The sequence below is a fragment of the Anaerolineales bacterium genome (assembly GCA_019637755.1).
Classification (GTDB): Bacteria; Chloroflexota; Anaerolineae; order Anaerolineales; family UBA11579; genus JAMCZK01.
This window is the reverse complement of record JAHBVC010000001.1, coordinates 1,483,676-1,539,337: the sequence shown is the minus strand read 5'-3', so window position 1 is coordinate 1,539,337 and position 55,662 is coordinate 1,483,676. Positions and strand designations below refer to the sequence as shown.

Below are 55,662 nucleotides of genomic sequence, written 5' to 3'. Positions count from 1 at the left end.
CCCCGTATTGATCAGTTCATCAATAAAGCTGGTGTGGTGCACCACCTCATAGTGGCCGCCAAATTGCGGGTACTCATTCTTGAGCGTGTGCATGCAGTGCGGGCAAGTGGTGAGGATGCGTTTGGGCGCCACCTCATTGAGAACTTCCACGTTGGCCGTAGCCAACTCATTGAACAGGAACTCGTTGCCCGCCCGCCGCGCCGAATCGCCGGTGCACTGCTCGTTCTGGCCCAGCACGGCAAAATTGACGCCGGCCGCCTGCAGCACCTGCGCCAGGGCTTGGGCAGTCTTCTGAGCGCGCGGGTCGGTCGCCGGGGCACAGCCCACCCACCACAGCACTTCGGGCTCAGGGTTCTGCTCGATGGTCTGCACGTTCAACCCCTCAGCCCACTTCATGCGCTCAGTGGGCGGCACGTTCCAGGGGTTCATGCTGCGTTCCATGCCGCGGAAGGCGGTTTGCCATTGGGCCGGGGCTTTGTCTTCCATCAGCACCATCGAACGGCGGATGTCCATGATGTCGCGCATCGGGTCATTGCCCACCGGGCAGATCTCCGTGCAGGCGCCACAGGCGGTGCAAGCCAGCACGGCTTCTTCGCTGATGGCAAATTCCAGCAGCGTTTGGCTACTGGCTTCGCCGGCCGCCAGGCGCGCGCCCTCTTGGTTGAAGAAGTAGCGTTTGTTGATCTCCAGCGCGGCGGGCGAGAGCACCTTGCCGGTGTTGTAGGCCGGGCAGGCATCCTGGCAGCGGTTACACATAATGCAGGCATAGCCATCCAGAATCTGGTGCCAGGCAAAATCTTCTACACGCGTGGCGCCAAACTGCTCGATGGAGTTATCGTCAAAATTCAGCTTATCCAGCGCACCAGGGGCAGTGCGTTCGGGGCGCAGCAGGAAATTGAGCGGCGCCATGAAGATGTGGATGTGCTTGGAATACAAGAAATACGGGAAGAAGGCCATGATCAGGCCGATGGCCAGCCAAAAACCCACATGCTCGCCGACCGTCAGCGCTTGGGGCGAGAGCCCGGCCCACAACTGTGCCGCGGCGGAAGACAGCGGCTGCCACGCGTCGGCCCCGTGCAGGGCGAGCTTAAAGCTGTTACCCAGGAAGCGTCCGCCCAGGTGGAAGACGATGAACAAGCCCACGATCAACGAATCGCGGCGGATGCCGGCACGCGCCTTGGGATGCAGCAGCGTACTCTCACGCGTGGTGAGCTCTTTGGCGCGCAGCACAAAGCGGCGCAGCAGCAAGGCCAGCATGCCGCTGATGCCCGCCACGGTGAGCAGATCCGCCACCAGGCGGTACAGGTTGCCCAAAGTGCCCTGGCCCAGGAAGATGAAGCCAGCAAACAGCGCTTCGAGCACATCGCCAATGTTGACCAGCAGATAGAACATGAAGGCCCACACCACCATGGCGTGCAGCACGCTGACCAGCAGGCGCTTGCGCCAGGTGGGCGTGAGCGCCACCGCCTTGACGCCCGTAGGCAGCAGGCGTTTAGGGATCAGCGACCAATCCGGCCGGCCGTGGCCGCGGCCAATGATGCGGATGACGCGCAAGGCCACCTGCAAAGCCGCATACCCGCTGGCGGCCGCGGCGAGGACAAAGACGATCTTCTCTGGAAGTGTGAGCATGACAAAAATTCTAGCATAGGCAAGGAAAGCCGTATGCTCTAAGCCAATAGCTGTAAGCTATCAGCTTCGAACACGCGGGACAGGTCCACCTCCGCTAGAAGGCAGCGCATTACTAGAATTAAGAACACAGCCGGATATTTGCTTAAAACTGAAAGCTGACAGCTTCTTTACGCTGACAGCTGCCTTTACGCCCCACCCTCGCCGTACTGGAACTCCGCATCGGTCGGGGTGCGCCCCGAGGGGTCATGCACATAGACCCAGTCGCCTAGCGTAGCCCAGTCGTAGACCCAGCGGGCATCGCCGATCGCCAGGTTCACGCAACCATGCGAGCCCTGGAAGCCGAAGAATTGCTTCTGGCGCCAGTAGGCACCGTGGATCGCCCGCGCCTGGTCGTAGTACATCGTCCAGGGCACATTGGCCAGATAGTAGTAGCCACCAATGCCGGCGGAGAAGTCTCCGCTCATCGGGGTTTCTTCGTGCTTCTCATAGATCTGGAATAAGCCTGGCCGCGTCCAGAGATTGTCGAGGCCAGTAGCCACCAAGGTGGCAAAGATCATCTGGTTGTTCTCGTAGACCGCCAGCGATTGCTGCTCCAGGTTGATCTCGATCCAGCGGCCGTTCTCTACGCCTTCGGGCGGTGCGCTCATCGGCACCACCAGGCGCATCTGCAACGAGTTCAGCCATTCATCCGGCCCCACCAAGTACCAGCTCAAATCGCCCACCTGCTGCGTATCAAATACCTCCAGCACCGTGTAGGCAGCCTGGCCCGTGCTGCCGCGCGGCGCGCTCAGGCTCGGGGCGGCATAGGGGGCGAAGGGCGCCGCCTCGCCAGCGGCGTGCTCCAACACCCAGCCAAAGGTACGCGTCGGCGCGGTGTCGAAGAGCTGGCCCATGCTAAAGCGGCGCACCTCGGCTGGCGAAAGGTCGCTACGCCGCATCCAGCCCAGGTTGGTGTAGTAGTAGCTCTTGCCATCCAGTTCCTGCACCGCGCTGTAAGTGACATAATGCGGGCTCTCGCCAGCCTTGATGTAAAAACTGGGATTGGTGCCCGCGGCGGCATCCGCCAGGGAGGGATACACCGGGCGCTCGATCACCGCACCGCCCGACATAGTGTTGACCATGGCATAGCTCACCGGCAAATCGCTCAGCGCCGGGTCTACCGTCTGCGCCACCAACGGGCGCACGGGCAAGCTCATGCCCAACTGGCTCAGGCGCTGAAAGTAGCCATACGAGCCGAGCGGAGTGCAATCGGCGCTGCTGCTGCCGGCGAAGGTGGGCGGCAGGCACAAGGGGTCGGCCTGCAGCGGCTGCGCCGCAGGCGCAGCCAGGGCCGTGCTGGGCCACAGCGCCAGGCCGAAGGCCAGCAAGAGTGCAAGGTGCAGGGTACGCATCATGCCGAAATTATAGCGGCCTGCTTGCGCGGGGAGGTTAACGAAGCGTGGGTATTTAGCGATCGTGCTCACTCAAGACCAGGCGGCCCAGGCAGGCCAGCGCCACCAGATTGAAAAGGATCGCCACGCCAGCATTGAAACCAAACCCCTGGGCATACAGAGCTGGCGTCACCAGGCTGGCAGTAGCACGCCCGATCGAAGCCAGGATGAAGAAGCTGGCCATCACGGTGGCACGCGCATGCGGCAGCACCTCGGTCATCAGCGGGATCGAGCTGACGATGGTGAATTCAAAGCTGATATAGAAGAGGATCAGGGCCAGCAACGCCCCGAGGTAACTGTGGCCCATCAGCGGCAGCAGCAGGCAGGCCAGGCAATTCAGCACCACTCCCAAAAAGATGGCGCGGCGTTTACCCAGCCGGTCAGTGAACAAGGCCACCAGTCCCTCGCCGCTCAGCTCGGCGATGCCCAGGGCGGCCGCGGCCCAGCCTAAGGCCTGCAGTTGCAAACTGAAGCGATCCTCAAGCCAGACGCCAAACGAGAGCCCCACCAATTCGTTAGCGATGCAGGTAAACAGCGTAAACAGCAGTGCGGCGCGCGCCGCGGGGGATTGCAGCACCAGGCGGAACTTGGAAAAGGTGCTGCTGGCCGCCTGCGGATGCGGCTGATCCTTGGGCAGTAGAAACAACAGAAACACCAGGCAGGCCAACACCAGCAGCCCCACCAACTGGAAGGGAGCCAGCCAACCCGCCCGGCCGATCACCCAACCCATCGCCGGCACGCCGATGATAAATGCGGTGGACCAACTGAATTCGGTGACGGTAATGGCAGCACTGCGGCGCGCATACGGCACCCGATCGCCAATGTAGGCCTGCACGGACGGGTCGTAGGTCACCTTGCCCAGCAACATCAACACCATCGCCGCCACAAAGCCCGCGAAGCTTGGCAGCAGGCTGACCACAACCGCGCCCCCTACAAAGATGCCCATACCCACCAACATGCCCGTGCGGCGGCCGCGGCTGTCGCCCAGGGTGCCGAAGAACGGCGCCAGGAGGGCGGCGGCCAGCGAGCGCAAGCCCACCGCACGCGTCAAGGTATCCAGGGGCACGTTAAGCGCGTCACGGAATACTGGCAAGAAGGGATACACCATACGGAAGATGGTGCTGATCAGCATGCGTACCAGTGTGAAAAACACCAGTTGCAGGCGCAGCGAGTCTTTGCGCGCGGCCATCGCAGGTACGCAGGCTAGCGCTTGAGCATCGGCATATGGATGCCGTGGCGCTGCGCCGCGGCAATCGCCTCAGGGTAGCCGGCATCGGCGTGGCGCACCACGCCCATGCCGGGATCGCTGGTGAGCACGCGGGCAATGCGCGCCGTCGCCTCCGGCGTACCGTCGGCCACGATCACTTGGCCAGCATGCTGGCTGTAGCCAATGCCCACGCCACCGCCATGATGGAACGACACCCATGTGGCGCCGTTGACGGCGTTGATCAGCGCGTTGAGGATCGGCCAGTCACTGACTGCGTCGGTGCCATCTTTCATCGCTTCGGTCTCACGATTGGGCGAGGCCACCGAGCCAGAGTCAAGATGGTCACGCCCGATGGCGATCGGCGCGCTCAATTCACCGCTGGCCACCATCTCATTGAAACGCAGGCCCGCCTTGGCGCGCTCGCCATAGCCCAGCCAGCAAATCCGCGCCGGCAGCCCCTGAAAAGGGATGCGCTCACGCGCCATATCCAGCCAGCGATGCAGGTGGGCATCCTCAGGGAAGAGGGCCTTGATGGCGGCATCGGTCTTGTAGATATCTTCAGGGTCACCGCTCAGTGCCACCCAGCGGAACGGGCCTTTGCCTTCGCTGAACAGCGGGCGAATGTAGGCGGGTACAAACCCGGGGAAGTCGAACGCATTCGTGACGCCATACTCCAAGGCGCGTTGGCGTAAGTTGTTACCGTAATCGAAGACTTCGCTGCCCTTCCGCTGGAAGCCCAGCATCGCCTCCACATGGGCAGCCATGCTGGCCTGGGCGCGGCGCTCAAACTCGGCCGGGTCACTACTGCGCAGCGCCTGTGCCGCGGCGAGGCTCATGCGGGCGGGCACATAGGCCAGCAGGTCGTGCGCCGGGGTTTGATCGGTCACTACATCGGGCACCACACCGCGCTGCAACAGCTCCGGGAAAAGCTCGGCGGCGTTGCCGATCAAACCGATCGAGCGCGGCTGGCCCTTGGCAACATAGTCTTCCACCAGGGTCATCGCTTCTTCAAGGGTATCGACGACATCATCTACGTAGCCGATCTCCTGGCGGCGCTTGGCGCGCGCCGGATCGATCTCCACCACCAGGCCCACGCCCTCGTTCATGGTGATCGCCAGTGGCTGGGCGCCGCCCATACCGCCCAAGCCGGCGGTGAGCACAAACTTGCCGCGCAGGGAGGCCCAGCCGCGTTGGCGCGCCAGGGCGCCCAGCGTCTCATAGGTGCCTTGCAAAATGCCTTGCGTGCCGATGTAGATCCACGAGCCAGCGGTCATCTGCCCGTACATGATTAAGCCCTTGGCCGCCAGCTCATCAAAGTGCTGTTGTGTGGCCCAATACGGCACCAGGTTGGAATTGGCAATCAGCACCCGCGGCGCATCGCTGTGCGAGCGAAACACCACCACCGGCTTGCCCGATTGCACCAACAGGGTTTCATCCGGCTCCAGGTTGCGCAGCGTCTCAAGGATGGCGTCCAGCGCCTCCCAACTACGCGCCGCCTGGCCGCGGCCACCGTACACCACCAGATCCTCAGGGCGCTCGGCCACCTCCGGATCCAAGTTATTTTGCAGCATGCGATAGACGGCTTCGATCTGCCAGTTTTTGCAAGTCAGGGCTTGGCCGCGCGGGGCGCGCAGCGTTCGGGGTTGAGTCATGGCATCCTATGGGGTCTCGGCGGCGTAGGTGAGCAACCACAGCGGATCGCTCAATATAAATGTATCACTGGTGCGCCAAAGCAGATAGTTTTGCTGCTCCGCTTCGCTGGCGCTGGTGCTGTAATACGACATCGCGCCGATCTGCAGGCCCGCCGGGCCGTGGCGCGTCTCCAGGTGCAGGTGCGGATCGCTGACGAAGAAGCGGTCGCCCGAATCGCCCACATGGCCGAGCACCTCGGCACAGCTCAGCTCCGCGCCAAGCGCAAAGGGCGCCGGTTGCTGCAGATGGGCATACAGTAGATACAGCGCATCATCCGTGCCCAGTGCATAAAGTTGTGCCACGGCGGCGGGCAGCCACGCAGCCGGCGTTTCTAGGATCACATAATTGCCATAGACCGGGTTGTAGCCCAGGCCAGCCACCCAGCCATCCAGCATCGCTTGCACCGGGGTGCCATTGATGTGGCCGCCAGTTGGCCCGCCGCGGTAGTAAGCAAAATCTACGCCGTGATGGCCGGTTTCTTTGTTCTCACCCTGGGGTGGGATGAAGGGCTGGGTCAGGTAAAGCGTGATCAGGCTGTGGATGTCGTGCTCGGCCAGCGGGCTGCACACTGCGCTGAGCGGCCGCACGGTGGCACTAGGCGTGAAGGTGGCACTGGGTTGCGGCGTATGGCTGGGTGCGGCCGTGGCGCTGGGAGTTAGCGTGGGCTGCGGCACCGCAGCCGGCTGGCAAGCGGCCAGCTGGCAAGCGGCCAGGCCCAGCCCAAACAACCGCAGCGCACGGTAGTATTGCAGCTTCACCCTGTGATTGTAACCTTTTGGTTTTTTGCGCCTGGCGGGGGGCCGGTGTTATGATTCGATTTCGTTTTAGGCTGTGGAGGCATTTGAATGCGGAAGATTAGCGTAATCGGGGTGGGCTATGTGGGCCTGGTCACGGCCGCCTGCTTTAGCGACCTGGGCAATCAGGTCATCGCCCTGGATGTGAACGAAGAGCGCGTCGCTGGGCTCAAACGCGGCGAAATGCCGATCTACGAACCGGGGCTGGAAGAGCTGGTGAAGCGCAATGTCGCTGCCGGCCGGCTGCACTTCACCACTTCGTACAAGGACGCGCTCAAAGACAGCGAATTCGTGTTCATCTGCGTGGGCACCCCCTCGGGCGAAGATGGCGAAGCCGATCTGAAGTATGTGGAGGCGGCGGCGCGCAGCATTGCTCAGAACATGGTGGCGCCGCTGATCGTGATCAATAAATCCACCGTGCCAGTTGGCACGGGTGACTGGGTAGCCGAGATCGTACACGAAGCCCAGCCCCAGCCCATCGATTTCTGGGTAGTCTCCTGCCCTGAGTTCCTGCGCGAGGGCGTGGCGATTGCCGATTTTATGAACCCGCATCGCACGGTGTTAGGCTCCACCAATCGTGAAGCCGCGGACAAGGTAGCGCAACTGCACCTCACCCTGCGCGCCCCGATCGTGATCACCGATCTGCGCACCGCCGAGATGATCAAGTACGCCTCCAATGCCTTCCTGGCGACTAAGATCTCCTTCATCAACGAGATTGCCGATATCTGCGAGCGCCTGGGTGCGGATGTAAAAGAGGTCGCCGCCGGCATGGGCTTTGATAGCCGCATCGGCAAGCAATTCCTTGAGGCCGGCTTAGGCTACGGTGGCTCGTGCTTCCCCAAAGACGTCAAAGCGCTGGCCTTCATGGGCGATGAGATGGGCGTGGATACGCGCATTCTCAATTCAGTGATGCAGGTCAACAGCGCTCGCCGCCAAGCCATCGTAGACAAGCTGGATGAAATGCTGGGCGGCCTGCAAGGCAAGACCGTGGGCCTGCTGGGCCTGGCCTTCAAAGCCAATACCGACGATATGCGCGATGCACCTTCGATCGACATCGCGCAAGCCCTGCAAGCCGCTGGTGCCAGCGTGCGCGGCTATGACCCGGTGGCGATGGACGTGGCCCGCGGCCTATTGCCCGGGGTAGAACTGTTCAACGATGCCTACTCGCTAGCCGAAGGCGTGGACGCACTGCTGGTGGCTACCGAATGGAACGAATTCAAGAATTTGGATCTCGCCCGCGTGCATGCCAGTATGAAGCAACCGGTGTTGCTGGATGGCCGCAACATTTACACGCCCGAAGTGATGCGCAATTTGGGCTTCACCTACTACGGCGTAGGCCGCGGCAATGCCGCCGGCGCCAAGACCAAGATCAAAGCACACGTCAATGGCAACTGACCCTCAGCACCCGCCCATCTGCGATTATGAGGGGTCGGACTATCAAACCCGCTTCTGGGAGCAGGGCGGCCGCGCCTACGAAGACGGCGCCGAAGCGGTGGCGTTGCGCCGCCTGCTGCCGGCGCACGGCCAACTGATGCTGGAAGTCGGCGCCGGCGCTGGGCGCAACACGCCACGCTACGCGGGCTACGAGCGCATCGTGGTGATGGATTACTCCACCACCCAGCTTGAGCAAGCCCAGCAATACCTGGGCAGCAGTGAACGCTATATTTACGTAGCCGCCGATGTGTACAAGCTGCCCTTTGTAGATGGCTTGTTTGATGGCGCTACCATCATCCGCGTCTTGCACCACATGGCCGATGCACCTGCCGCCTTGCAGCAGGTGCGCAACACCTTGCAACCGCAGGCGACGCTGATCCTGGAATATGCCAACAAGCGCAACCTAAAATCGATCCTCCGTTGGCTGCTGGACCGCCAGAAGTGGAGCCCGTTCAGCCTGGAGCCGGTGGAGTACATCCCGCTCAATTTTGATTTCCACCCCAAGGCGATCAATGGCTGGCTGCGCCAGCTGGGTTTTGCGATCGAGCGCCAACTGGCCGTTTCGCACTTCCGCGTGGGCTGGCTCAAGCGCCATGTGCCCACCCGCCTGCTGGTGGCGCTGGATGCGCTGTTCCAGCCGCTGGGTGCGCTGTGGAAGTACACCCCCAGCATTTTCGTGCGCGCCCGCGCCGCGGCCAGCAGTAGCGTAGCGGCCCCGGGGGCCTTTTTCAAATGCCCAGAATGTGGTGCGCCCCTGGGTGCGCCGCAAGGCAAGGGGCTGCAGTGTGCCTGTGGACGTCACTGGGGCATCCACAACGGTATTTACAACTTCAAACAAGCCAGCCCCACAAGATAAAAAAAGCCGCTCGTTGAGCGGCTTTTTTGTTGCGGTTAGCGGTTGGCTAATTCGTAATCGATGATCGAAGCAAAGGTATCAAAGGGGTAAGCGCCCACCAGGGCGATCCCGTTGATGAAAAAGGTAGGCGTAGAGCTCACCCCGTACTGCTGCCCCAGCGCCAAATCCTGCTTGACGGCATCGGCATAGCGCCCCTCCGCCAGGCAGGTGCTCAGTGCGGCTACATCCAGGCCCAGTTGCTCAGCATAGCTAGTATAGGCGCTCGGGCCCAAGCCCAGCGTGCCGCCAAACAGCAGGTCGTGATACTCCCAGAACATGCCTTGTTCATTGGCACATTCGGCCGCCTGGGCGGCTGCATCGGCATCCGGATGAATGCTGTTGAGCGGGTAATTCTTAAACACAAAGCGCACCTGGTCACCATATCGTTCCATCAGTTGCGGCATGGTCTGCTCAAAGTGGCGCACACAATACGGGCACTGAAAATCCGCAAACTCCACGATCGTCACCGGTGCATCCGCCGGCCCCAGCACGGGGTCGCCCTCCAGGTTGATGTCATAGCGCTGCAGGCCTTCGATCTGCGTGCCCACATCGGCACTGTCGGCGGCGCTGGGCGCCGCGGCGGCCGGGGCGCGCCCCCACAGCAAGTAGCCGGCCCATAAGCCCAAAAGGAAGGCCAGCGGTGCAATCAGCGCCCACAGGTGGCGGCGTTTGATCTGGATGTGCAAAATTTCATCGCCTGTAGCTGGCTGGCGCTTTTGCGTGCGCGCGGTCCTTTTTGCGGTTGCCATGCGGGCGATTATATAATGCCGCCATGCAAAACGATGTGCCGCGCCTGGAACTGGCCGGGCCGTACATGAATGCGGCGGGCAGCCTGGGCTTCGCGCCAAAGGCCGCCCAGCCTGCCTGGCCGCCGCTGGCCGCCTTCGTCACCAACCCGATCAGCCTGCAGCCACGCCGCGCCAGCCAGGGGCCGCGCCTGCTCACGTTTCCGGGCGGTGCGTTACTGCACACCGGCTGGCCCAACCCGGGGCTGCGCCGCGCCGTGCAGCAGCACGCCGCGGCCTGGGCGCGTGCCAGCCAGCCCATCATTCTCAATCTATTGATTGACGAGCCGGCCAGCCTGGCACAGGTGATGCCGCCCCTCGAAGCATTGGATAACCTGGCCGGCCTGGAACTCAGCATTGCGGCGGATGCCAGCGCACAACTGGCGGGCGAGCTGGTGCGCGCGGCACAGAGCAAGTGGCCACTGATCGCCCAGCTTAGCCTGGCGCGGGCCGAAGAATTGGCCACGGCCTGCCTGGCCGCCGGGGCCAGCGCCATCAGCCTGGGGCCGCCGCGCGGCAGCCTGCCGGATGGGGCGGGTAGGCTGGTCAGCGGGCGCCTCTATGGGCCGGCACTCTACCCACAAGCACTGGCGGTCACCCAGGCGCTGCAGCGCGCCGGCGCGCCCGTGATCGCCGCCGGCGGCGTGGAGACAGCGCAGCAGGCCGAGGCGTTTTTGGCAGCGGGGGCGCTGGCCGTTCAGGTGGAGGCGGCGCTGTGGAAGTAGTTTGTAACTAACAAGTACTCAGAAATTCAGGATTTATTTTTCCAGCCACAAGGTGACCGGCCCATCATTGTGGATCTCTACCAGCATCTCGGCCCCAAAGCGCCCGGTTTGTACCGCCACGCCCTGCTCGGCTACTAACTCGGCAAAACGCGCCACTAGGGGCTCGGCATGCTGCGGTGCGGCGGCACGGACAAAGGAGGGCCGCCGGCCGCGTTCGCTATCGGCGTACAGCGTGAACTGCGAAACCACAATCGCCGCCCCGCCCACCTCCAGCAGCGAGCGATTCATTTTGCCCGCGGCATCTTCGAAGATGCGTAAGTTGGCGATCTTCTCGGCCAGATAGCGCGCCTGGCTTTCATCATCCTGCGGGCCTACGCCCAGCAGCACCACCACGCCCTGCGCGATGCGGGCGATCTCCTGCCCTTCCACACGCACCGCAGCGGCGCGCACGCGTTGCACCAAAGCTCGCATAGGGGCAGTATAACCACAGCACGCCTCGGCCTGCGTATAATCCCCGTGTGTCTGCTACTACCCCCTTCCTCTCGCTGATCATCCCTGCCTATAACGAAGAGCAACGCCTACCGGAGAGCCTGGCGCGCGTGCATGCCTTCGTCAGCCAGCAAAGCTACCCCTACGAAGTTCTCGTCGTCGAGAACGGCAGCCAGGATCGCACCCTGGCGATCGCCGAGGCCTTCGCCGCCGAGCATGCTGGCTTCCGGGTACTCACCTCGCCAGGGCGCGGCAAGGGCCTGGCGGTACGCCTGGGCATGCTGGCGGCGCGTGGCGAATGGCGCATGATGCTCGACGCGGATCTTTCGATGCCAGTCAGCGAGATCCCGCGCTTCCTGCCCCCGCAGCAAAATGGCGCAGAAGTGATCATTGCCTCGCGCGAAGCCCCCGGCGCGGTGCGTTACAACGAGCCCGATGTGCGCCATGTGGGTGGGCGCGTGATCAACGCCCTGATCCGCGCGTTGGCGCTGCCCGGCCTGCAGGATACCCAATGCGGCTTCAAATGCTTCAGCGCCCGCGCCGCGCAGGCGTTGTTCCCCCTGCAAACCATGGACGGTTGGTCATTTGACGTAGAAGTCCTGTACCTGGCGCGCAAGCAAGGCCTGGCAATCATGGAACTGCCGATCCCCTGGTACTACAGTGACCACAGCCATGTGCGCCCGCTGACCGATACGCTGCATATGCTGCGCGATATTTTGCGCATTCGCCTCAACGATTGGCAAGGACGCTATGGCTAGCCGGCCGGCTGTGCCACGCCCGCGGAAAAAAGTGCCCAAATGGCCCAGCCTGCGCTACGAGCGCAAGTTATGGGCGCAAGGAATTGTGTATGTGGCCGGCGCCGATGAAGCCGGGCGCGGCGCCCTGGCCGGCCCGGTCTACGCCGCCGCGGTGATCCTGCCCAGCGATCTGCACCGCCAGTTGCGCGGCGTACGCGATTCCAAGCAGCTCACTGCCCGCGAACGCCAGCAGTTGGCCCCACGCATTCGCCAGTATGCGTTGGCTTGGGCAGTCGCCAGCGCCAGCGTAGACGAAATCGATACGATCAATATCCTGCAGGCCAGCTACCTCGCCACCCGCCGGGCGCTGGCCGCCTTGACGCTGGCCCCGCAGCACTTGCTGCTGGATGCAATTCGCCTGGCGGAGAACCCCTTGCCGCAAACCGCCTTGATCGGCGGCGATGCACGCAGCCTGAGCATTGCCGCAGCCTCAGTGCTGGCCAAAACCGCACGCGATGCCGAATTAAGCCGCCTGGACGCCGAGTTTCCCCACTATGGCTTCGCCCAGCACAAGGGCTACGCCACCGCCGCCCACCGCGCCGCCATCGCCACGTACGGGCCGTGTGCCCACCACCGGCGCAGCTTCGCACCAATGAAGGCGCCCGCATGAAACGCCCCGTGCGGATGTGGCTGGCGCTGCTGCTGCTAGCGGCCTGCCGCGGCCCAGCCGCGACGCCTGGCCCCCTCGCAGCCACACCCGCGGCGCCAACGCCCCAGGCCAGCGCAACAGCCAGCCCCAGCGCGGCGCCCAGCCCCACGTACCGCGCCCCCGTGCCTGCGGTGCGCCCACAGTATCGCCTGATCGCCACGCTGGATTTTGCCGCGCACTATTTGGCGGTGAGTCAAGAGATCCGCTATACGAACAACCAAGCCCTCCCGCTGGATATGATCCCGCTGGTAGTGCCCGTGGCCGACGAGCTGATCACAATCACCTCGATCGAGTATGACCGCGGCACAGACTGGAGTTACCACGGCCGCGCCCAGGGCGGTTCCGCGGAGTTGTTGCTCGCACGCCCGCTGCTGCCAGGCGAGGTGCTGCACATCGAGATTGACTATGCCATTGCGGTGCCCGAACGGCCAACCCTACTGGGCTGGACCGCGCGCCAGATGACCTTTATCGATTGGTATCCCTTCATCCCACCCTATCTGGCCGAGCGCGGCTGGGTGATCAACGAGCCCACGCCGCAAGGCGAATACCTGGTGTACGAAAGCGCCGATTTTGACGTTTCGCTATACACCGTGCACCCGCCGGCCCTGTTGCAAATCGCTGCGCCCGCGCCCGAGACGCGGCGTGAGGGCGGCTGGCACTACCAATTGGCACACGCACGCCGCTTTGTCTGGGCTGCCAGCGGCCACTACCAGGCCGAGACGCTCCGCGCCGGGGAAGGCAACATTCCGGTGACGGTGTATTACTTTGAAGAGGAGCGCGCCGCGGCGCAGGCGGCCGTGCGCACCGCCGCCAAAGCACTGGAAATCTACGAGCGCTTGTTCGGCACCTATCCCTACGAGCACTTGGTGCTGGTGGAGTGCATCTTTCCAGACGGCATGGAATCGGACGGCATGTTCTTCTTGGATATGGGTTACTTCAAGAGCTATGACGGCACGCCGCGCAACCTGCTCACCACGCTCAGCGCGCATGAAACCGCGCACAACTGGTGGTTCGGTGCAGTAGGCAACGATGCAGCCCATGAAGCCTGGCTGGATGAGGCGCTGGCCACCTATGCTGAATTGCTGTATTACCAGGAGGCGCATCCCAACGCGCAGGACTGGTGGTGGCAGTTCCGCGTCGAGCAGTGGGAACCGCAAGGCCGCGTGGGGCGCAGCGCCTACGAGCTGGAGGGCTTCCGCCCCTATGTGAATGCCAATTATTTACGCGGCGCCCAGTTCCTGCATGCGGTGCGCCAGCGCATCGGCGACGAAGCCTTCTTAGACTTCTTGCAGGCCTATGCCACGCGCTACCGCGGCCAATTGGCCGATGGCGCCAGCTTCCTGGCCTTACTACAAGCCAGCAGTGGCCAGGCGTTGGATGAGATCATCAACGAGTATTTTGGCGAATAGCCGCGCGCTCAGTCTTTCCATTCCAGTTCATACTCACCGATAAACACGGTATCACCATCCACCACGCCCTTTTCTCGCAGGGCAACATCGATCTTGAGCTGGCGCAGAATACGCTGGAAGCGGCTGACCGATTGGTCATGCTCCCAATAGGTCATCGCCGCGGCGCGTTCAATGGCGGCGCCGTGCAGGCGCCAACCGTCGGGCTCGCGGGTGATCTCGAACTCCGTTGGGTCCGTTTCGGGCCGGTAGACCGGCAACTCATCGGCCACCGGTTCGGGCAGGGCGCGCAAAGCCTCGGCGGCGCGCCCCAGCAGGCGGCGCACATCCTGGCCGCTGACGGCGGAGATGGCCAGCGGCGAAGCTACGCCGAGCTTCTTCAGGCCGGCTTGCAATTCCGGCCAACGTGCTTGCACATCGGGCAGATCGATCTTATTGACCGCCACCACCTGGGGCTTGCTACCCAACTGCGGGTCAAACAAAGCCAGCTCGCTATTGATCTGGGTGTAATCCGCTAGCGGCGCCTCGGCCATGCCGTCCAATAGATGGATCAATACACGCGTGCGCTGGATATGGCGCAAAAAGTCATGCCCCAACCCTTTGCCGGTATGGGCGCCCTCGATAAGGCCAGGGATATCCGCCAATACCAGATCAGTCTCTTCATCCAGCACGGCTACGCCGAGGTTGGGCGCCAGGGTGGTGAAGGGATAGTTGGCGATGCGCGGGCGCGCATTGGTGAGCGCCGCGAGCAGGGTGGATTTGCCGGCATTGGGCACGCCGACGATGCCAATATCTGCCAGCAGCTTGAGCTCCAGGCGTAGGGTCTTTTCTTCGCCGGGGGCACCTTTTTCGCCAATGCGCGGTGCCTGGTTGCGCGAGTTGGCGAAATGCTGGTTGCCACGCCCGCCACGGCCGCCGCGGGCGGCCTCGTAACGCTCCCCGGCATGCACCAGATCGGCCAATAGGTCACCGCGGCTGGCGTCATACACCAGCGTGCCCACGGGCACTTTTAGCACCAGATCGGGGGCGCCGCGCCCGCTGCGATTGCTGGGGCCACCGGGACGGCCTTCCTCAGCCGCGAATTTCTTCTGGCGGCGGAAGTTGTACAGGGTGCGCATGGAATCTTCCACTTCCAGGATCACTGAACCGCCGCGGCCCCCGTCGCCGCCATCCGGCCCGCCGCGCGGCACAAAGCGCTCCCGGCGGAAGTGCACCATGCCGTCGCCGCCCTTGCCGGAGCTGACGGTAATTTCTACTTCATCGATGAAATGGCTATCCATAGATAGGGAATGATACTCGCTCGAGGGACGCCTGGCTGGGCGAGCGCCGCGCCAAATGTTGTGTGTGCGGAATGAAAAGCCCCACACTCGCGATCTGAATTCGCACGCTAACGGCAACTTTTCTCCAAACGCGTATGGTTCAATTTGCACCCTGCTTGTACTCTCATTGTGGGTAATTGCACAAGATGGATTTTAATGTTAGAGTTTTTGGCGGGAGACAAACGAAGATGGCAAAACAAATCCCCGATATCGTGATCGGCCGCCTGCCGGTGTACCTGCGGGCGCTGCAACACATGCTGGCCGAGGGGCGCCAGGTAACCAGCTCACAAGAACTGGGTGAGCGCTTGGGCATCTCGGCGGCACAGATCCGCAAGGATCTCTCGCAGTTTGGCGAATTCGGCAAACAGGGCACCGGCTACAACATCGAATACCTGGCCAATCAGGTGCGCGAGATCTTGCGCGTCAACAAAAATTGGGAAGTGATCATTGTGGGCGCCGGTGATATTGGCCGCGCCTTGGCCGGCTACAGCGGCTTTAGCGAACGCGGCTTCAAGATCCGCGATATTTTCGATAATTCGCCGGCGCGTATTGGCGAAAAACACGGCGATTTCGTGATCAAAGATTCAGCCACCTTGAAGGATGAGGTGCAGGCGGCCGGGGTCAAAATGGCCATGATCGCCGTGCCGGCCCAAGCGGCCCAAACCGTGGCCGACCAATTGGTGGCGGCCGGCATCCAGGCGATCCTTAGCTACGCGCCGGTGAACCTCACCGTGCCGCCCGGCATCCGCGTGCAGAACATCGATCCCTCGATCCACTTGCAGCGCATGACCTATTATCTGGACTGAACTAAGCCAAGTTTCAGCATCTACATCTGCTGGCCGGTTAGTCAACTAACCGGCCAGCAGACTCTTTTTTAATAGAAACTATAATTCTCTGGTTATGCCAAGGCTGAAATACTTTGTCCTTGCGGGGCTCTTTTTCCTGCTCGTAGCCCTCATTTTTACCTATCCACTGGTACTGAACTTTACTGAAGCCATACGCGGGGGCACCCAGGGGGATGGGATCTATTTTGTGTGGCTGGTGCGCTGGTATCAGGGCTTCTTTACTGGCGAGAACCCACACATCTTCTTCAACCCGCTGATGAATTACCCGCAGGGCTGGAACCTTTCCACGACGGATACCAGCCTGGCGGCCTTGCTGCCCAGCCTGCCGTTTAGCCTGCTGTGGGGGCCGGTGGCGGGCTACAACATCGGGATGTGGTTGAGCTTTGTATTCTCCGGCCTGGCGATGTATGTCTGGGTCTACCGCTATACGCGTTCCGCCGCCGCCAGCCTGCTGGCGGGCACGCTATATGCCTTTTTCCCCAATCGCATCGCCCATTATCAAGCCGGCCATCTGAATCTCTCGGCCACCGCCTGGTTTCCGCTGTATTTTCTGGGCCTGTACGAAGTGCTGCGCGCCGGAAAGAAGTTCCATTGGGGTTGGGCGCTGCTCTGCGCAGGCGCGCTAGGCCTGATCGCCTTCACTTCGATGTATTACCTGCTGTTCACCTTGCTGATCAGCGTGGTATTCGTGGGCAGTTTTTTCCTGCTCACGCGCCCGGCGTACCGCCAGCTCGCCACCTGGCTGCGGCTGGGCGCCACCGCATTGCTCAGCGCCCCCGTCCTTTACCTCGCCTTACGCCCCTTCCTGGCGTTGGCGGGCCAGGGCGGCCTGGCGGATCGTAGTGTGGACTATATGGACGCGTATGCTGCCAGCCTGACCGATTTTCTGGCGCCGGCGTCCAGTCATTTTCTGTGGGGTGGCTGGATTAGCCAGGTTCTCGATCGTTCGCAATGGATCGAAGGCTCACTGTATATTGGCGTTATCACGCTTGCCCTGCTGGCCGTAGCCTTTGTGCGCCGCAAAGAGCTTGCGGAGCGCAGCCTACTCACCCTCGCCGCCATCAGCATGCTGGCCGCGGTGCTGATCGCCATGGGCCCGCACCTACACTGGAATGGCGAGCTGGTGCTCGTGGCAGGCCAGCGCGTGCCTTTGCCCAGCCTATGGCTATATGAATATGTGCCCTTCTTTGCAAAAATGCGCGCGATCATGCGCATGGGCGTCTTTGCGCTGCTGTTTGCGGCGCTGATCGCCGGCCTGGGGGCCGATCTACTACTGCGCCGGCTGCCGCAGCGTTGGCAGCGCTGGGCTACCGTGGCCCTGCTGGCGCTGGTGCTGCTCGATTTTTACCCCGGTCCGGATCGGCATATCCTGCCCGTCGAAGCGCGGCCAGTGGATGCTTGGTTGGCACAGCAGCCGGGCAATGGCGCAGTGGTGCAATTGCCGTTTAGCCGCTCGGTAGACCAGGAGCAAGTGTATTACGCCCTGACTCACCAGAAGCCCTTCACCGGGGGCTTCTTCAATGCCAACCAGCCAGCGCAGTATCAGTACCTGGCACCGATCCTCGAGCACTTTCCGGATGCGCACAGCATTGCCACCTTGCGCGAATACCGCGTGGAGTATGTACTGATCGACCCGCACGATTACAGCGACTTCGCCGCCACTGAACAGACGATGCTGTCCCTCGGCCTACGCCTGCTGAGCGAACAAGGGGGCGTGCGCGTCTACACGTTTGCTGAGTGAGCATGGCCATCATCAAGGATCGTTTCTACTGGCTGCTGGCGGCGCTGGGTCTGCTGGCCGCCTGGGCGGTGTGGTGGCAAATGCACTGGGGGCCTTGGGCCTTCAGTGATTCGGCGGCCTACATTGCCGCGGCGCGCAACCTGGCCGCTGGCCACGGGCTGAGCCTGCTCTCCCCCGCGGGGGTTTACCGCCCGCTCACGCTGCACCAGCCGCTATACCCGTGGCTGTTGGCGGGCGGCCTGCAGGCCGGGCTGCACCCTTTCACCAGCACTACGCTACTCAACATAGCCAGCGCCTTCGGGTGTGTATTCGTGCTCAGTGCGGCAGTCTACGCGCGCACGGGCCACAAAGCAGCCGCGCTGGCCCTGGCGCTGGCCGCGGCCAGCTTCCCCACCCTGATCGATAACCTGGGCGGCGCGATGAGCGAGCCGCTGTACCTGAGCCTGATGTTGTTGGGCCTGGCCAGTTTGTTGGCCTATCTGGCCGGGGGCTCGCGTGCCAGCCTATATGTTTCCGCTGCCTGCGCGGCGCTGACCATGCTAGCGCGCCTGGTAGGCGCGGCTAACGTCGCTGCCGGCGCACTGGCGCTAGTGGCACTGGCGCCTGGCTCGCGCCGCGCCCGGCTAAACGATGCGCTGATCTTCGCCGTGCTGGGCGCGTTACCTGCGCTGCTCTGGCAGTTCAGCCTGCCCGCGCTGGCCGGGCGTAGTTTTAGTGCGCCCGCCGAGCTGGGCGTGCAATCGGCCAGCTTTTGGAGCCAGTTGGTTAGCAGCCTAGCCAATAGTTGGGTGCCGCAGGGCAGCGCATGGGCCGGGCCAGTGGCTGCACTCCTGGGAGCAGGCCTGTTGGCCAGCCTGATTGCGGTGGCTTGGCAGCTATGGCGCGGGCGTAGCCAAACCGCTTGGGTACATCTAGGCTTCGTAGCTGGTACACACGCCGTGGCCTACATTATGGTTTGCCTGGCCGCCTTTTTGTTTTCCAACGTCCAGCCGGATATAAATCCGCGCACCCTCTTGCCTCTATTCCCCTTACTCTTATGGCTGGGTATCAGTGGGTTGCTGGCACTTTCCCCACGCCGCCCGGGCGTGGTGAACGCCGCCCTGCTGGGCATGGCGGCGCTGGCCGTGCTGGCTTGGGCGCCGCAAACCCAGCGCCTGGTGAATGAACGTTACGCCGAGGGCCACGGCTATACCGCGGTGTACTATCGCGATTCGGAGCTGCTGCGCACGGCGCGCCAACTGCCACAAGAGGCGGCCTGGATCTCCAACCTGCCGGCGCTGTTTTTGCTCTATCTGGATAAGCCTACCTACGATCTGGCCGAGATCTATCCCAATGTGCGCGCCACAAACAACCCAGCCCTCGGCGAGGGAGACACCGCGCTCGATCCGCTGATGCGCAACGGGGGCATTCTGCTGCTGTACACGCCGCAACTGCGCACCAGCTTGGGCGCGGATGCGAGCACACACATCGAAAACCTAACGCGTGGTTTACAGCGCCTCTATGATGGGCCCGAAGGCCAGATCCTGATAGGCCAGCAATAAAAAAGGCAGCCGCTGGCTGCCTTTGTAGTGACCTGCATACCGCCTGAGGATTACCCCAGGTAGCGGGCCAGCGCCTTGTATTCATCCAAGGCGCGTTGTGCGCCCATGGCTACACAATTCACCGGGTCATCCACCAGATAGGCCGGCACGCCGAGCTTTTGGGTCATCAAGCGATCCATACCACGCAGCAGTGCCCCGCCGCCGCACAGCGCGACGCCACGATCGATGATGTCTGAGGCCAGTTCGGGTGGCGTGCGTTCGAGCACACGGCGAATCATCTCGAAGACTTCATCCAGCGCGGGTTGCACAGCTTCCACAACTTCGGAGGTGGTCAGGGTCAGCGGGCGCGGCAGGCCGGTCACCTGATCCTGGCCCTGCAATTCCACGCTGTGCTCTTCATCCTGCGGCACAGCCGCGCCAACGCGCAGCTTCACCATCTCAGCGGTGCGTTGGCCAATGTGCAGGCCGTACTTGCGGCGCACATAGCTGGCAATCGCATCATCCAGATCCAGCCCGCCCTGACGCAGATTCTCGCCCGAGACAACATCGTTCATCGCCAGCACCGCGGCTTGCGTGCAGCCGCCGCCCAGGCACACCACCATGTTGCCGGTGGGCGTACCCACGGGCAGATCGATCCCCAGGGCGGCCGCCAACGGCTGCGAGATCAAGGCGGCATCGCCGCTGGCCAGGGCGGCTTCGTGCACGGCGCGGCGCTCCACACTGGTGATGCCGTAGGGGTGGGTGATCATGATGCGCGGCTTAAACAAGCGCACCGAGCCCCCCACGCGGCGCACCAGATAATCCAACAGCAGTTCAGTAAGCTCGTAGTAAGCCACCACACCCTTTTGCAAGGGGCGCACGACTTCAATGGTCTCTTCGGACACGCGGCCGATCATGCCCTGGGCTTCTTCGCCCACGGCCACGATCTTCTGCTCTTGCATATCAACCGCGGCCACGGTGGGCTCTTGCAGAATGATCTCGCCGCCCTGAACGATGCGAATATACATCGTACCCAGGTCAATGCCGAGTTCACGCGCCAGGACTGCCATTAAGCGACACCTGAGGGAATAGGACGCAAGGCCCCAGAAGGATACGTATGCAGAATAGCCATCAGGCGGCTATTCTACTCGCCGGCGCTTTGAGTTGGGAAACGCGTGTGGCGGTTGGCGCGGCCAAAACGGCGGGCCACATCCAGGCGCAGTGAGGAACGCGCCAGGGCGGCCTCAGCGGCCAGGTAGGCCTCGGTGCCACGCGGCAGGCCTTCGGCCAGGCGCTGCTCGGCCTCACGCTTGGCACGCTCGGCGCGCACGACGTCAATTTCTTCGACGTTTTCGGCGGCATCGGCCAGGATGGTGATGATCTCGGGTTGAATTTCGGCCAAACCGCCAGTGACGGTGAAGAGTTGTTCCTCAGAGCCCTGCTTGACCTTGATCACGCCAGGGCGGATGGTGGAGAGCAACGGGGCGTGATTAGGCAGCACACCCATCTCGCCATCATGGCCGGGAATGGTGACAATGTCGGCATCGCCTTCGAAGACGCTGCGGTCCTGAGAAACAATTTCACAACGGATGGTCATGTACTCTCTCAATCTCTAATCTCTAGCTCTCCAGCCTCGTGTTGGCGAGACTGGAGAGCAGAGATTGTGATTTCTTACTCGGCCAGTTTCTTGGCCTTCTCCACAGCTTGTTCAATGCTGCCGACCATCATAAAGGCCTGCTCGGGCAGGTCATCGTGCTTGCCGTCAAGGATCTCGCGGAAGCCGCGCACCGTGTCGGCCAGGGAGACGTACTGGCCCGGGGTGCCGGTGAACTGCTCGGCCACGAAGAAGGGCTGGCTGAAGAAGCGCTCCACCTTGCGGGCACGCGAGACGATCAGCTTGTCATCTTCGCTCAGCTCGTCGATACCCAGAATGGCGATGATGTCTTGCAGGTCTTTGTAGCGCTGCAACACACGCTGCACTTCACGAGCGGTGCGGTAGTGCTCCTCGCCCACAATGTTGGGGTCAAGAATGCGCGAGGTGGAAGCCAGAGGATCCACGGCGGGATAGATACCCTTATCCGCAATGGCACGCTCCAGAGAGATGGTGGCGTCCAAGTGGGTGAAGGTAGCTACCGGCGCGGGGTCGGAGTAGTCGTCGGCGGGCACGTAAACGGCCTGCATCGAGGTGATCGAACCGGTACGAGTGGAGGTGATGCGCTCCTGCAACTGGCCCATTTCGGTGGCCAGGGTGGGCTGGTAACCCACGGCTGAAGGCATACGGCCGAGGAGGGCAGATACTTCGGAGCCGGACATCGAGAAACGGAAGATGTTGTCGATGAACAACAGCACATCGCGGCCCTGGTCACGGAAGTACTCGGCCATGGTGAGGGCGGTAAGGGCGACGCGCAGGCGGCTGCCAGCGGGCTCGTTCATCTGGCCATAGACCAGCACGGTGTCCTTGAGCACACCCGACTCGGTCATTTCGCGGTACATCTGCGTACCCTCACGGGTGCGCTCACCCACGCCGGCGAACACGGAGTTGCCCTCGTGCTCAGTGGCGATGGAGCGAATCAGCTCCTGAATGATCACGGTCTTGCCTACGCCGGCACCACCGAAGATGCCGGTCTTACCGCCCTTGGTGAAGGGGGCGATGAGATCGATGACCTTGACGCCGGTCTCAAAGACTTCGACGCTGGTGGATTGCTCTTCAAAGGCCGGCGCATCACGGTGGATGGCATAGCTGGTCTCGCTGTTCACCGGGCCGAGGCCATCGATGGCGGTACCGAGCACATCAAACATGCGGCCGAGGGTGGCCGGGCCAACGGGCACGGTGATGGGCGCGCCGGTGTTGACGACTTCCATGCCGCGCTGCAGACCATCGGTCGTGTCAAGCGCTACGCCGCGCACCTGACCGCCACCGAGGTGGGTTTGCACTTCCACCACCACCGGAGCCTGGCCCGGGCGCTGAATTTCGATCGCATCATAGACTTCAGGCATGCTGGCGTCGCTAAATTCGACATCCACCACACCACCCAGAATTTGGACTACGCGTCCGTTCACATCTGCCATCCGTTCCTCCGCTAGCTGGCCTGGGCCAGCGCTTCCGCGCCGCCGGCAATATCCAACATTTCGTTGGTAATGCCCTGCTGGCGCACCTTGTTATATTCGAGGGTAAGGCCCTTGCCCAGCTCGCTGGCGTTATCCGTGGCGTTCTTCATCGCCACCATGCGGGCGGCGTGCTCGCTGGCAAAGGATTCCAAAAGGGCCTGATAAACCTGCAGCGCGGTAAAGCGCGGCACGATCTCTTCTAAAATTTCGTACTGGCCCGGCTCATAGATGTAGGAAGCCGTGGGGCCATCCTGGGCCACACTCTTGCCCATCTCCGCCTGCACCAAACCCTCGCTATCTTCAAACTCCAAGGGCAGCAGCTTCTTGATCACGGGCGCCTGGCGGATCATGTTGACGAAGTCGGTATAGACCAGGAAGACTTCATCGGCTGTGCCCGCCAGAAATTCGTCCACAAGGATGCGGCCAATCGCCGAAACATCCGAGAACTTGGGCTCGGCGGGCATATCGGTGAACTGGGCCATCACATTCAGGCCACGGCGGAACAGTAGCTCAGCACCCTTGCGGCCGACGGGGATGAAGCGCACCGGCACCGGGTAATTTTGGAAATGACTGAGCGTGTGGCGCAGCACGTTGGTGTTGTACGGGCCAGCCAGGCCGCGATCACCACTGACCATGACCACCAGCGCGCTCTTGACTTCGGGGCGCTCCAGCAGCAGCGGGTGCAGATTGCTGCGGCCCGGCTGCTTGGCGATATGCGTAAGCACCTGCCAGGCCTTGGTGGAATACGGCCGCGTAGCTTGCACCATCTCCATGGCTTTACGCACGCGGCTGGCCGAAACGGCCTGCAGGGCGCGGGTCACCTGCGAGATGTTCTTGATGCTCTTGATGCGTAAGCGAATTTCGCGTGTATTAGCCATTGTATAGTTGACAGTCTACAGAAGACAGTTGACTGTTAGCTAGCTCCACGTGCTGTTGAAGGTTTCGATGGCGCTCTTGAGGCGAGCCTTGAGCTCGTCGCTGAGGGCCTTCTTCTCACGAATTTCCTTGAGCAGGTCTCCGTGCGAAGCATCCAGGAAGCGCACTAGGGACGCTTCCCATTCGTTGACGCGCTCGATCTCAATGTTGTCGGCCAGGCCGCTGGTGCCGGCGTAGATCACCGCCACTTCGTGCTCCAGGGCTACCGGGGCGTACTGCGGCTGCTTGAGGATCTCTTGCAGACGCTGGCCGCGGCTCAGCTGAGCCTGGGTGGCCTTGTCCAGACCGGAACCAAACTGGGCGAAGGCGGCCAGCTCGCGGAAGGAGGCCATGTCCAAACGCAGACCACCGGCCACCTGCTTCATAGCCTTGGTCTGGGCGTCACCACCCACGCGCGACACCGACAGACCGGCGTTGATCGCCGGGCGGATGCCTGCATAGAAGAGGTTGGCTTCCAAGTAAATCTGGCCGTCCGTAATGGAAATTACGTTGGTGGGCACGTAGGCAGACACGTCACCCAGCAGGGTTTCAATGATCGGCAGCGCAGTCAGCGAGCCACCGGAGTTCTTGAGGCGCACGATCTTGCTGTCCTTGGCGCCCTTGAGGGCTTCCTCGGCGTTGTGCTTGGCCAGCGGGCCAGAGAAGGCTTGGCCATCTTTTTCTTCGGCCACGTCACCACTGAAGCTGTTGGGGACGATCACATAGCCATCCGCCAGGCGGGCGGCACGTTCCAGTAAGCGGGAGTGCAGGTAAAACAGGTCACCCGGGTAAGCTTCACGGCCAGGGGGGCGGCGCAGCAGCAGGGATACCTGACGGTAGGCCCAAGCATGCTTGGAAAGGTCATCATAGACGATGAGCGCATCGCGCCCGGTCTCCATGAATTCTTCACCGATGGCGCAGCCAGCGTAAGGCGCAATGTATTGCAACGCGGCCGACTCATCCGCCGAGGCCACCACGATCACGGTGTGCTCCATGGCGCCGCGCTCTTCGAGGATGGCTACCGTGCGGGCGATGGCGGCCTTCTTCTGACCGATGGCTACATAGATGCACAGCAGGTTCTTGCCTTTTTGGTTGATGATGGCATCGATCGCCAAGGCGGTCTTGCCGGTCTGGCGGTCACCGATGATCAGCTCACGCTGGCCGCGGCCCACCGGGGTCAGGGCGTCAATACCCTTGATACCGGTCTGCACCGGGGTATCTACGTCTTTGCGGCGAATTACGCCGGGGGCAATACGCTCGATCGGGCGGTACTGGGTGAAGGCGATGGGGCCTTTGCCGTCGATCGGCTCGCCGAGCGCATTCACCACGCGGCCTACCAAGGCATCGCCAACGGGCACCGAGGCGATACGGCCGGTGGAGCGCACGGTCATGCCCTCTTCGATGCCGGAGAAATCTCCCATGACGATGATACCGACGTTGTCACGCTCCAAGTTGAAGGCAATGCCCATCACGCCGTTTTCAAACTGGACGAGCTCCTGGGCCTGAACTTGCGCCAAGCCTGAGGCGCGGGCAATACCATCGCCCGCGGCGGTCACCGTACCTACGTCGCGCAGCTCAAATTCAGGCTTGAAGGCCTCGATCTGCTTTTGCAGGCTGGAAGAAATGTCTTTGATCATGTCAGTCATGGGTTAACGTCTCCGCATGTAGCGAAAGGGATTAGCCGGTTGGCATTTGGGTAGATGATAACAGATAGGCCCGTATTAGTCCAGTATTTCACAAAGTAATTAGCGCCCTTGGGCCGCCACGGCAGGCTCGTTATAATTGGCCTCAATTTTGCCGATGACAAAGACCAACAGCCTCACCAGCCCATTACAGGCCGAACTCGACAGCCTGCGCGCCAAGGTGGCGCGCCGCCACGAGTATATTGAGCTGCTCGAAGTCGAGCTGGGCAATACCCGCGGTGCTCTGCTGGAGTTTACCGCCCGCTATAACCAGCGCATCGGCCCCCTGGAAGCCGAACTGCAGCGCTTGCAGCGCCAGCTAGATGTTCTCACCGCCGATCAGGCGCCCCCCGCCAACGATTGGCGCGGCGCCCGTGGCCACAGCGCCCCAACGGGTGCCGGGCGACGAAGCACCGCCGAGGGCGGCCAGCCGCCAGCGGAGGACATTCCCTTTAAAAAGCATGCCGCGCCCAGCTCACATGACGTGAATTACGAACGGCGCGTGCGCGATCTGTTCCGCCGGTTGGCCAAACGCTACCACCCGGACCTGGCGCACAGTGAAGAGCAGAAAAAGTGGCACGAAGAGATCATGGCCGAGGTCAATCAGGCCTACAGTGCCAAGAACCTGCGGGCGCTGGAGGCGCTGGAGCAGCGCCGCCGGCTGGAAGGCGAGCTGGGTGCCAGCCCGGCCGCCGAGCTGGCGCGCCTCAGCGTGGAGCTGCGCCAACTGGAAGGCATGATCTTTGATATGGAGCAAACCATCCGCGAGCTGGATCTCTCTCCGGCGATGCAGATGCGCAGCGAGTTGAAGGCTGATCAAGAAGAGGGCCGCGACACCTTGGCAGCGCTGGAACGCGAGATGCGCTCACGCATCGCCGCACTGGAGGAGCAGGTTTTGGTACACGGTGGAGATGTAGGCCGCCCCGCAGATACGCAGGACTAACTTTTTTTGAAATAGCGCAGCGCCAGCTTCAGGCGTTCCTCTACATCAGTGGCGCCATCGGCGGGCAAAGATTGGATGGCGGCCTGAGCCTCGACGACGCTGTAGCCGAGCGCCAGCAGCGCATCCAACAGGTCGCCATCGGCCGGCTGGGCAGCCGGCAGGTTGGCCTCGCCGGCCAACGGCAGAATGCGATCCGCCAGGTGCAGCACGATCTTCTGGGCGGTCTTGCTGCCCACGCCCGGCACTTTGCCCAGCACGGCGCTCTGGCCGCCGAGCACGGCGGCACGCAAATTCGCCACACTCAACGCCGATAGGATCGCCAGCCCCAACTTGGGGCCAACGCGCTCCACCCCGATCAGCAACGTGAACATCTCGCGCGCCTCAGGCGTGGGAAAGCCATACAGGCTGAGTTCGTTTTCGCGCACCACGAGGTAGGTATGCAAGCTGAGCGTCTGGCCGGTTTGCGCCTCGGCCAGCACGCCGCGCGGCACATGTACCTTAAAGCCCAAGCCGGCAAGCTCAATGACAAGATGATTGTCACCCACATGGGTGATACGGCCAGCGAGAGAAGCGATCATGTGAGCAGGAACGCCGAACCAATGCCCACCAGCACCACCAGCAGCATGCCGGGCCAGATGGCACGGCGCAAGCCAAGCGAAGCGCCGCTGAGCACGATGCCGCCCTTGAACAAGGTATTCGTCATCGTGGCGATGACGATACCGTGGGCCGCCGTATCCAGGCTGAGGCCACCACTATGGCTGAGCTCGGCCAGACTGAGGGTGATCGCATTCGAATCCGAGAAACCCGCCAGGAAGCTGGAAACCAGCACGCCCACTTCACCCAGATAGAGCTGAGCAGCGCGGTTGATCAGCAAGATAAACCCATACAGCAAGCCAAAACGCAGCGCCGCCTTCAGATCAAACGGATTATCAAACTCCACCTGGCTTTTGCCGGGGCTGCGCTTGGCAACATATAAATAGAAGGCATAGGCCAAACCCGCCAGCGCAGCGAGGCTGAGCGGTTTCCAGACGATGGCTACCAGGGCGGCGTTGACGATGGCAATCTGCACGATTACGCGCGCAAACATGACCGACCAGGCCAGCAGGATGCCGAAGCCCAGCATGCGCACCAGGCGCGCTTGCTTCTTGCTACGCGCCGTGAAGCTGAGCGTGACGGCGGTGCTGGACACCAGGCCGCCGAGCAAGCCAGATAGCCCCAGGCCCTGCTCACCGCCCAGTACCTTGATGAGCACATAGGCCAAAAAGCTGATGCCTGAGATCAATACGACCATCAGCCAGATCTTGAAGGGATTGAGCACGTCAAACGGCGGGGGGAAGAGCGCTTCATTGGGTAGCACTGGCAACACCACCGCGGTGATCACCAAGAACTGCAACGCCGCTTGAATATCTTCGCGGGTGAGTGACTTAACCAGGCGGTCGGTTTCCAACTTGAGCGACAGGATCAGCGTGGTAGCAACACCCAGCGCCACGGCCAGGCCGACATAATCCCAATAGCACAGGCCACCCAACATTACTGTGATGAGGATAGCCGTCTCGGTGGTCATACCGACATGCTGATCACTGGCCTTGAAGTAATAGCCCACCACCAGCATCAGCGCCACCGCCAACAACAAGCCAAAGAAGATCAAAGGCTGTTGGAAGCGATCGGAGGCCATCGCCGCCAGGCTGCCGGCCAACGAGAACAACGCAAAGGTGCGCTCGCCGGCTGGGATGTTCTTGCCGCGCCGCCCGTGCGAGAATTCGCGCTGCAAGCCGATCGAGAAGCCGATCAGCAGCGCCGCGCCGAAGCGCAAAAACAGATCCCATTCGCTCATTGGGCACGCTCCAGCGCCGCCAGGCTGCGGCGCGTGGTGAGATGGCAGATGGCCACCGCCAGCGCATCGGCGGCGTCATCCGGCTTGGGTAATTCACGCAGGCCGAGGAGGGTTTTCACCATACTTTGCATTTGTTGCTTATCCGCAGCCCCATAGCCACTGACGGCTTGCTTGACTTGATTGGGGGTGTAGTCACTGACGGCCAAGCCGGCTTGCTGCATGGCCAGCAACACCACGCCGCGCGCCTGGCCCACGCTCATCGCCGTGCGCACATTGCGCTGGAAAAAGAGCGATTCCACCGCGGCACTCTGCGGGCGGTGGGCGGCCAACAAGGCCGCCAGGCTGGCGTGGATGTGCGCCAAACGCTCACCCAACGGCATCTTGGCCGGGGTGAGGATGACGCCCCAATCCACGCACTGCAAATCCCCGGCTGGCGTCTGGTGCACAAAACCATAGCCAGTGATCGCTGTTCCGGGGTCAATCCCAACGGCCAGCATAGGCGCTAGTCAGCCAATTGGGCCAAAACTTCGTCGCTGATGTTGAGGTTGCTGGCGGTGGTTTGCACATCATCCAGCTCCTCGAGAGATTCCATGAAGCGCATGACCTGCAAGCTCTCGCTGGCGCCCAGTTCGATCTCCTGCTTGGCTTGCATGCGCAGGCCGGCATCCTTCACCGCGATCTTGGCATCCTTGAGGGCATCGCCAATGCGCTTGAACGCGTCCACCGGGCCGGTCACTTCCACCTGGCCATCTTCGTACCAGAGGTCTTCGGCGCCCGCATCCACCACCAGTTCAAACAGCTCTTCTTCGCTCTTGCCATTGGCTTCAAAGGCGAAGAAGGCCACGCGGTCAAACTGCCAGCTCACCGAGCCACTCTCGCCCAGGTTGCCGCCGCTGCGGCTGAAGAGATGGCGCAGATCAGACACGGTGCGATTGCGATTATCCGTCACTGCGTCCACAATCACGGCAACGCCATGCGGGCCAAAGCCTTCATAGGTCACCTGATCCAGCGTAGCCCCGTCTTTATCCTCACCCGTGCCACGTTTAATCGCACGGTCAATGTTGTCGCTGGGCATGTTTTCGCCGCGCGCTTTATCGATCGCCAGGCGTAAGGAGAAGTTGGTATCAGGGTTGCCGCCACCTTCGCGGGCGGCAATCGCAATTTCGCGCGCCAGACGGGTGAACACCGCGCCACGCTTGGCATCGGTAACCGCTTTCTTGCGCTTAATCGTGGACCATTTACTATGACCGGACATAAGTAATACCTCTGCAAAAAATTATACGGCTTTTTTAACTGCATGCACTCCTCAGCGCGCGCGTATACTCGCCAGATGCCCAGCCATACACCCGACAGCTCAGCCGCGCAACCCACAGCACGCCTGCAAGCCGTGCTGGAGGCTTGCCGCAGCCTGAGCGCCACCTTGCAGCCCCACGAGTTGTACAAGGCACTGGTGCGCTTCGCCGCCACGCTGACCGATAGCAGCCAGGGCGCAGTGCTGCGCTACGACCCCGGCCAGCAGGATTTGTATTTTGAAGCAGCACCCTGGCTGAGCGCCGAACAAAGCGCAACGCTGCGCCTGAACCTGGATGACAATCCGATCGGCCAGGCCTACCGCAGCCGCTGGGCAGTGCTGGCCGCTGCGCAACCCCAATGGGGGCTGCGCAGCCTGCTGGCGGTGCCCATCGTGGTGGAGGGCAGCGCACTGGGCGTGCTGTGCGCGGCCGACAAACGCAGTGGCGAATTCGACCACGCCGATGTGCTGGCGATGGAGGCCTTGGCCGCCCAGGCGGCGATCAGTATCGAAAACGCCGAGATGCTGCAGCAAGCACGCCAGGGCTACACCACCCTGGCCGAGCTGGACAAGATGCGCAACGACTTCATTGCGATCACATCGCATGAGTTGCGCATTCCGCTGGGCCTGATCCTCGGGCACGCCAGTTTCCTGGCCGGCATCCTGGAGGAAGGCGAGGCCCGGCAACAAAGCCTGGTGATCGAAAAGGCCGCCCTACGCCTGAAAGACATCGTTGAAGACCTTTCGAAGATCGAGCTGGCGCAAAACGGCACCTCCGTGCTGCGCGTGCACCACTATGACCTGGCAGACCAAGCCCGCCGCTTGGTGACGGCACACCAAACCAATGCAGCCGAAGCAGGCATTCAGCTTACGCTGGCCGCGGCAGAGGCGGTCCTCGTCAACGCCGATAGCACTAAAATGTTCGTGGCGCTTGATCACCTGCTCAAAAATGCGCTGCGCTTCACCAACCGCGCGGGGCGCGTGCAGGTAGAGGTGAGCGCCGCCGACGGTGAGGCGATCGTGACGGTGGCCGATAGCGGAATTGGCATCCCGGCAGCAGACTTGCCGCGCATCTTCGATCGCTTCTACCAGGTGGAGGATCACATGACTCGCCGCCACGGTGGCATGGGCCTGGGGCTCTCGATTGCGCGCACCCTGGTGGAGATGCACGGCGGCCAGTTGAGCGCGGAGAGCGTGGAAGGCAAGGGCAGCCGTTTTGTCTTGCGCCTGCCGCAGGAGCGCTAGCCCACAAAGCACGATATAATCTGCACCTCATTCGGGGCGTGGCGCAGCCCGGCTAGCGCGCACCGTTCGGGACGGTGAGGTCGAAGGTTCAAATCCTTTCGCCCCGACTGAGAAAAAGCCTCAGGCAGAGCCTGAGGCTTTTTGCTTGCCCGCAGAGCAAGAATGGGTTTATTCTGTGGCGAGATGCCTGGCCTGCTACACCGCCTGAATACTGCGCTCGATCGAATTTGGCCCCCCGCACACACCACGCGCCTGCGCCTCGACCTGCTGGCCCTGACCCTGGCTGGCGGCTTGGCGCTTGGCTGGGCACTGCGCGATGCGCCGCTGCTGGGGCATGATTGGCTGGTGATGTATTTCGCCAACCGCGCCACCGATGTGTATTACCCACCCTGGACCTCGATTATTTTGCGCCCGCTGGCCAGCCTGCCGTGGCGCAGCGGGTTGGCGCTGCTGAATGGGCTCACTATCGCCGCAGTGGCAATCTACACCTTTCACCAAGGCACCCTGGCCAAGAACCCGGCGCGCGTAGCGGCCACGCTGCTGGCGATATTGACCCCGCAGGTGGCGATCGTGCTGTGGGCCGGGCAGATCGATGGCCTGGCTGTGCTGGGCATTCTTGGGCTGCCCTGGTTGGCGCCGCTGGTGTTAATGAAGGCGACCTTTGTAGGCTTCAGCGTATTGGCAAGCAAACACTGGTTTCTGGCGGCGTTGGGCTGCGGGCTGCTCAGTTGGCTGCTGTGGCCGGGCTGGCCAGCACAACTGATCGCCACCTTGGCGGTGCGCGGCACGCATCTCTCGGCGGCTGGCTGGCCGGTCACCGGTTGGTTGCCGCCGCTGGCCGGGCTGGTGCTGCTGCTGCTCAGCCAGCGCACCGATTGGCTGCAGATGGTGGCGGCTGGCTCGCTGCTCTATCCGTTTTCACTTCCCTATCATTGGATCGTACTTTTGCCAGCACTCGGCGGCTTGCGCGGGCGCGAACTGCTGGCGAGCTGGCTGGCCGCCTGGTTGATGCTGATCCCGATCGGGCTGAATGCCTATCACTGGCTATACTTTGTTTTTCCCTTCGTAATCTGGTGGCAGCGCCAACGCCAACCGGGCCATGACGACAGTTGGCTGGCCTTGCTGCGCGAGGTGCGCCAGGCGCAGCGTATGTAGCAGGAGTTTATGCAAACGATAAACAATCTCTGGAACCGGCTAAAGCAACAGCCGGTGATCTTCCAAGGGCTGGCGCTGCTGCTGGTGGTTTGGCTGGTGCTCAGCCATGCCTGGATGACGGATGATGCCTATTTCTCCTTCCGCAGTGTAGACAACTTCATCAATGGCTACGGGCTGACCTGGAACGTGACCGAGCGCGTGCAGGGATTTACCCACCCGTTGTGGGTTTTGCTGCTCAGTGGTGCCTACGCCTTCACCCATGAGATCTATCTGACCAGTATTGCCATCAGCCTTGCCTGTACCCTGGGGCTGGCCTGGCTGCTCTTGCGGCGCATCGGCCAGACGGCCTGGCACGGCCTGCTGGGCCTGGGCCTGCTGTGCCTCTCAACCGCATTTGTTGATTACTCCACCTCAGGATTGGAAAATCCGCTGACGCATTTGCTCCTGGCTGTTTTCTTGTGGCTCTTTTTGCGCCAGCCTAAGCAGCAAGACCATTTGCTGGCGCTGGCTTTGGTGGCTGGACTGGCTGCGCTAAACCGGCTGGATACGATCTTGTTTTATGGGCCGGCGCTGGCTTATCTATGGTGGCGCAACCCGAAGAAACTGGCGGCGCTGGGCAGCTTGCTGCTCGGCTTTCTGCCATTGATCGCCTGGGAAGTCTTTTCCATCGTGTACTACGGCTTCCCCTTTCCGAACACCTACTACGCCAAGGCGCTTAATTATGTAAGCGCGGCGCAGGAAGCGTGGGCCGGGCTGAATTATTTCTATTTCACCCTGCGCTTCGACCCACTGACCTGGGCGGTCATTCTGGCCGGGTTGGCAACGGCACTATGGAGCCAGCAAGCCCGCCCGCGGCTGGTGGCGGCCGGCATCTTGCTGTATCTAGCCTATATTTTGCAAATCGGCGGTGATTTCATGGGCGGGCGCTTCCTTTCGGCGGCCTACCTGGCCAGCACTCTGCTGCTGGTGGTGTACCTGTTGCCGGCTTTGCGCCCGCGCGGGCGCGGTGCGTTGCTGGCCGCCGCCTTTGGGCTCAGCCTGCTGGCCGCATCGCCACCCTATTTTCTGTATGCACGCGATTTCTCCACCGCGCGCTGGCAAGGCGTAGTGGATGAGCGCATGATCTACGCCCAGACCAATCTGGTGCGGATTGATGCGCTGCACGCCTTCAACAGCCAGCCCGAACACACCCTTTTGAACAAGGCGGCCTACCTGGCGCGTATGTTGTGGCGCGGCACCGGCTTTCGCCTGGAAGCGGAGAACGACTGGATCGAGCTGGGCCGCGAACTGCGCGCCAGCGCAGAAGCGCAAGACGGCGTGACCTACCTGCCACAAGGCGCCAATGGCTTTACGGGCTATTACGCCGGCCCGCAGGTGTATTTCATCCACGGCCTGGCGCTCACCGATGGTTTGCTGGCACGCGTGCCACCGATCTACAATCCCAACTGGCGCAGCGGCCACTTCATGCGCCGCATCCCTGAGGGCTACCTGGAGATCGAGGCGGGCCAGATCAATCAGCTACCGGATGCGGCGCTCGACACGTACTACCAGGCCATCCGCCGCGTCACGCACGGGCCACTGTTCACGCCCGAGCGCTGGCAGGCCATCTGGGCGTTGAATACGCGCCCGTTCACCGATTGGCTCCCCGAGCATCTCACTGCGTTTCGCTTCCCCAAACTGGCCAGCGCCACCGTGGCCCTGCAGCCCGGCCAACCCGCCGAGGTGCAACTGAGCTTTGCTGGCCAGGGTGCCGCCGCCCAAGTGAGCTTTGCCGAACGCATCTTCACCTCCACGTTAGAACTCAGCACCAGCGCGGGGGATGCCTTTGATCTCTACTTGCTGGGCGAGAATGAAACCGAGCTTGGCCGCGTGCACCTGGCGGCGCAGCCGGGCCGCGGCCATACGGTACCGCTGCCGGCGGCGGTAGCAAGCGAAGGGGTGGTGGCTATCCGCCTGGTGCCAGTACGCGTCTACAACCACGCCGCGGATGGCGAATACACTCTTCATAGCCTATTAATCCCGCTGCACTAAACTGAACCCGATGAAGAGCGTACTGCCTACATTAGCCCTATTCGCCAGCCTGGCGGCGGCGTGTGCGGCCGCCCCCGCGGCCAGCGCCACCGATGTCGTGCTGCCTCATGGAGATGGCGCCTGCGTGGCGACCACCACCGCCAAGACCACGATCTACAGCCGCCCCAGCCAGGCGGCGGACCCGTTTGCCAGCGTGGATGGCGGCCTGGCCCAACCGGTCAGTGCGCGCACCGAAGACGGCTGGCTGGGCTTTGACCCCGGCGTGGCCCAGGCGGCCAACATGGGGCCGTTCCGCCTGCGTTGGTTCTGGCACGAGGATGTGCAACTGAGCGGGGACTGTGCCGGCCTGCCCAGCTTGTGGGGGCCTGAGGCGGGCTACTGCTACGATATGCCGATGGACGCGGTGCTGGTGCACGGCGAGCCCAGTGCAGCCGCCAGCGTGCTGACGACGCTGGAGCCGGGCCAATTTGCCGCCGTGCTGGGCATCAGCCAGGCGGGCTGGGCCGAAATCGATCTGCAGTTGGGCAACACCGGCTTGGCCGGTAGAGGCTGGGTGGACGCGCAGACGCTCAACCTTAATGGCAGCGCCTGCGGCGAACTGCCGCACCTCCCCTAAGGGTTAGACCAGGATCGATAAGTAGTGCCGCGCCAGTTGGCAAATCTGTTCGTAGCCGACTGGTTTCAGCAGCACTTCATCTGCCAGGCCGCCAAAGCGCCCCAGCGCACGCGCATCGCCGGTGGTGATGACCACACGGGTGTTGGCGAAGCGCAGATGGCCGCGCAACTGGCGCAAGATGATCTCACCAGACAAGGTGGGGATGTGCAGATCCAACAGAACCAGATCGGGTGTGGTGAAGACCAACTGTGCCTGGGCCTTGTGCCCGTTATCCATCACCTCGGCACGGTAGCCACTGTCTTGCAAGGCGCGCTGGAAGATGCCAGCGACAGCCTGGTCATCATCTACGACCAACGCATACGGTGCGCTCATCTTTCCTCCTCCTGGGCCGGCTCGGCGAAGCCAGCGGCGTTGCGCCCAGTACAGTAATAACCCCCTGTCGCGGCAAGCGTTCCGTCTCAGGTCGGTAAGATACCAACGAAGCAAACGCTCTAAAGGTTATCCATAACCCAAGCGATAGGAGCGCTGCCATGACCGAAACCACACCCTCTCACCCGATCCCTAACCTGCTGCGGCGCATGCCGTATGGCTTTTATGCGCTGGGCAGCCAACATAATGGCGATCGCAATGTAATGGTTTTCAACTGGATCACCCAAGTCTCCTTCGAACCGCAGCTGCTCGCCATTGGCTTGCAGACCAGCGCCCATAGCTACGGCCTGGTGGCGGCCTCGCGCAAACTGGCGATCAGCCTGTTCCTGGCCGAGGACAGTGAACTGATCAAGCCATTCACCAAAAGCCGCGCCAAGAATCCGGATAAGATGAACGACGCCAAGGTATTTGCTGCGCCGCTCAGCGCAGCCCCGGTGGTAAGCGGCGCAGCGGGCTACCTGGAGGGTGAAGTCACCCAGATCGTCGAAACGGGCGGCGACCATAACATCGTCATCGCCAAAGTGATTGGCGGCGAGGTATTGAAGCTCGGCGAGGCCAAGGACAGCCTAAGCCTGGTGGGCTTAGGCTGGAGTTACGCCGGGTAGCCGGCCACCCGTTGACTCTTTATCGGCGCGTATGGTATTATGCGCCCCGCCTTACGCCCCAAAGGAGCTGTGCGCCTTGGCGCTAGCTGCCGGGGGCGAATTTGTGCCAGGAGAATAAGCACATCAGTACATCTGAGTACCGTGTAAACAGAGCCATTCGGGTCAAAGAAGTCCGCCTGATCGATGCGGACGGCGAGAACCGTGGAATTGTGCCCATCGAAGAAGCGCTCCAGATCGCCGCAGAGGCGGGCCTGGACCTGATTGAGGTTGCGCCCAACTCCAAGCCGCCCGTGTGCCGTGTGGTGAGTTACGGTAAGTTTACGTACGAGCGCACCAAGAAAGAGCGCGAGGCGCGTAAGGCCCAGAAAAAGGTCGAGATCAAGGAAATTCGTCTGCGACCGAAGACCACCGAGCATCACCGTGGGTTTAAGACCAAGGCGGCGCGCGGTTGGTTGAAAGAAGGCAAGAAGGTCAAGGTACGTATCCGCTTCCGCGGCCGCGAGCGTGACTATCCTGAGATTGCGTTGCAGGATCTCAAGGAGATTGCCGCTGAATTGCAGGACATTTCGATTATCGAGCAGGCCCCTGAGTTTGAAGGGCGCACGCTGCTGATGGTACTGGCCCCCAATGAGAACGCTGCGAAAGAAGCAGCCAAATCAGAGGCCAAAGACGTAAAAGAAGAACCTGCGACGGAAACCAGCGCAGAGGAATAGTGCTCTTAGTTGAGCGCAGATACCATACGCGCTCAGCTAAAGCGCAAGAGGAGCTTTTGTGGCAGTTAAGAAATTTCGCATGAAGACGCACAAGTCCACCGCCAAGCGCTTTCGCTTGACGGGTTCGGGCAAGCTGGTGCGCACCAAGGGCGGCAAGAGCCACTTGCGCCGCCGCACCTCGGCGCGCACCAAGGCCAAATTCACCGAGATGATTCCGGTGCAGGGCAAAGCCCTGCAGAAGCGCATCCGCCAGTTGGCGCCGTACATGAGCAAGTACCGCGCCAACCCGGCCACGCGCACGGCGAAGTAGAGGAAGCATGGCACGAGTAAAGACTGGTATTACCCGCCGCAAGCGGCATCAAAAGGTCTTGAGCGAGACCAAGGGCCAATTTGGCTCACGCTCCAAGCTGTACAAGCGTGCCAGTGAAGCGCGCCTGAAGAGCCTGGCCTATGCCTACCGCGACCGCCGCAACAAGAAGCGCGATCTGCGCGGCTTGTGGATCATGCGCATCAACGCGGCTGCCCGCCTGAACGGGGTGAGCTACAGCCAACTGATGAACGGCATGCGCAAGGCCAATATCGAGATCAATCGTAAGATGCTCTCCGATATCGCGGTGCGCGATGCCGCCGCCTTCAAAGCTGTGGTAGCCCAGGCGAAGCTCAGCTAAGCGAGAAGTTCCAATATAAAAAAAGACGGCCCTAGGCCGTCTTTTTTGTTTGCGCTACCAGAGCCAACAGTTCATCGGCCGCCCGCGGCGCGCCGCCCGCCTCGCGCAGCGAGGCACCCACCTTGGCCGCATTGGCCTTAAAGCTCGGCTCGCTGAGCAGGCGCGTCACCATGGCGCGCAGCGTTGCGGCGGGCACCGTGTTGTGGTCGGACATCAGGCCGGCGCCCAGTTGCACGACGCGGCGCGCCACCAGGCGCTGCTCGATTTGCTGCGGCACCAGCAGCAGCGGCACATTGGAGTACAAGCCTTCCTGCACACTGTTCATGCCAGCATGCGTGATGAAGACCGCAGCCCGCTGCAATACCGCCACTTGGGACACGAAGGGGCGCACCAGTACATTATCTGGCAGCCGGCCGAACGCGGCGGGGTCATTCTTGCGCCCAATGGAAAGCAAAACCTGGTAGGGTGCGCCGGCAAACGCGCTGATCACCTCACGAAAGAAATCCAGGTTCTGATTGATCACCGTACCCAGGGAAACGTAGATCAAGGGCCGTTCGTCCAGCTCGCCTGGCAATTCGTGCGCCATAGCTGCCGGTGGGGCGGCCAGTTGCGGGCCAACAAACTTTATTGCGGCCGGCATCTTTTCGCCCTGGGGTTGGAAGTAGCGCGAGGTGTAATTCACGGTCACCTGGCCCGGATAATTTAGAAAGCGATCGATCGGCGGGATGCGCAGGCCATACTCCCGCTGGAGTTGGCGCGCCGCCCGCACAAACTTGGCAAAGAGCGGCAAGCTTGCCCCGAGAATTGAAAACAAATGCGGCAGCATACCTGAAGTGATGATCAGGCTGCTGGGCATGACCAGCAAAGTCATTGAAGACGCATGCGGCACCCCCAGAACCTGAGCAAACTGCCAGCCCCAAGGACACATCGAATCAAACACGATGAGATCGGGTTGCTGAGCACGCACGCTGGGCAGCAGTTCTTGTAGCAGGTGGCGGCTTACCTCGATCATCAGGGCGGCGGTTTTGATGGGATTACTGCCATCCACACCATGCACCTCAAAGAAGTCATCGCCCAGCCAGGCAGGGTAGGCCACAAAATCGGCCCCGGCCGCCTGCACTGGCTGGCGGTAACTCTCGGTTAGATAATACGTAACTTGATGGCCGCGCTGCACAAGCTCCCGCACGACTGGGAGGGTGGCATTGAAATGGCCGGCAGAGGGCACATTGAAAAAGTGGATATGGGCCACAACACGCTGCCAGTATGTGATCTAGACTTGGAACTGCCCGTTCTTGTAGAACAGGTCACCATCCACGGTGATCTCGCTATCCTGGCGCATATCGCAGATCATGTCCCAGTGCAGCGAGGATTGGTTTTTGCCCCCAGTCTCGGGATAGCTCATCCCCAACGCCATGTGGATCGTGCCACCGATCTTTTCATCATACAGGATGCTCTTGGTGAAGCGATCAATGCTGTAATTGGTGCCAATGCCCAGCTCACCTACGAAGCGTGAGCCCGCATCCATATCCAACATCTTGTTCAGGTAGTCTTGGTTCTTTTCGGCGCTGGCCTTAACCACTTTGCCATCTTTGAACTCCAAGCGCACGCCTTCCACTTCACGGCCGAGGTGAATGGCGGGGTAGGTGTAATTCACCCAGCCCTGCACGGAGTCTTCCACCGGGCCAGTGAAGATCTCTGAACCGGGCATGTTGTGGGTGGCAGTGGAGTTGATGAAGGTGCGCCCCTCGATCGACATCTGAATGTCGATATTGGCGCCACGCAGGTGCACCTGCTTACGGCCAGCCAACCAATCCACCAGGCGCTGTTGGTCATTCTCGATTTCGTTCCACAAGGCTACCGGATCGGGCTGATCCACCTTGCAGGCGCGGTATACAAAATCCTGATAATCACTCAGGCTCATATCCGCCTCTTGGGCGTAAGCGTTACAGGGGAAGCGTGTCAGCGTCCAGCGCAGTTCACCGGTGGCGCTGCGGCGCATATAGGCTTGCATGATCTCACGCCGCGCGGCGGAGCGGGCTTGCTGCTTCTGGCTATCGACCATGCTCAGGCTGCGCGTGTTTTCGGACGCGTCGAGATTAATAAACACATCCGCCTTCTCGAAAGGCAGGCTATCGAAGGGCGAAAGCCACTTTAGCTGCTCGTCATTGGCTTCTTCAAAAAAGATCCGCTGGGTCGAGCCCAAGCCCGAGAGCAGGGTAGGGTTGCCGCCGGCACGCAGGGTGTGGCGCAGCACTTCGCCGGCCAGTTCTTCCGCCAGCGGGTTGGCAAAAATCACCACCCAATCGCCGGGTTTTACTCTCACGGAGTAATTCACTAGAGTTTGAGCTAATTTTTCTACGCGCGGGTCTGCCATCATGCCTCCTGAGATACGGGCATTCTACACCGCGGCTGCACTACAATTACAGGCAATGATCAGCTCGGTGCAAAACCCGCGTGTGCAGCACATCCGCAATTTGCAAAGCCGCGCCAAAGCGCGCCGCGAGGCGGGTAGCTTTGTGGCCGAAGGCGTGCGCCTGGCAGAGGAAGTACTGGCGGCCGGCTGGCCGGTAAAACAAGGCTTCTACAGCGAAGGCCTGGATGCCCGCGGCCAGCAGCTCGTGGCGGCCTTTGCCGCAGCCGGCGCGCAGATGGAGCCAGTAGCCGAGCATGTGATGGCGGCCAGCAGCGACACCAAAACACCGGCCGGCCTGTTGCTGGAAGTGACGCGGCAAACGCTGGCGCTGCCGCCGCAGCTCGATTTGGCCATCATTCTTGACCGGGTGAATGACCCCGGCAACGTAGGCACTCTACTGCGTAGCGCCGCGGCGGCCGGCGCCCAGGCGGCCGTGCTGGCACCGGGCTGCGTAGACCCCTTTGCCCCCAAAGTATTGCGCAGCGGCATGGGTGCCCAGTTGCGCCTGGCGGTGCTGGAGTACACCTGGGCCGAGGTGCGCAGCTGGCTGCAGCAACACGGCCTGCACGCGCTGCTGGCCGAAGCCAATATCGGCCACCCCTTTGATGAGGTGGATCTGACACGCAAGCTGGCGTTCATTGTGGGGGGTGAGGCCAACGGCCCCAGCGACGAAGCCCGCAGCCTGGGGGCGGAGGCGATCCAAATCCGCATGCCCGGCCAGATCGAATCGTTGAATGCGGCCACCGCAGGCAGCCTGCTGCTGTTTGAAGCCGTGCGCCAGCGCCGGGCGAGCTAAGCGCCACGCGCAGGCACGGCAACGGCCAGCGCCTGCTTCTCCAGCGTGATCGTGATCGGGGTTACGCCGATCACATCGCCATCCCCTTGCACCAATAAGCCCGCCGGGCTCACAATGCGCAGGCTGTGCGCCAGCGGCACCACGTTTACGCGTTCGTTGCGAATGTAGCGGCGCACCGCAAAGCTGAGGATGGTGAGCGCATATTCCAACCCGTTGCGGGCCCACAGAAAGCAAAAATCCAGCCAGCCGTCATCTGGCTTGACGTCTGGCCCCCAACGGATGGCACGAAACGCGATCGTGCCGACGTTCATCGCCAGCACATCGGTGGAATGTAGTTGCGTGGCGTAGCCGTCTAACTCCACCGTGAACAGGTGTGAGCGTAAACTGAAAAAGTGACGGGCAAAGGTGAGCCAGTAGGCCCACGGGCCTAGGGCGCGCTTTTGCTTGCGCCCGGTATCCTTCATCGCCAGAGCGCTAAGCCCGACACTGACCCCCAGCACGCACACGCGCTCCCCGGCGCGCAGCACATCGATCTTGCGCACGGCGTACTCACCAGCCAGGATGCGCGCCGCGGCTTCCATGCGCAGCGGCAAACGCAGTTCACGTGCCAGCACATTGCTGGTGCCCTGCGGCAGGATGCCCAGTACCACGGCGTGCCCGGCCAGCGCCTCGGCTACATCGGAAATCGTGCCATCCCCGCCCGCGGCGATCACCAGGCGCACGCCGGCGGCCAGCCAGGGCGCCAGGCGGGCTGGCATATCGGCCTGCGGGCTGCATTCGCAAAAATCCACTGGGCGCGCCCCGAAGGCTGCGGCAATTACCTGGCGCAGGCGCGCGAGATTGGCAGCGCTGGATTGCGGGTTATAGACGACAACAATATCCGCAAGGGGAGCCGAGGGAGCCGCCATTCAGCCTGGCTTAGGGGGTGGCTTGTAGTTGGTAGATGCCGCCGTTGCGATCCACCAGGTACAGCTCGCCGGCTTCATCCTGGCCGAACGAAGTGATCAGCGCGCCACTATCCCACAACACCTGGTTGTTCCACTGGCCATCGGCTGCTTGATACAGACCCAGCACTTCGCCGGAGCAAAAATCACCAAAGAAGTAGATGCCGTTCCAGGCGGGTAGCGCCGCACCGCGGTAGACATAGCCACCGGTGATCGAACAGCGTTGCCCGTGGGTGTATTCGACAACCGGGAATTCAAAGGCCTGCTCGCCGGGCGGGGTGCCTTCGTAGGCGTGGGTGCCTTCGTAGTAGTTCCAGCCCAGGTTGGCCCCGTTGCCAGTGCCCGCGGGCAGCACATGCACCTCTTCCCATTCGCCCTGGCCCACATCGGCGATGTAGAGATCACCAGTGGCACGGTCAAAACTGAAGCGCCAGGGGTTGCGCAAGCCATAGGCCCAAATCTCATCCAAGCCACCGCCGGAGACGAAAGGATTGTCTGCCGGGATGCCATAGGGGCCATCCACATTCACATCCAGGCGCAGCAGTTTGCCCAGCAAGGTTTCACGCGATTGGCCATTGCCCTGCGGGTCCCCACCGGAGCCACCGTCACCGCTACCAATGTAGAGGTAGCCATCCGGCCCAAACTCCAAGTGGCCACCATTGTGATTGCTGTAGGGCTGGGCAATATACAGGATCGGCATTTCGCTATTGGCATCGGCCACAGTGCCATCCGCCGATACCTGGAAACGCGAGATCACCGTGTTGCCGCCCAAGCCGGTGTAGTTTACGTAGAAGTACCCGTTGTTGTCGAAGTCTGGGTGGAAGGCCAGACCGAGCAAGCCTTGCTCGTTACCGTCGCTGCCCACTTCAAAGCGAATGTCCAGGAATGGTGTAGCCAAACGCTGGCCGTTTTCCACCACGATGATCATGCCCTGCTGCTCAACCACAAACAGGCGGCCACTGCCGTCACCGGCATGCGTCACCAGCAGCGGTTGGGCGAAGCCATCGCTTACCAGGTTCCAGCTATAGGCGGCCGGGTCAGCAAAGCCCACCGGGGGCTGAGTTGATTTTTCGATTTGCAGGGTGGCATCCGCAGCCTGAGTAGGATTGCTAGCCGCAGGCTGCGGGGTGGAGATGGTGGGCTCGGCCGGCGCGGTGTTTGGCGCTGGGCGGCTGTTACACGCCGCCAGCAGCAACACCAAGGGCAGGAGCAGCGCCAGGCGTTTTATTCCATCTCCTTATAGTCTGCATCCATCACATCGCCCTCATCGATCTTGATCTGGGCACGGCGGCCGCCTTTTTCGAGCGCGGCACGGTGCTCTTCGACCACATCGGCGGGGCACAGCTCGGTAAAGATGGAATTGCCAACCCACAGCACGGCGACATCATCCAGCAGCGGGATGGCAAAATCCAACGGGGAGATCAAATACAGCAGGGAAGCGATGGGGATGAGCTTATACAGCGTGTTGACGCGGCGATCCCGCAACAGGCGCCAGGTCAGGCGAAACTGGTTAAGGAAATCAGATACCCGCCCGCCACCAGGGGGCAGAAATTTTTGCAGGTATTGCATGCTAGCCTCTCGCTTCGGCGGCCAGGGCGGCGCGGTGCTCTGCCACCACATCCGGCGGGCACAGCTCCAGGAAGCCATACCAGCCCAGGCCGAGCACTACAGCATCATCGATGACGGGTACCGCGGCATCCAAGGGGGAGATCATATAGACCACCGCCGCCACCGGCAGGATCTTGAGCAGCGGGCTGACGCGCGGATCGCGCAGCAAACGCAGCAGCAACTTGAACTGAGTGCCAAGGCCGCTGGGGGCGCCACGTGGATCGCGTTCCAGAATTTCGGGTTGATTGTTCTTGTCTTCCATGGGTCCTCCACACTCGCCTGAGGATTATACCTAGCGTGTGTTGCCTACATTTTAGTAGTCAACTATCAGAACGAAATTAGTATAGAAAAGACACGCGGCGCGTGGATTGGGGTTGTTTCTTCTATCGAACGCCATCGATTAGAATTGAGGCTTATGCCCAGCACCCAACCCAAATGGAAAGCGTATGCCGCCCTGATCTGCGGCACTTTGATCATCGGTCTTTCGGCGATTTTTACGCGCCTCGCCGAGGCACCCGGCAGCATCGTCAGCCTGTATCGCATGGCCATCGTCACCCTGGCCTTCGCCGTGCCGTTTGCCGCCAGCCGGCGCCACAAGCCAGCCCTGCCGCGACGCGGGATTGGCATTGCCGCGCTGGCGGGCATTTTCCTGGCGATCGACCTGGCCGCCTGGTCAAGCGGAGTGGCCTATGGCGGCGCCACCATCCCGACCCTGCTGGGCAACGCCGCGCCGCTGTGGGTGGGCCTGGGGGCGCTGTTCATCTTCCGCGAGCGGCTCAAGCCCACTTTTTGGCTGGGCCTGCTGCTGGCCATGGCCGGCGCACTGGTGGTGCTGGGGATCGACCTGCAGGCGCATATTGATCTCAACCTGGGCGGGATGCTGGGCCTGATCGGCTCGTTCTTTTATGGCGGCTATATGCTCACGGCCCAACGCGGGCGCGACCAGTTGGATACGCTGTCTTTCTTCTGGCTCACCGCCGCGGTGGCCAGCGTGCTCTTGCTACTGATCTGCCTGGCATTGCAGATCCCGCTGTTCGGCTATTCGCAAAAAACCTATCTCTACCTGCTGGTGCTGGGCTTGCTGGTGCAAGGCGGTGGCTGGATGGCGCTTACCTATGCCCAGGGCCACCTGCCAGCCTCGATGGTCTCGCCCACGCTGCTGACCCAACCGTTGATCACCGCCATCATTGCCGGCCCGCTGCTGGGTGAGTGGCTCACCCGCCGCGAATGGCTGGGTGCCATGGCGGTCTTGCTCGGTGTGGTCATCGTGCATCGCAGCCGGGCAGCGGCCCCTTCTCGCAGCGCACCCGCGGAAAGGCACTAATGCAAAACAAATCTCCCTCCCCCAGTGCACTCAACCCAGCCGGGCTCGCCAACTTGGCGGTGGTGTACCTGGTGTGGAGCAGCACCTACCTGGCCATTCGCATTGCGGTGCGCGAAGGCGCCGGCTTCCCGCCCTTCACCATGGGGTTGATGCGCGCCGCGCTGGGCGGGGCCTTATTGATCCTTTGGGCCTATCTACAAAAGCAACGTGTGCGCATCACCCGGCGCGAAATGCTGGTGCTGTTTGCCTCGGGCACTCTGTTATGGATGCTGGGCAATGGCCTGGTGGCCTTTGCCGAGCAGCGCACCGCCTCAGGCCTGGCGGCGCTCTTGCTGGCCGCCACCCCGATATGGACCGCGCTGATCGAAGCGATCTGGGACCGCAAGTTGCCCTCGCCACGGCTGTTCGCCGCGCTGGTGATCGGCTTCCTGGGCATCGTGGTGCTCACCTTGCCCTCGCTGACCTCCGGGATTCATGCGGATGTGATCGCCATCCTGCTGTTGCAAATCGCCTCGGTGGCCTGGTCCGCTGGCTCGGTGTACCAGGCGCGCAACCAGCTCAGCCTCACCCCACGGGTCAGCTCCGGCTACCAGATGCTCTTCGGCGCGATTGGTTTTGCGCTGATGATGGTGCTGACCAACGAGCCCGCGCCCACGCCCAATCAAGAAGCCTGGCTGGCCTGGCTCTATCTGGTGATCTTCGGCACCTTGGCCTTCACCGCGTATGTCACCGCGCTTAAGCTGCTGCCCACGCGCATCGTGATGACCTATGCCTACATCAATCCGGTGCTGGCCATGCTGCTAGGTTACTTTATCTTGCATGAACCGATCACCATACATACCTTGGTGGGCAGTGCACTGGTGTTGCTGGGCGTGGCCGGGGTGTTTCGCGACCGCCACAGCCACGCACCTAAACAGTGAAACGCATGGCGGTATTTTGCGTATAGCAGTAGATGGAGGACGATGTGAATAATCAACGCACAAACAATGCCGTGCTCGGCGTGCTTCTTTTGGCAGCCGGGGCTTGGTTCTTGGCGGGCCAGTTCTATCCTGAACTGGCTGACCAGTTGCAGCTCGATCTCAGTTGGCCGATCCTGATCGTGGGCTTGGGCGCGCTGTTCTTTGTACTCAGCGTCGTTTTGCGCTCACCCTCAATGGCGGTGCCAGCGGCCATCCTGGCTGGCCTGGGTGGCATCTTCTTTTACCAAAACCAGTCGGGCGACTGGAGCAGTTGGTCCTACATGTGGGCGTTGATCCCTGGCTTTGCGGGCATCGGCAGCCTGGTAAAAAATCTGCTTGAGGGCCACTTCCTCAGTGGGCTGCGCGAAGCGGCCAGCTCGATCCTGCTCAGCGCCGCGCTGTTCATCTTTTTCAGTGGCGTGCTCGGCGGGCCGAACATACTCACACGGTTCTGGCCGGTGCTGCTGATCGTGGCGGGCATCTCGATGTTGCTGCGCAACCGCAAGACGCCGCGCAAGCCTGAGATCATCCAGTAATCCGGCGCGATATAATCGCTTGTAGTGACGCATCACCAGAGGCGTAGTGCTTCACTACGCCTCTTTTGTTCCTTATGAGCACTCTTCTCGATACACGCGCCCGTCCGCTTCATGATCTGCGCATCTCGGTAACTGACCGGTGTAATTTCCGCTGCACCTACTGCATGCCCAAGGAAATCTTCGGTAAAGCGCATGCTTTTATGCCGCCGGAACAATTGCTCAGCTTTGATGAGATTGAGCGCCTGACGGGCGCCTTCGTGGCGCTGGGGGTGCGCAAGGTGCGCCTCACCGGCGGTGAGCCGCTGATGCGCAAGGGGCTGGACGAGCTGATCGCCCGGCTGGCTGCCATCCCCGGCGTGGAAGATGTCGCCCTTACCAGCAATGGCTCTTTCCCGGTCGAACGCGTGGCGGCGTTGAAGGCCGCCGGTCTGAGCCGCATGACCGTCAGCCTGGATGCGCTGGATGACGCTACCTTCAAAGCCATGAACGATGTTGATTTTCCGGTGGCGCGTGTGCTGGAGTGGATCGAAGCCAGCGCGGCCGCCGGCCTGGCCCCGATCAAGGTCAATATGGTGGTCAAACGCGGCGTAAATGAGCATGCCATTCTGCCCATGGCGCACTACTTCCGCCAGCGCGGCCACATCCTGCGTCTGATCGAATACATGGATGTAGGCCACAGCAATGGCTGGCGCCTGGATGATGTGATCACCGCCAAACAAATGGTGGCGTTGATCCAGCGTGAGCTGCCCCTGGAACCCTTGCAGCCTAACTACCGCGGCGAAGTGGCCACCCGTTACCGCTATGCCGACGGGCAAGGCGAACTGGGGCTGATCGCTTCGGTTTCGCAGCCGTTTTGTGGTGATTGTTCACGGGCGCGCATTTCCGCCGATGGGCGCTTGTTCACCTGCCTGTTCGCGGTGGGCGGCGCCGACCTGCGCAGCCTGCTGCGCCGCGGCGCCGATGCGGCCGCGCTGCAAGAGGCGATCGCGGCGGTGTGGCGCCAGCGCGAGGATCGCTATTCGGAATTACGCTCGGCCAATACGGTGGCCCTGCCCAAAGTGGAGATGTCTTACATTGGTGGTTAAGGATTTAGACGTACGGCCGATTCAAACGATTGTTTTTGATCTCGACGATACGCTGCGCTACAACGAACCGCATGCGCACGCCTTCATTTCCGATTTTGCGGAGACGCTGCGGGGCCGGCCGCTCACACAGGAGGAACGCCGGGCCGGCCAGCGCTGGGAACACCAATACTGGGCCAGCTCTGCGGAGCTGAAAGCGGATATCACCGCCTATAAAGAGGGCACGCAGGAATTCTGGGTCAATTACGGCGTGCGCAGCCTGTTGGCGCTGGGCTTCGCCGACGCGGACGCCCAGCAGTATGCCGCCCAAGTGCACGCCTATATGCGCGAGAACTACTCCCCAATCAGCCATGTGCTCCCGGAGACCCGCGCCGCATTGATCAGCCTGCGCCAGCGCGGCTACCGCATTGGGTTGCTCACCAATCGCCCCAGGCCAGTCCACGCCGAAATGAATGCGCTGGCGCTGGATTTGCATATGGATTTCTTTCTAGCCGCCAGCCAACTGGGCGCTTACAAGCCGGACAAGCAGATCTTTCTGCGCATGCTAGCATTCCTCAATACCCCGGCAGAAAGCGTGCTGTACATTGGCGATAATTACTACGCCGATATCCTTGGCGCACGGCAGGCAGGTTTGCAGTGCATTCTGCTCAACTGGAACGAGCTGTACCACAACCCCGATTGTGATCAGATCCGCCGCATTGATGAGTTGCTCGCGCTACTGCCGGGCACAGCGGCGGCGTAGCGATGGCGGCGCGTCGTATCTCGGCCGCCTTCTTTTTGCAGCCTACTCCCGAAGTGGCGCGTGCGCTGCTGGGCCAGCGCTTGGTGCACGTGCAGCGCATCGGCGGCCGCACCCAGCGCATTGCCGGCCTGATCACCGAGACCGAAGCCTATTGCGGGGAAACTGACCTGGCCTGCCATGCGCGTGCCGGGCGCACGGCACGCACGGCGCCGCTGTATGGCCCGGCCGGGTATACCTACGTTTATTTCACCTACGGCAATCATTGGATGTTGAACTTCGTCACCCAACCTGAGGGCACGCCGCATGCGGTTCTGATCCGCGCCGTGCAGCCCACTGAGGGGTTAGAACTGATTGCCAGGCGGCGCAAGGGGCGCCCTGCCCGTATATGGACCGATGGGCCAGGCAAACTGGCCCAAGCCTTCGGCATTACCGGCGAGCACAACCGCCTGAGCCTGACCGCTCGCGAAGCTATAATCTTCGTGGAGCGCGCCAAGCCGGTGCCAGACAGCCTGGTACGCAGCGGGCCACGCGTCGGCCTGGGTGCCACTCCGGAACCCTGGCTCAGCCAGCCCTGGCGCTACATCGCAGATCTGCCCGCGGCAGCGCTGCCATCAAACAACTGAGGAGACAATAATGAGCTTACTGCAAGGAAAGAACGCCCTGGTGTTCGGTGTGGCCAATGAGCGCTCGATCGCCTGGGGGGTGTGCAAGGCCCTGCACGACAATGGCGCCAACGTGGGCATCAGCTACGCCGGGGACGTGCTGAAAAAGCGTGCGGAACCGCTGGGCCAATCGATCAACAGCCAGTTCATCGAAGCCTGTGACGTGACCAAAGATGAGGACATTGCCCGCATTGCCGAGAAGGCGCACAGCGTTTACGGGCAGATTGACATCCTGGTGCACGCCGTGGCGTTTGCCAATCGTGAAGAGCTGAGCGGGCCGTACTACAACACCAGCCGCGCCGGCTTCCACACGGCTATGGACATCAGCGTGTATTCCTTCACGGCCTTGGCGGGTGCGTTCGCGCCCTACCTGCCGGAGTGGGGCTCGTTGATGACGATGACCTACTACGGCTCGCAAAAAGCGGTACCCAGCTACAACGTAATGGGCGTCGCCAAAGCCGCCCTGGAATCTTCGGTGCGCTATCTGGCGCGCGATTTCGGGCCACGCAAAATCCGTGTCAACGCCATCTCCGCCGGGCCGATCCGCACCCTGGCCGCGGCAGGCGTCTCGGGCTTTAAGGGCCTGTACAGCAAGTTTGCCGAGGCCGCGCCGCTGCGCGAGAACGTAACCATCGAAGATGTGGGTAACGCCGCGCTATTCTTTGCGTCTGACCATTCCAAGCGCATCACTGGCGAAGTGATGTACGTCGACTCAGGCTTCAATACCGTCGGCATTGCCGATAGCAACGGCGAAGAGGGGCCGGCCGCCGCCTGATGTTCCGCCGCAAAGCCAGCGTTCCGCAGCAACAAGCCGCCCCGCCGCCCACGGAGCGCATTACCTCCGTCGTGGCGGATGGTGTGAACCTGCGCGGCAAGCTCACCGGCAGCGGTGGCGTGCGCGTAGAAGGCGCTTATGAAGGCGAAATTGAGCTGGATGGCCTGCTGGTCATCGGCCCCACCGGCCGGGTTACCTGCCAGCAGCTACGCGCTCGCCATGTGATCGTGGCCGGGGCGATGCGCGGCGACATTCTGGCGGAGAAGGTGGAGATCCGTTCCACCGGCCGGGTGTGGGGCGATGTCGTCACGGTTTCGATGGCCACCGAAGAAGGCGCCTTCCTGCGCGGCCAGATCCAAATGGAAGACAAGGTAGAGCTCAACCTGGCGCCTGCCAAAAACGACGCGTCGCAAGAAGCCGAACAACCCACGCCGCCCAGTAACACTCCGGCTACAAAATAAGTTAACCGTGTCAATATCACCTATTGAGGAGACCCATGAAGAACGTGAATTTCAAAGTTTTGCTCGCGCTGGCCGTTTTAGCCCTCGCCGCCCTGGCCTGTGGCTTTAGCGCCAGCACAGCCAACTTCCAGGATGCCTATATGGCCGCTGACTCGGCGGGCACCACGCGCACCAGCGTGTATGGCGCCTCGGACATTTTCTACGCCATCGTAGACCTGGCCAACGCCACCGACAGCACCGAAGTACGTGCGGTGTGGACTGCGGTGAACGTGGTGGGCGAGGAGCCGGACACCGTGATCGACGAAGTAAGCATTGAAAGCGGCGACGCCGTGCTAACCTTCGACCTGGCCAACAACAGCATGCTGTGGCCCAGCGGCAACTACAAGGTGGATCTGTACCTCAACGGCGAGTTGGAAACCACCCTCAACTTCATGGTGCAATAGCACCCACCTGAAGAACATAAAAACGCCTCTCATGTGAGAGGCGTTTTTGTTTATAGCGTCACCACCACCTGATGGATGCCGGTGGCGCCACTGGGTGCCGGCGGTGCGTTACGCGTCTCTTGCGGCTGGCCCGCCCGATCATAGGCACGCACTTGCAGCACATGCCGCCCCATCGCATAGGGGAAGTGATAGCGCCATAGAATCCAGTTCAGCGCGCTGAGGGGCGGCGCCAGCAATTCGGCCGCCTGCCACTGGCCCTCGTCCACCTTTACCTCTACGCGGCCAATGCCGCGATCGCCCGCCCAGGCGATGCCGCCACAGGTGGCCTGGCCTGCCGCGCCCACATCCGGGTCCACCACCACGGTATCGATCACCGACACCGTGTGCGCAAAGGCTTCACGATCCCAGCCGCGCTCAACCCAATAGCCATCCAGGCGTTCGGGCACCAGCTCAATGCGCTCGATCCATTTAGGCTGTTTCATGCCATAGCGATTGGGGATGTAGACACGCAGCGGGAAACCGTGTTCATACACCAACGGCCCGCCATTCATGGCATATACCAATAGGGTGCGCTCGTCTTCAATATCGGCTTGCGTGACAAATTCGTAAAAGCCATCCGCCGAGGTGATGTAAGCCCCCGCCGCACCGGCTTGCACCCCGGCGCGTGCCAGCACGTCTTTGAAACGCACACCGGTCCAGCGCGAAGAGCTGGTGAGATCACCGCCCACCGTGTTGGAAATACATTGCATGGTGACGATCTGCGTTTGGGCTGGCATCTGCTGCAGCTCGGCGAGGGTGAATGTGAGGGGCGTATTGACCATACCGGCAATTTGCAAGCGCCAGGTGGCCGCATCGATCTGCGGTGGGCGCGTATTGATGTCAATGCGATAAAAATCGGCGTTATCGGTCAGCTCTGGGCGCGTGCCGCGCACTGCGGCCGGGCGCGCCGCCAAGACCTCCGGCGACGGCGAAGCCGCCGGCCCACTGGTGAGCCGCGCGCCGAAGGGATCGTCGGGATTGAGCGGCACGGGCGTGCTGGCGCTGCGCGGCGGCATGGCCTGGGCGGCGAACAGGCGGCTAGCCCCCCAAGCGCCCAGGGCGCCGATAGCCAGGCCGGCACCACTCACCGCCAGGAACTGGCGGCGATCAAGCTGGCCTGGGGTCGCATCGCTGGCGCGCTGCTGATAGGCTTCGACCAGGCGCGCCAGCCCCCAACCCCAGGCAAGGTAGAGCAGGCCCAACACCAGGCTGCCCAAGCCCGCGGCAATGCCCAGTTGAGTGTGTATCACCAACGTAAGCGCTAGCAGCAGCAAACCGGCCGCCAGGCCATAGCTACGCAGGGATTGGCGGCGCGGCAAACCCGCCAGCAAGGCGCCCAGCACTGCACCGAGACCAAGAAACTGCACGATCGCAATGACTTGCTCGGCCAGCTTGGCCGCAGTGGACGTATCACCAATGGGCACAATACGCTGCACGAATTGGATGATCGCCACCATATTTTCGATCACGAAGCGGATCAGCCCCCCGGGCAGCACGCGGGCCATCCAGTCAAAGATGGCGAAGGGCAGAAAGGGGATCCCCAGCAATGGCTCGGCCAGGGCCAACAAGCCAGTCAGCAATGCGGCCGCCAGGCCACCCAGTACTGCACCCCCCCAGATCGTTGCTGCGTTACGCGTTGTTGCCATTCATCTCTCCAATCTGCAGGCCGGGCGGGCGCAAACTGTGCCTGCTTACTCCAGCCCCCAGGAACGTTTCTTAAGCGGAGTGATACGCAGATACTCCTTCTCACCAGCATACCCCTGGCGATGCACAAAATCTACAGAGCCATCGATCTTGATGCTGCGCGGCCGCCACGGTTGCAGGCTGGCCAGATCGTCGATGACTAACGAAGCCCGCGGATTGGCACGCGTGTTGCGATACTTGCGCGTGGCCTGATTGCGATAGCCGCTGATGTAGAAGACTTCACCATCAAAATCAAAGGCCACTGCGGCCACATCGGGCACGCCTTGCGCCGATGCTGTGCCAATACGCGCCAGGTGTTGGCTACGAATATATGCAATTTCTGCGGCGGTGAAGTCCATACGCTATAGATGCTACCAGCAGGGAGGGTATTACTAGATTAAATGACAAGCGCCCAGGTGAGGGGGGCACCCGGACGCTCGTCAAGTGAGATTATAGCGTTTGTGAAACTTGTGTCAAGGGGTTTTAAAATTCCGGTCGGGATAGTGGGCCATGGGGAGTAGCGCGTGGAGTTTCGTCACTCGGCGCAGCGAAGTAGGAACTCCCTAGCTGGAGAGGGAATGTGCCTTCGCGGATGTGTACCGATTCCAATGCGTGGAATTTCGTCACTCGGCACAACCGAGTAGGAACTCCCTAAACTGGAGAGGGAATGTGCCCAAAGGGCACATTCCCTCTCCAGTAATGCCCCTTCGCGGACTTGTACCGAACCGCTTGAAGGCTCCGAGGGCGGCCCGAAACGGTCAGCCAGGGAGCGCAGATACACGAAAGGCGAGTTCAACTCATAGTCTACCAGGCGGCCCTTCTCGTCAACTATCAGCCGCTTGAACAGAATTTGAAGCAAGGTGCTCTTCTGCTTGTCCTCCAGCCAGAAGTAGTAATCCACCAACTCCCTTAGCAGCCCAATGGCCAAGTCCAGATCGTCAAGGTGAACCTTGGCATCCCGCTCCATCTCTGCCAAACCAAGCTCTACATTCCGCAGCTTTTCCTGCCATTCCAGGCGCAGCTGGTCATAGGCTTCTTCCGTGATCTTGCCTGTGATAAGCAAGCGACCCAGCCGCGCCTCTTCCTCTTTGAGCTGAGACAGCCGCTGGCGCATGTCGGCCACCTGCTTGTCCCTATCCTGGTTGGTGAACTGCTGGACTTCTTGAACATAGATCTTGCGGATTTCTGGAATCAAGTCCGCGTCTATTTCAATGCCTTGCAGCAAATCCACCATCTGCCCATCCACCAGCTTGGAAGGGATGTGCAGGCTGGTGCCGCCTGGCTTGGCATGGGTGATGTAGTAGGAGTAGCTCTGTGAACGCCCGCTCGGTGTGGAGCCGTGCAACTTGTAGCGTTCACCACCGACTTCTGCCCAGAGTAGGCCACGCAGCAGGTAGAAGTTCTTGCGCTCGTAGGATTTCTCGGAGCCGTTCTTCCTGAGAATATCTACGCCCTTCTGGAATTGGTTGGGCGTGATAATTGCCTCCCAGGAGCCTCGAACTTCACCAGCGACGATCCCAAAACGCTTTGAAGTGACCCAGCCTGCATAGAACGGGTTGTGCAGGATTTTGTGCAGGCGGTTGGCCGCATATTCCCTGCGGCCCGTTTTAGGGTCATTCCAGGCCCAGGGACGGCCGCTGTAGGTTGTGTAGCCGCGCTGGGTGAGTTCTTCGCATATCTGGTCCAGCGTATAGCGGCCAGTGAGCAGAAAATCCCAAGCATCCTTCAACACTTGGATACTGTTGGGGTCTTGCTCCACCCAGCGGTCATACTTGTTACTGGAAACTAGCTTCTCTTTGTTGACATAACCAAAGGGAGCTTTGTTAGGCCAGCCGCCCATACGCATCTTGGCTTCCATCCCATCCCGGGTGCGTTCACGCAACACATCCACTTCTCGCTGCGCTAAGCCCATCTGCAACAGGAACATGAAGAAGCCATCCGGAGTTTCCGGCTGGAGGGTGGGCATATTAGCTACCCGAACCTTGACACCCCAGCTAATCAGCTTAGTGGCCGCTTGCAGTCCCTCCACTGCATTGCGGCCAAAGCGGTCTGCCCGATACAGACCCAAGTGGGAGAACTTCCCAGCCTGGGCATCGCTCAGCATCTGCTGATAGTCTGCGCGGTTCGGGCTGGTGCCGGTGAGCATGTCACAATATTCACGCTTGAATTCGACATTCGAGCTGGCCAGCAAGCTGTCCTGAATGTGCTTGCGCTGGAAGGCAAACGAGCGTTCCGGCGTTTGCTTGTCCTCATCACTGACGCGCAGGTAGCTGGCCCAGCCTGGAGAAATCACGATCTCGCTCATGAGGAAATTTTAAACTCCGCCGAATCGCAAGTCAAGAAACTGGCGATTCACGGTTCTGAAAGGTGGCCAGGCTACGCTTGATCCGCTCGATGTCCTCTGTGCTGGCAACTTCTTTCAGTATGCGAGCCAGGTCCAGCAGGCGTTGAACGGCAGCCTTGTCCAGCTTGGAGGGCTGGGTCTTATTCTTCTTCTGAGCTGCCATGCGCTTTCCCTCCCTTGGCACTGGCCTCCAGCAAGGCATTGAATTTATGGCCGCGCTTCCTTCTACCGGACACCACAAAGGCTTCAATCGCCTGGCTGCCAACTACATCTGCTAAAACGCTCAATGTTGGCGACACCTGGTTGTCCACCCAGGCCAGCATGCGGTTGAGCTCGATGGTGCGGGCATCCGAGACGGTCTTCATCGCTCTGGCTTGGTTGTTTACAAAGGCGTTCCACCAAGGCAGAAGCTTCTCCGTCTCTTGCTCGATGAAATCTACATAATCTCGCAGATGAGATATAGCCCTGTCCACCCACAACTGAGGCAGTTTGACCAGCACATCCCTGGCGATCATGTCTGCCCGTTCTGCACGGGTCTGCATTTCCAGCCTCACAGGCCCATGCTTGTCATAAACGCGCAGCATCCTGGTGGATTGGCTGGAGCCCAACCGCAGGGAGCTGGTGCCGATTTGACCGTCTTCACGCTTCTCATACGGGGAGATGGAGTACAGCATCTTTTCGCGCCGCAGATAGGAGCGCATCTGCTCCAGCTCAACGGCTTCTTTGACCTGCTCTGGCGTGAAGGGAGTACCATCCCAGGCCAAGTCCAACCTGGTGATCCTGGCTTTCTCCCAGCGCTCTAATACGATGACAAATTCTTGCAGCAGCTTATCCGGCACGGCATCACAGGCCGAGCCTGGTAATTCAAGGCCAAAATATGGGTTCCCCTCATTTCCTGCCTGGGCGATGGGGTCTGCGTACAACTTCGCTTCCAGGAGAGCTTTGAACAAGCTCTTAAATCCTCTCCCTCCGTGTCCTACTGCCTGCATTGGCCCCAATACCCCCTCGAACCATTCCTGCCACATTTTGAGGCCATACTCTTTGGTGCCCCAGATCGTGACTGAGAGCCAATGCACGCGGAACAATACTGCCATTTTCCTCCTTGGTTACCTTATTTTGAAACTTTCACCCCCCTGCTAGTATCGGGGGGTTCATGCCTTCCCAAAGGAAAGCGAAATTTGAATTTTCGAGAGTGAGCGTTTGGGCACCCTCCCCGCCCTGGCGGCGGGTACCCCTCCCAAACGCCACACTCAAAAATGAGAACCTTCTTTTCCACATTGCGCTTTCAATACCCTTTCTGGGTCGGCTTTTTTTGGGCTAATAGTCGTCATCGTCAAAGAAACAAAGGCTGACCATGACAACTATTTAACGCCATCTCTACTTGATGAGAGTTAATGGCTTCCGCCATTACGCACCTGGTAAACGGTGCGTGTCCGCCTCGCTCAGCGGTTGGGAAAGCACCAACACGCCTTGCTCGCCGGATTTAATTCATTTTGCTTTTGGGAATTACCTGTTTATTTCCAAGTGATATAGACCGTGGCGGTGATCACACCCGTTGCAGCTGTGATCAGCTCAGCTGCTGTCATGCCCTGTTACCTCCTTTCCAAAAACAGATTTCGAACTGCCTGCCCGCCCTTTTGGAAGACGCGGCCGTGAAGCGTGGCGCGGATCTTCATGGGTTCGATACGCGGCAGTTTGCCCAGGTCATATCCGCCCTTTCGGGACGAGAACTTGAACGTGCCATTTTCGGTCTGCACAGTGGCGAACTGGGTTCCGGTCTTGTCGGAGGTGAACACATCCGTCACCAACGCCTTTTCGACGGTTAGGGACTGTTGCTGTTACCGCAGCGGCAGTCCCGATTTTTTCTACCTAGTGGCTCTCTCTGGCATCACCTCCCTTGACAAGAGTTCTTATTGAGGCCAATAAAATTGCACACATGTTCTAATTAAGTCAAGAGTGTTTTCTGTCCAATGCCTTGACAAGATCAAAGCAACCTAATTTTCCAAATTTCATATGACAATTTCTGTAACGGTTCTTGACATTCCAGTCGCTGGAAGGTATAGACTTGGACGATGAAAGCCCGAATTGGAGACATTATGGAAATCCGCGAGTTGGCAGAAAGAACTGGTGTCCCGGCAAAAACAATTCGCTACTACGAGGAAATTAACTTATTGCCGTCACCATCACGCAAGCCTAATGGCTATCGAGAATATTCTGAAGTCGATGTAGATCGGCTGAAGTTAGTAACAGGTGCGAGGC

At 61.3% G+C, this 55,662-nt stretch carries 59 protein-coding genes and 1 tRNA gene (2 of these 60 only partly in view); 30 read left to right on the top strand and 30 right to left on the bottom strand.

Annotated elements, in window-relative coordinates; translation table 11 throughout:
• The 5 genes from KF821_07465 to KF821_07445 form a co-directional block, all read right to left on the bottom strand.
• Positions 1-1,629: the 5' portion of a 4Fe-4S dicluster domain-containing protein gene (locus tag KF821_07465; GenBank protein MBX3005649.1), read on the bottom strand. 375 nt of this gene lie to the left of the window's left edge; 1,629 of the gene's 2,004 nt are visible here — the first part of the coding sequence; it begins with the start codon at positions 1,627-1,629; its stop codon lies off the left edge, out of view.
• Between the two features lie 185 nt (positions 1,630-1,814).
• Complete coding sequence (locus tag KF821_07460; GenBank protein ID MBX3005648.1) at positions 1,815-3,023, bottom strand: L,D-transpeptidase; 1,209 nt, start codon at positions 3,021-3,023, stop codon at positions 1,815-1,817.
• 52 nt (positions 3,024-3,075) lie between these two features.
• A complete protein-coding gene (locus KF821_07455; protein ID MBX3005647.1) occupies positions 3,076-4,248 on the bottom strand; it encodes an MFS transporter in 1,173 nt (390 codons plus the stop codon).
• Positions 4,249-4,262: 14 nt separating this feature from the next.
• Entirely contained in the window at positions 4,263-5,918 is a 1,656-nt protein-coding gene (hutU, locus tag KF821_07450) for a urocanate hydratase (GenBank protein ID MBX3005646.1), read from the bottom strand.
• 6 nt (positions 5,919-5,924) lie between these two features.
• Positions 5,925-6,716 (bottom strand): M23 family metallopeptidase, encoded by a 792-nt coding sequence (locus KF821_07445; GenBank protein ID MBX3005645.1) that lies wholly within the window; start codon positions 6,714-6,716, stop codon positions 5,925-5,927.
• An 87-nt stretch (positions 6,717-6,803) separates the two neighbouring features.
• Here KF821_07445 and KF821_07440 point away from each other — a divergent pair, with 87 nt between their 5' ends.
• Complete coding sequence (locus tag KF821_07440) at positions 6,804-8,147, top strand: UDP-glucose/GDP-mannose dehydrogenase family protein (GenBank protein ID MBX3005644.1); 1,344 nt, start codon at positions 6,804-6,806, stop codon at positions 8,145-8,147.
• On the top strand, positions 8,137-9,042 hold the full coding sequence (locus KF821_07435; GenBank protein ID MBX3005643.1) for a methyltransferase domain-containing protein: 906 nt from the start codon (positions 8,137-8,139) through the stop codon (positions 9,040-9,042). The genes KF821_07440 and KF821_07435 overlap by 11 nt, the downstream gene beginning before the upstream one ends.
• Before the next feature lie 35 nt (positions 9,043-9,077).
• Here KF821_07435 and KF821_07430 read toward each other — a convergent pair whose 3' ends face one another.
• Positions 9,078-9,830, bottom strand: a complete 753-nt coding sequence (locus tag KF821_07430; GenBank protein MBX3005642.1) for a DsbA family protein — start codon at positions 9,828-9,830, stop codon at positions 9,078-9,080.
• 23 nt (positions 9,831-9,853) lie between these two features.
• Between KF821_07430 and KF821_07425 the strand changes: the two genes are divergently transcribed.
• Positions 9,854-10,591: a hypothetical protein gene (locus KF821_07425; protein ID MBX3005641.1), complete on the top strand. Its 738-nt coding sequence runs from the start codon at positions 9,854-9,856 to the stop codon at positions 10,589-10,591.
• A 33-nt stretch (positions 10,592-10,624) separates the two neighbouring features.
• On the opposite strand, the gene dtd is transcribed toward KF821_07425, so the two are convergent.
• A complete protein-coding gene (dtd, locus tag KF821_07420; protein ID MBX3005640.1) occupies positions 10,625-11,062 on the bottom strand; it encodes a D-tyrosyl-tRNA(Tyr) deacylase in 438 nt (145 codons plus the stop codon).
• Between the two features lie 47 nt (positions 11,063-11,109).
• Between dtd and KF821_07415 the strand changes: the two genes are divergently transcribed.
• Genes KF821_07415 through KF821_07405 form a run of 3 tightly spaced genes read left to right on the top strand, consistent with a single transcriptional unit; the run spans position 11,110 to position 13,935 of the window.
• Positions 11,110-11,838, top strand: coding sequence for a glycosyltransferase family 2 protein (locus tag KF821_07415; GenBank protein ID MBX3005639.1), 729 nt, complete (start codon positions 11,110-11,112; stop codon positions 11,836-11,838).
• Complete coding sequence (locus KF821_07410; GenBank protein ID MBX3005638.1) at positions 11,831-12,487, top strand: ribonuclease HII; 657 nt, start codon at positions 11,831-11,833, stop codon at positions 12,485-12,487. The genes KF821_07415 and KF821_07410 overlap by 8 nt, the downstream gene beginning before the upstream one ends.
• Positions 12,484-13,935 carry a hypothetical protein gene (locus tag KF821_07405; protein ID MBX3005637.1) on the top strand — a complete coding sequence of 484 codons (1,452 nt, stop codon included), beginning with the start codon at positions 12,484-12,486 and terminating at the stop codon, positions 13,933-13,935. Before KF821_07410 ends, KF821_07405 begins: the two co-directional genes overlap by 4 nt.
• A gap of 8 nt (positions 13,936-13,943) precedes the next feature.
• Here KF821_07405 and obgE read toward each other — a convergent pair whose 3' ends face one another.
• Positions 13,944-15,212: a GTPase ObgE gene (obgE, locus tag KF821_07400; protein MBX3005636.1), complete on the bottom strand. Its 1,269-nt coding sequence runs from the start codon at positions 15,210-15,212 to the stop codon at positions 13,944-13,946.
• Positions 15,213-15,439: 227 nt separating this feature from the next.
• Between obgE and KF821_07395 the strand changes: the two genes are divergently transcribed.
• The 3 genes from KF821_07395 (at position 15,440) to KF821_07385 (ending at position 19,378) form a co-directional block, all read left to right on the top strand.
• Positions 15,440-16,057, top strand: coding sequence for a redox-sensing transcriptional repressor Rex (locus tag KF821_07395; protein ID MBX3005635.1), 618 nt, complete (start codon positions 15,440-15,442; stop codon positions 16,055-16,057).
• A gap of 94 nt (positions 16,058-16,151) precedes the next feature.
• Positions 16,152-17,837 carry a hypothetical protein gene (locus KF821_07390; GenBank protein ID MBX3005634.1) on the top strand — a complete coding sequence of 562 codons (1,686 nt, stop codon included), beginning with the start codon at positions 16,152-16,154 and terminating at the stop codon, positions 17,835-17,837.
• A 2-nt stretch (positions 17,838-17,839) separates the two neighbouring features.
• Positions 17,840-19,378: a hypothetical protein gene (locus KF821_07385; protein MBX3005633.1), complete on the top strand. Its 1,539-nt coding sequence runs from the start codon at positions 17,840-17,842 to the stop codon at positions 19,376-19,378.
• 50 nt (positions 19,379-19,428) lie between these two features.
• On the opposite strand, the gene KF821_07380 is transcribed toward KF821_07385, so the two are convergent.
• The 5 genes from KF821_07380 to atpA form a co-directional block, all read right to left on the bottom strand.
• Entirely contained in the window at positions 19,429-20,427 is a 999-nt protein-coding gene (locus KF821_07380) for a rod shape-determining protein (GenBank protein ID MBX3005632.1), read from the bottom strand.
• Positions 20,428-20,501: 74 nt separating this feature from the next.
• The gene (gene atpC / locus KF821_07375) at positions 20,502-20,954 is read right to left on the bottom strand and encodes an ATP synthase F1 subunit epsilon (GenBank protein MBX3005631.1); all 453 of its coding nucleotides are present in this window, start codon (positions 20,952-20,954) and stop codon (positions 20,502-20,504) included.
• Between the two features lie 74 nt (positions 20,955-21,028).
• Entirely contained in the window at positions 21,029-22,426 is a 1,398-nt protein-coding gene (atpD, locus tag KF821_07370) for a F0F1 ATP synthase subunit beta (protein MBX3005630.1), read from the bottom strand.
• 11 nt (positions 22,427-22,437) lie between these two features.
• On the bottom strand, positions 22,438-23,343 hold the full coding sequence (gene atpG / locus KF821_07365) for an ATP synthase F1 subunit gamma (GenBank protein ID MBX3005629.1): 906 nt from the start codon (positions 23,341-23,343) through the stop codon (positions 22,438-22,440).
• A 39-nt stretch (positions 23,344-23,382) separates the two neighbouring features.
• Complete coding sequence (gene atpA / locus KF821_07360) at positions 23,383-25,026, bottom strand: F0F1 ATP synthase subunit alpha (GenBank protein ID MBX3005628.1); 1,644 nt, start codon at positions 25,024-25,026, stop codon at positions 23,383-23,385.
• Positions 25,027-25,174: 148 nt separating this feature from the next.
• Here atpA and KF821_07355 point away from each other — a divergent pair, with 148 nt between their 5' ends.
• Positions 25,175-26,005: a hypothetical protein gene (locus KF821_07355; GenBank protein MBX3005627.1), complete on the top strand. Its 831-nt coding sequence runs from the start codon at positions 25,175-25,177 to the stop codon at positions 26,003-26,005.
• Here KF821_07355 and ruvA read toward each other — a convergent pair.
• From ruvA to KF821_07335, 4 genes are read right to left on the bottom strand one after another with little or no spacing between them, the layout of a single operon-like run.
• Positions 26,002-26,583 (bottom strand): Holliday junction branch migration protein RuvA, encoded by a 582-nt coding sequence (gene ruvA / locus KF821_07350; GenBank protein MBX3005626.1) that lies wholly within the window; start codon positions 26,581-26,583, stop codon positions 26,002-26,004. The genes KF821_07355 and ruvA overlap by 4 nt on opposite strands.
• Complete coding sequence (locus KF821_07345; protein MBX3005625.1) at positions 26,580-27,839, bottom strand: MgtC/SapB family protein; 1,260 nt, start codon at positions 27,837-27,839, stop codon at positions 26,580-26,582. Before KF821_07345 ends, ruvA begins: the two co-directional genes overlap by 4 nt.
• On the bottom strand, positions 27,836-28,336 hold the full coding sequence (gene ruvC, locus KF821_07340; protein ID MBX3005624.1) for a crossover junction endodeoxyribonuclease RuvC: 501 nt from the start codon (positions 28,334-28,336) through the stop codon (positions 27,836-27,838). The genes KF821_07345 and ruvC overlap by 4 nt, the downstream gene beginning before the upstream one ends.
• A 5-nt stretch (positions 28,337-28,341) precedes the next feature.
• Positions 28,342-29,094: a YebC/PmpR family DNA-binding transcriptional regulator gene (locus KF821_07335; protein MBX3005623.1), complete on the bottom strand. Its 753-nt coding sequence runs from the start codon at positions 29,092-29,094 to the stop codon at positions 28,342-28,344.
• Between the two features lie 75 nt (positions 29,095-29,169).
• On the opposite strand from KF821_07335, the gene KF821_07330 reads away from it, so the two are divergent.
• From KF821_07330 to KF821_07310, 5 genes are all read left to right on the top strand, one after another.
• Entirely contained in the window at positions 29,170-30,375 is a 1,206-nt protein-coding gene (locus tag KF821_07330) for a GAF domain-containing sensor histidine kinase (protein ID MBX3005622.1), read from the top strand.
• Positions 30,376-30,407: 32 nt separating this feature from the next.
• Positions 30,408-30,482 (top strand) — tRNA-Pro (locus KF821_07325).
• Between the two features lie 76 nt (positions 30,483-30,558).
• A complete protein-coding gene (locus tag KF821_07320; GenBank protein ID MBX3005621.1) occupies positions 30,559-31,530 on the top strand; it encodes a hypothetical protein in 972 nt (323 codons plus the stop codon).
• A gap of 9 nt (positions 31,531-31,539) precedes the next feature.
• On the top strand, positions 31,540-33,561 hold the full coding sequence (locus KF821_07315; GenBank protein MBX3005620.1) for a glycosyltransferase family 39 protein: 2,022 nt from the start codon (positions 31,540-31,542) through the stop codon (positions 33,559-33,561).
• A 10-nt stretch (positions 33,562-33,571) separates the two neighbouring features.
• Entirely contained in the window at positions 33,572-34,177 is a 606-nt protein-coding gene (locus KF821_07310) for a hypothetical protein (GenBank protein ID MBX3005619.1), read from the top strand.
• 3 nt (positions 34,178-34,180) lie between these two features.
• Here KF821_07310 and KF821_07305 read toward each other — a convergent pair whose 3' ends face one another.
• A complete protein-coding gene (locus KF821_07305) occupies positions 34,181-34,549 on the bottom strand; it encodes a response regulator (GenBank protein MBX3005618.1) in 369 nt (122 codons plus the stop codon).
• Positions 34,550-34,707: 158 nt separating this feature from the next.
• Here KF821_07305 and KF821_07300 point away from each other — a divergent pair, with 158 nt between their 5' ends.
• The 4 genes from KF821_07300 to rplT all read left to right on the top strand — a co-directional run bounded on the left by KF821_07300 (position 34,708) and on the right by rplT (position 36,592).
• Positions 34,708-35,211, top strand: a complete 504-nt coding sequence (locus KF821_07300; GenBank protein ID MBX3005617.1) for a flavin reductase family protein — start codon at positions 34,708-34,710, stop codon at positions 35,209-35,211.
• Between the two features lie 86 nt (positions 35,212-35,297).
• On the top strand, positions 35,298-35,924 hold the full coding sequence (infC, locus tag KF821_07295) for a translation initiation factor IF-3 (GenBank protein MBX3005616.1): 627 nt from the start codon (positions 35,298-35,300) through the stop codon (positions 35,922-35,924).
• A 79-nt stretch (positions 35,925-36,003) separates the two neighbouring features.
• Positions 36,004-36,234: a 50S ribosomal protein L35 gene (locus tag KF821_07290; protein ID MBX3005615.1), complete on the top strand. Its 231-nt coding sequence runs from the start codon at positions 36,004-36,006 to the stop codon at positions 36,232-36,234.
• A 7-nt stretch (positions 36,235-36,241) separates the two neighbouring features.
• On the top strand, positions 36,242-36,592 hold the full coding sequence (rplT, locus tag KF821_07285; GenBank protein ID MBX3005614.1) for a 50S ribosomal protein L20: 351 nt from the start codon (positions 36,242-36,244) through the stop codon (positions 36,590-36,592).
• Positions 36,593-36,623: 31 nt separating this feature from the next.
• Here rplT and KF821_07280 read toward each other — a convergent pair whose 3' ends face one another.
• Positions 36,624-37,841 carry a hypothetical protein gene (locus KF821_07280; GenBank protein MBX3005613.1) on the bottom strand — a complete coding sequence of 406 codons (1,218 nt, stop codon included), beginning with the start codon at positions 37,839-37,841 and terminating at the stop codon, positions 36,624-36,626.
• A gap of 21 nt (positions 37,842-37,862) precedes the next feature.
• The gene (locus tag KF821_07275) at positions 37,863-38,966 is read right to left on the bottom strand and encodes an aminopeptidase (GenBank protein MBX3005612.1); all 1,104 of its coding nucleotides are present in this window, start codon (positions 38,964-38,966) and stop codon (positions 37,863-37,865) included.
• 55 nt (positions 38,967-39,021) lie between these two features.
• Between KF821_07275 and KF821_07270 the strand changes: the two genes are divergently transcribed.
• Entirely contained in the window at positions 39,022-39,801 is a 780-nt protein-coding gene (locus KF821_07270; protein ID MBX3005611.1) for an RNA methyltransferase, read from the top strand.
• Here the strand turns inward: KF821_07270 and KF821_07265 are convergent.
• The 4 genes from KF821_07265 to KF821_07250 are packed head-to-tail and all read right to left on the bottom strand — an operon-like array spanning position 39,798 to position 42,615.
• Positions 39,798-40,709, bottom strand: coding sequence for an NAD(+)/NADH kinase (locus KF821_07265; protein ID MBX3005610.1), 912 nt, complete (start codon positions 40,707-40,709; stop codon positions 39,798-39,800). The genes KF821_07270 and KF821_07265 overlap by 4 nt on opposite strands.
• Positions 40,710-40,719: 10 nt before the next feature.
• Entirely contained in the window at positions 40,720-41,946 is a 1,227-nt protein-coding gene (locus tag KF821_07260) for a PQQ-dependent sugar dehydrogenase (protein ID MBX3005609.1), read from the bottom strand.
• Between the two features lie 23 nt (positions 41,947-41,969).
• Positions 41,970-42,314 carry a hypothetical protein gene (locus KF821_07255; protein ID MBX3005608.1) on the bottom strand — a complete coding sequence of 115 codons (345 nt, stop codon included), beginning with the start codon at positions 42,312-42,314 and terminating at the stop codon, positions 41,970-41,972.
• Between the two features lies 1 nt (position 42,315).
• On the bottom strand, positions 42,316-42,615 hold the full coding sequence (locus KF821_07250; protein ID MBX3005607.1) for a hypothetical protein: 300 nt from the start codon (positions 42,613-42,615) through the stop codon (positions 42,316-42,318).
• Positions 42,616-42,768: 153 nt separating this feature from the next.
• On the opposite strand from KF821_07250, the gene KF821_07245 reads away from it, so the two are divergent.
• The 9 genes from KF821_07245 to KF821_07205 all read left to right on the top strand — a co-directional run bounded on the left by KF821_07245 (position 42,769) and on the right by KF821_07205 (position 49,337).
• The gene (locus KF821_07245; protein MBX3005606.1) at positions 42,769-43,677 is read left to right on the top strand and encodes a DMT family transporter; all 909 of its coding nucleotides are present in this window, start codon (positions 42,769-42,771) and stop codon (positions 43,675-43,677) included.
• Positions 43,677-44,597, top strand: coding sequence for an EamA family transporter (locus KF821_07240; protein MBX3005605.1), 921 nt, complete (start codon positions 43,677-43,679; stop codon positions 44,595-44,597). Before KF821_07245 ends, KF821_07240 begins: the two co-directional genes overlap by 1 nt.
• Positions 44,598-44,641: 44 nt before the next feature.
• Positions 44,642-45,172 (top strand): hypothetical protein, encoded by a 531-nt coding sequence (locus tag KF821_07235; GenBank protein MBX3005604.1) that lies wholly within the window; start codon positions 44,642-44,644, stop codon positions 45,170-45,172.
• A gap of 74 nt (positions 45,173-45,246) precedes the next feature.
• Positions 45,247-46,257: a GTP 3',8-cyclase MoaA gene (gene moaA, locus KF821_07230; GenBank protein ID MBX3005603.1), complete on the top strand. Its 1,011-nt coding sequence runs from the start codon at positions 45,247-45,249 to the stop codon at positions 46,255-46,257.
• On the top strand, positions 46,250-46,996 hold the full coding sequence (locus tag KF821_07225) for an HAD family hydrolase (protein MBX3005602.1): 747 nt from the start codon (positions 46,250-46,252) through the stop codon (positions 46,994-46,996). Before moaA ends, KF821_07225 begins: the two co-directional genes overlap by 8 nt.
• Before the next feature lie 2 nt (positions 46,997-46,998).
• Complete coding sequence (locus KF821_07220) at positions 46,999-47,619, top strand: DNA-3-methyladenine glycosylase (protein MBX3005601.1); 621 nt, start codon at positions 46,999-47,001, stop codon at positions 47,617-47,619.
• 10 nt (positions 47,620-47,629) lie between these two features.
• Complete coding sequence (locus tag KF821_07215; protein ID MBX3005600.1) at positions 47,630-48,433, top strand: enoyl-ACP reductase; 804 nt, start codon at positions 47,630-47,632, stop codon at positions 48,431-48,433.
• Positions 48,433-48,894: a polymer-forming cytoskeletal protein gene (locus tag KF821_07210; GenBank protein MBX3005599.1), complete on the top strand. Its 462-nt coding sequence runs from the start codon at positions 48,433-48,435 to the stop codon at positions 48,892-48,894. The genes KF821_07215 and KF821_07210 overlap by 1 nt, the downstream gene beginning before the upstream one ends.
• Positions 48,895-48,929: 35 nt before the next feature.
• Positions 48,930-49,337, top strand: a complete 408-nt coding sequence (locus tag KF821_07205; protein MBX3005598.1) for a hypothetical protein — start codon at positions 48,930-48,932, stop codon at positions 49,335-49,337.
• A 50-nt stretch (positions 49,338-49,387) separates the two neighbouring features.
• Here KF821_07205 and KF821_07200 read toward each other — a convergent pair whose 3' ends face one another.
• The 6 genes from KF821_07200 to KF821_07175 form a co-directional block, all read right to left on the bottom strand.
• Positions 49,388-51,022: a molybdopterin-dependent oxidoreductase gene (locus tag KF821_07200; protein ID MBX3005597.1), complete on the bottom strand. Its 1,635-nt coding sequence runs from the start codon at positions 51,020-51,022 to the stop codon at positions 49,388-49,390.
• A 45-nt stretch (positions 51,023-51,067) separates the two neighbouring features.
• Positions 51,068-51,418 (bottom strand): PPOX class F420-dependent oxidoreductase, encoded by a 351-nt coding sequence (locus KF821_07195; GenBank protein ID MBX3005596.1) that lies wholly within the window; start codon positions 51,416-51,418, stop codon positions 51,068-51,070.
• 176 nt (positions 51,419-51,594) lie between these two features.
• Positions 51,595-53,364 (bottom strand): recombinase family protein, encoded by a 1,770-nt coding sequence (locus KF821_07190; protein MBX3005595.1) that lies wholly within the window; start codon positions 53,362-53,364, stop codon positions 51,595-51,597.
• Positions 53,365-53,395: 31 nt separating this feature from the next.
• Positions 53,396-53,566, bottom strand: coding sequence for a hypothetical protein (locus KF821_07185; protein ID MBX3005594.1), 171 nt, complete (start codon positions 53,564-53,566; stop codon positions 53,396-53,398).
• Positions 53,544-54,497 (bottom strand): replication initiation factor domain-containing protein, encoded by a 954-nt coding sequence (locus KF821_07180; GenBank protein MBX3005593.1) that lies wholly within the window; start codon positions 54,495-54,497, stop codon positions 53,544-53,546. The genes KF821_07185 and KF821_07180 overlap by 23 nt, the downstream gene beginning before the upstream one ends.
• A gap of 498 nt (positions 54,498-54,995) precedes the next feature.
• Positions 54,996-55,199: a hypothetical protein gene (locus tag KF821_07175; GenBank protein MBX3005592.1), complete on the bottom strand. Its 204-nt coding sequence runs from the start codon at positions 55,197-55,199 to the stop codon at positions 54,996-54,998.
• Positions 55,200-55,475: 276 nt separating this feature from the next.
• Here KF821_07175 and KF821_07170 point away from each other — a divergent pair, with 276 nt between their 5' ends.
• A protein-coding gene (locus KF821_07170; protein MBX3005591.1) for a MerR family transcriptional regulator crosses the window boundary here: on the top strand, positions 55,476-55,662 show its 5' portion. The gene runs 266 nt beyond the window's last position; only the first 187 of its 453 coding nucleotides appear in the window; it begins with the start codon at positions 55,476-55,478; its stop codon lies beyond the right edge, outside the window.

What these genes read in the sequence shown, in the direction of transcription:
- KF821_07460 (MBX3005648.1), bottom strand. Translation starts at nt 3,023, where the DNA reads ATGATGCGTACCCTGCACCTTGCACTCTTGCTGGCCTTCGGCCTGGCG.
- KF821_07455 (MBX3005647.1), bottom strand. Translation starts at nt 4,248, where the DNA reads ATGGCCGCGCGCAAAGACTCGCTGCGCCTGCAACTGGTGTTTTTCACA.
- hutU (MBX3005646.1), bottom strand. Translation starts at nt 5,918, where the DNA reads ATGACTCAACCCCGAACGCTGCGCGCCCCGCGCGGCCAAGCCCTGACT.
- KF821_07440 (MBX3005644.1), top strand. Translation starts at nt 6,804, where the DNA reads ATGCGGAAGATTAGCGTAATCGGGGTGGGCTATGTGGGCCTGGTCACG.
- KF821_07435 (MBX3005643.1), top strand. Translation starts at nt 8,137, where the DNA reads ATGGCAACTGACCCTCAGCACCCGCCCATCTGCGATTATGAGGGGTCG.
- KF821_07430 (MBX3005642.1), bottom strand. Translation starts at nt 9,830, where the DNA reads ATGGCAACCGCAAAAAGGACCGCGCGCACGCAAAAGCGCCAGCCAGCT.
- KF821_07425 (MBX3005641.1), top strand. Translation starts at nt 9,854, where the DNA reads ATGCAAAACGATGTGCCGCGCCTGGAACTGGCCGGGCCGTACATGAAT.
- dtd (MBX3005640.1), bottom strand. Translation starts at nt 11,062, where the DNA reads ATGCGAGCTTTGGTGCAACGCGTGCGCGCCGCTGCGGTGCGTGTGGAA.
- KF821_07410 (MBX3005638.1), top strand. Translation starts at nt 11,831, where the DNA reads ATGGCTAGCCGGCCGGCTGTGCCACGCCCGCGGAAAAAAGTGCCCAAA.
- KF821_07405 (MBX3005637.1), top strand. Translation starts at nt 12,484, where the DNA reads ATGAAACGCCCCGTGCGGATGTGGCTGGCGCTGCTGCTGCTAGCGGCC.
- obgE (MBX3005636.1), bottom strand. Translation starts at nt 15,212, where the DNA reads ATGGATAGCCATTTCATCGATGAAGTAGAAATTACCGTCAGCTCCGGC.
- KF821_07395 (MBX3005635.1), top strand. Translation starts at nt 15,440, where the DNA reads ATGGCAAAACAAATCCCCGATATCGTGATCGGCCGCCTGCCGGTGTAC.
- KF821_07390 (MBX3005634.1), top strand. Translation starts at nt 16,152, where the DNA reads ATGCCAAGGCTGAAATACTTTGTCCTTGCGGGGCTCTTTTTCCTGCTC.
- KF821_07385 (MBX3005633.1), top strand. Translation starts at nt 17,840, where the DNA reads ATGGCCATCATCAAGGATCGTTTCTACTGGCTGCTGGCGGCGCTGGGT.
- KF821_07380 (MBX3005632.1), bottom strand. Translation starts at nt 20,427, where the DNA reads ATGGCAGTCCTGGCGCGTGAACTCGGCATTGACCTGGGTACGATGTAT.
- atpC (MBX3005631.1), bottom strand. Translation starts at nt 20,954, where the DNA reads ATGACCATCCGTTGTGAAATTGTTTCTCAGGACCGCAGCGTCTTCGAA.
- atpD (MBX3005630.1), bottom strand. Translation starts at nt 22,426, where the DNA reads ATGGCAGATGTGAACGGACGCGTAGTCCAAATTCTGGGTGGTGTGGTG.
- atpG (MBX3005629.1), bottom strand. Translation starts at nt 23,343, where the DNA reads ATGGCTAATACACGCGAAATTCGCTTACGCATCAAGAGCATCAAGAAC.
- atpA (MBX3005628.1), bottom strand. Translation starts at nt 25,026, where the DNA reads ATGACTGACATGATCAAAGACATTTCTTCCAGCCTGCAAAAGCAGATC.
- ruvA (MBX3005626.1), bottom strand. Translation starts at nt 26,583, where the DNA reads ATGATCGCTTCTCTCGCTGGCCGTATCACCCATGTGGGTGACAATCAT.
- KF821_07345 (MBX3005625.1), bottom strand. Translation starts at nt 27,839, where the DNA reads ATGAGCGAATGGGATCTGTTTTTGCGCTTCGGCGCGGCGCTGCTGATC.
- ruvC (MBX3005624.1), bottom strand. Translation starts at nt 28,336, where the DNA reads ATGCTGGCCGTTGGGATTGACCCCGGAACAGCGATCACTGGCTATGGT.
- KF821_07335 (MBX3005623.1), bottom strand. Translation starts at nt 29,094, where the DNA reads ATGTCCGGTCATAGTAAATGGTCCACGATTAAGCGCAAGAAAGCGGTT.
- KF821_07330 (MBX3005622.1), top strand. Translation starts at nt 29,170, where the DNA reads ATGCCCAGCCATACACCCGACAGCTCAGCCGCGCAACCCACAGCACGC.
- KF821_07320 (MBX3005621.1), top strand. Translation starts at nt 30,559, where the DNA reads ATGCCTGGCCTGCTACACCGCCTGAATACTGCGCTCGATCGAATTTGG.
- KF821_07315 (MBX3005620.1), top strand. Translation starts at nt 31,540, where the DNA reads ATGCAAACGATAAACAATCTCTGGAACCGGCTAAAGCAACAGCCGGTG.
- KF821_07310 (MBX3005619.1), top strand. Translation starts at nt 33,572, where the DNA reads ATGAAGAGCGTACTGCCTACATTAGCCCTATTCGCCAGCCTGGCGGCG.
- KF821_07305 (MBX3005618.1), bottom strand. Translation starts at nt 34,549, where the DNA reads ATGAGCGCACCGTATGCGTTGGTCGTAGATGATGACCAGGCTGTCGCT.
- KF821_07300 (MBX3005617.1), top strand. Translation starts at nt 34,708, where the DNA reads ATGACCGAAACCACACCCTCTCACCCGATCCCTAACCTGCTGCGGCGC.
- KF821_07290 (MBX3005615.1), top strand. Translation starts at nt 36,004, where the DNA reads ATGAAGACGCACAAGTCCACCGCCAAGCGCTTTCGCTTGACGGGTTCG.
- rplT (MBX3005614.1), top strand. Translation starts at nt 36,242, where the DNA reads ATGGCACGAGTAAAGACTGGTATTACCCGCCGCAAGCGGCATCAAAAG.
- KF821_07275 (MBX3005612.1), bottom strand. Translation starts at nt 38,966, where the DNA reads ATGGCAGACCCGCGCGTAGAAAAATTAGCTCAAACTCTAGTGAATTAC.
- KF821_07270 (MBX3005611.1), top strand. Translation starts at nt 39,022, where the DNA reads ATGATCAGCTCGGTGCAAAACCCGCGTGTGCAGCACATCCGCAATTTG.
- KF821_07265 (MBX3005610.1), bottom strand. Translation starts at nt 40,709, where the DNA reads ATGGCGGCTCCCTCGGCTCCCCTTGCGGATATTGTTGTCGTCTATAAC.
- KF821_07255 (MBX3005608.1), bottom strand. Translation starts at nt 42,314, where the DNA reads ATGCAATACCTGCAAAAATTTCTGCCCCCTGGTGGCGGGCGGGTATCT.
- KF821_07250 (MBX3005607.1), bottom strand. Translation starts at nt 42,615, where the DNA reads ATGGAAGACAAGAACAATCAACCCGAAATTCTGGAACGCGATCCACGT.
- KF821_07245 (MBX3005606.1), top strand. Translation starts at nt 42,769, where the DNA reads ATGCCCAGCACCCAACCCAAATGGAAAGCGTATGCCGCCCTGATCTGC.
- KF821_07240 (MBX3005605.1), top strand. Translation starts at nt 43,677, where the DNA reads ATGCAAAACAAATCTCCCTCCCCCAGTGCACTCAACCCAGCCGGGCTC.
- moaA (MBX3005603.1), top strand. Translation starts at nt 45,247, where the DNA reads ATGAGCACTCTTCTCGATACACGCGCCCGTCCGCTTCATGATCTGCGC.
- KF821_07220 (MBX3005601.1), top strand. Translation starts at nt 46,999, where the DNA reads ATGGCGGCGCGTCGTATCTCGGCCGCCTTCTTTTTGCAGCCTACTCCC.
- KF821_07215 (MBX3005600.1), top strand. Translation starts at nt 47,630, where the DNA reads ATGAGCTTACTGCAAGGAAAGAACGCCCTGGTGTTCGGTGTGGCCAAT.
- KF821_07210 (MBX3005599.1), top strand. Translation starts at nt 48,433, where the DNA reads ATGTTCCGCCGCAAAGCCAGCGTTCCGCAGCAACAAGCCGCCCCGCCG.
- KF821_07205 (MBX3005598.1), top strand. Translation starts at nt 48,930, where the DNA reads ATGAAGAACGTGAATTTCAAAGTTTTGCTCGCGCTGGCCGTTTTAGCC.
- KF821_07200 (MBX3005597.1), bottom strand. Translation starts at nt 51,022, where the DNA reads ATGGCAACAACGCGTAACGCAGCAACGATCTGGGGGGGTGCAGTACTG.
- KF821_07195 (MBX3005596.1), bottom strand. Translation starts at nt 51,418, where the DNA reads ATGGACTTCACCGCCGCAGAAATTGCATATATTCGTAGCCAACACCTG.
- KF821_07190 (MBX3005595.1), bottom strand. Translation starts at nt 53,364, where the DNA reads ATGAGCGAGATCGTGATTTCTCCAGGCTGGGCCAGCTACCTGCGCGTC.
- KF821_07185 (MBX3005594.1), bottom strand. Translation starts at nt 53,566, where the DNA reads ATGGCAGCTCAGAAGAAGAATAAGACCCAGCCCTCCAAGCTGGACAAG.
- KF821_07180 (MBX3005593.1), bottom strand. Translation starts at nt 54,497, where the DNA reads ATGGCAGTATTGTTCCGCGTGCATTGGCTCTCAGTCACGATCTGGGGC.